35 protein-coding genes and 2 tRNA genes are annotated in these 45,014 nt (G+C 70.6%); 29 read left to right on the top strand and 8 right to left on the bottom strand.

Translation table 11 applies throughout. The features are described 5' to 3' along the window. The 9 genes from ACFSL4_RS35635 to ACFSL4_RS35595 all read left to right on the top strand — a co-directional run. On the top strand, window positions 1-1,119 hold a 1,119-nt coding region (locus tag ACFSL4_RS35635), incomplete at its 5' end, for an ADP-ribosyltransferase (protein ID WP_381092070.1). A 22-nt stretch (window positions 1,120-1,141) separates the two neighbouring features. Further along, entirely contained in the window at window positions 1,142-1,543 is a 402-nt protein-coding gene (locus ACFSL4_RS35630; protein WP_381092068.1) for a hypothetical protein, read from the top strand. A gap of 124 nt (window positions 1,544-1,667) precedes the next feature. After that, a complete protein-coding gene (locus ACFSL4_RS35625) occupies window positions 1,668-2,111 on the top strand; it encodes a hypothetical protein (protein ID WP_381092067.1) in 444 nt (147 codons plus the stop codon). Window positions 2,112-2,229: 118 nt separating this feature from the next. Continuing rightward, on the top strand, window positions 2,230-2,721 hold the full coding sequence (locus ACFSL4_RS35620; protein WP_381092076.1) for an HD domain-containing protein: 492 nt from the start codon (window positions 2,230-2,232) through the stop codon (window positions 2,719-2,721). A 75-nt stretch (window positions 2,722-2,796) separates the two neighbouring features. Continuing rightward, window positions 2,797-3,120, top strand: coding sequence for a hypothetical protein (locus tag ACFSL4_RS35615; RefSeq protein WP_381092065.1), 324 nt, complete (start codon window positions 2,797-2,799; stop codon window positions 3,118-3,120). A gap of 111 nt (window positions 3,121-3,231) precedes the next feature. Then, window positions 3,232-4,587 (top strand): type VII secretion integral membrane protein EccD, encoded by a 1,356-nt coding sequence (eccD, locus tag ACFSL4_RS35610; protein ID WP_381092063.1) that lies wholly within the window; start codon window positions 3,232-3,234, stop codon window positions 4,585-4,587. A 47-nt stretch (window positions 4,588-4,634) separates the two neighbouring features. Next, entirely contained in the window at window positions 4,635-5,894 is a 1,260-nt protein-coding gene (locus ACFSL4_RS35605) for a MinD/ParA family ATP-binding protein (protein ID WP_381092061.1), read from the top strand. A gap of 22 nt (window positions 5,895-5,916) precedes the next feature. After that, on the top strand, window positions 5,917-9,894 hold the full coding sequence (gene eccCa / locus ACFSL4_RS35600) for a type VII secretion protein EccCa (protein WP_381092059.1): 3,978 nt from the start codon (window positions 5,917-5,919) through the stop codon (window positions 9,892-9,894). An 82-nt stretch (window positions 9,895-9,976) separates the two neighbouring features. Then, window positions 9,977-11,410 (top strand): DUF6177 family protein, encoded by a 1,434-nt coding sequence (locus ACFSL4_RS35595; RefSeq protein WP_381092057.1) that lies wholly within the window; start codon window positions 9,977-9,979, stop codon window positions 11,408-11,410. 139 nt (window positions 11,411-11,549) lie between these two features. Here the strand turns inward: ACFSL4_RS35595 and ACFSL4_RS35590 are convergent, their stop codons facing one another. Further along, window positions 11,550-12,680 (bottom strand): acyltransferase family protein, encoded by a 1,131-nt coding sequence (locus ACFSL4_RS35590; RefSeq protein WP_381092056.1) that lies wholly within the window; start codon window positions 12,678-12,680, stop codon window positions 11,550-11,552. A 521-nt stretch (window positions 12,681-13,201) separates the two neighbouring features. On the opposite strand from ACFSL4_RS35590, the gene ACFSL4_RS35585 reads away from it, so the two are divergent. Further along, window positions 13,202-13,396, top strand: coding sequence for a hypothetical protein (locus ACFSL4_RS35585; protein WP_381092054.1), 195 nt, complete (start codon window positions 13,202-13,204; stop codon window positions 13,394-13,396). A 271-nt stretch (window positions 13,397-13,667) separates the two neighbouring features. Then, entirely contained in the window at window positions 13,668-13,952 is a 285-nt protein-coding gene (locus ACFSL4_RS35580; RefSeq protein WP_381092052.1) for a hypothetical protein, read from the top strand. 239 nt (window positions 13,953-14,191) lie between these two features. On the opposite strand, the gene ACFSL4_RS35575 is transcribed toward ACFSL4_RS35580, so the two are convergent. The 3 genes from ACFSL4_RS35575 to ACFSL4_RS35565 all read right to left on the bottom strand — a co-directional run bounded on the left by ACFSL4_RS35575 (window position 14,192) and on the right by ACFSL4_RS35565 (window position 16,673). After that, window positions 14,192-14,824, bottom strand: coding sequence for a DUF7660 family protein (locus tag ACFSL4_RS35575; RefSeq protein WP_381092050.1), 633 nt, complete (start codon window positions 14,822-14,824; stop codon window positions 14,192-14,194). A 249-nt stretch (window positions 14,825-15,073) separates the two neighbouring features. Beyond that, entirely contained in the window at window positions 15,074-15,817 is a 744-nt protein-coding gene (locus tag ACFSL4_RS35570; protein ID WP_381092049.1) for a hypothetical protein, read from the bottom strand. A 785-nt stretch (window positions 15,818-16,602) separates the two neighbouring features. Further along, window positions 16,603-16,673 (bottom strand) — tRNA-Gly (locus ACFSL4_RS35565). A gap of 152 nt (window positions 16,674-16,825) precedes the next feature. Here ACFSL4_RS35565 and ACFSL4_RS35560 point away from each other — a divergent pair. The 5 genes from ACFSL4_RS35560 (at window position 16,826) to clpX (ending at window position 22,123) form a co-directional block, all read left to right on the top strand. Further along, window positions 16,826-16,902 (top strand) — tRNA-Pro (locus tag ACFSL4_RS35560). Window positions 16,903-17,104: 202 nt separating this feature from the next. Beyond that, the gene (gene tig, locus ACFSL4_RS35555) at window positions 17,105-18,481 is read left to right on the top strand and encodes a trigger factor (RefSeq protein WP_381092047.1); all 1,377 of its coding nucleotides are present in this window, start codon (window positions 17,105-17,107) and stop codon (window positions 18,479-18,481) included. Window positions 18,482-19,095: 614 nt separating this feature from the next. Beyond that, on the top strand, window positions 19,096-19,707 hold the full coding sequence (locus ACFSL4_RS35550) for an ATP-dependent Clp protease proteolytic subunit (RefSeq protein ID WP_381092074.1): 612 nt from the start codon (window positions 19,096-19,098) through the stop codon (window positions 19,705-19,707). Window positions 19,708-19,963: 256 nt separating this feature from the next. Beyond that, window positions 19,964-20,644, top strand: a complete 681-nt coding sequence (locus tag ACFSL4_RS35545; RefSeq protein ID WP_381092045.1) for an ATP-dependent Clp protease proteolytic subunit — start codon at window positions 19,964-19,966, stop codon at window positions 20,642-20,644. A gap of 192 nt (window positions 20,645-20,836) precedes the next feature. Next, entirely contained in the window at window positions 20,837-22,123 is a 1,287-nt protein-coding gene (gene clpX / locus ACFSL4_RS35540) for an ATP-dependent Clp protease ATP-binding subunit ClpX (protein WP_265568090.1), read from the top strand. 205 nt (window positions 22,124-22,328) lie between these two features. On the opposite strand, the gene ACFSL4_RS35535 is transcribed toward clpX, so the two are convergent. After that, window positions 22,329-23,300, bottom strand: coding sequence for a hypothetical protein (locus ACFSL4_RS35535; protein WP_381092043.1), 972 nt, complete (start codon window positions 23,298-23,300; stop codon window positions 22,329-22,331). Between the two features lie 135 nt (window positions 23,301-23,435). Between ACFSL4_RS35535 and ACFSL4_RS35530 the strand changes: the two genes are divergently transcribed. From ACFSL4_RS35530 to ACFSL4_RS35480, 11 genes are all read left to right on the top strand, one after another. Next, window positions 23,436-26,060, top strand: coding sequence for a valine--tRNA ligase (locus ACFSL4_RS35530; protein WP_381092041.1), 2,625 nt, complete (start codon window positions 23,436-23,438; stop codon window positions 26,058-26,060). A gap of 539 nt (window positions 26,061-26,599) precedes the next feature. After that, window positions 26,600-28,147, top strand: coding sequence for a bifunctional tetrahydrofolate synthase/dihydrofolate synthase (folC, locus tag ACFSL4_RS35525; RefSeq protein ID WP_381092040.1), 1,548 nt, complete (start codon window positions 26,600-26,602; stop codon window positions 28,145-28,147). A 6-nt stretch (window positions 28,148-28,153) separates the two neighbouring features. Continuing rightward, a complete protein-coding gene (locus tag ACFSL4_RS35520; RefSeq protein ID WP_381092038.1) occupies window positions 28,154-28,534 on the top strand; it encodes a DUF4233 domain-containing protein in 381 nt (126 codons plus the stop codon). A 153-nt stretch (window positions 28,535-28,687) separates the two neighbouring features. Beyond that, entirely contained in the window at window positions 28,688-29,101 is a 414-nt protein-coding gene (gene ndk / locus ACFSL4_RS35515) for a nucleoside-diphosphate kinase (RefSeq protein ID WP_381092036.1), read from the top strand. 344 nt (window positions 29,102-29,445) lie between these two features. After that, window positions 29,446-30,465, top strand: a complete 1,020-nt coding sequence (locus ACFSL4_RS35510; protein ID WP_103845224.1) for a rod shape-determining protein — start codon at window positions 29,446-29,448, stop codon at window positions 30,463-30,465. A gap of 208 nt (window positions 30,466-30,673) precedes the next feature. Beyond that, the gene (gene mreC / locus ACFSL4_RS35505; RefSeq protein WP_381092034.1) at window positions 30,674-31,624 is read left to right on the top strand and encodes a rod shape-determining protein MreC; all 951 of its coding nucleotides are present in this window, start codon (window positions 30,674-30,676) and stop codon (window positions 31,622-31,624) included. A gap of 12 nt (window positions 31,625-31,636) precedes the next feature. Continuing rightward, entirely contained in the window at window positions 31,637-32,305 is a 669-nt protein-coding gene (mreD, locus tag ACFSL4_RS35500) for a rod shape-determining protein MreD (RefSeq protein ID WP_381092031.1), read from the top strand. A gap of 91 nt (window positions 32,306-32,396) precedes the next feature. Next, window positions 32,397-34,643: a penicillin-binding protein 2 gene (gene mrdA / locus ACFSL4_RS35495; protein WP_381092030.1), complete on the top strand. Its 2,247-nt coding sequence runs from the start codon at window positions 32,397-32,399 to the stop codon at window positions 34,641-34,643. Next, window positions 34,640-35,839, top strand: a complete 1,200-nt coding sequence (gene rodA, locus ACFSL4_RS35490; RefSeq protein WP_381092028.1) for a rod shape-determining protein RodA — start codon at window positions 34,640-34,642, stop codon at window positions 35,837-35,839. Before mrdA ends, rodA begins: the two co-directional genes overlap by 4 nt. Before the next feature lie 264 nt (window positions 35,840-36,103). After that, window positions 36,104-37,612, top strand: a complete 1,509-nt coding sequence (locus ACFSL4_RS35485; RefSeq protein WP_381092026.1) for a CYTH and CHAD domain-containing protein — start codon at window positions 36,104-36,106, stop codon at window positions 37,610-37,612. 123 nt (window positions 37,613-37,735) lie between these two features. Further along, window positions 37,736-39,685, top strand: coding sequence for a TIGR03960 family B12-binding radical SAM protein (locus ACFSL4_RS35480; protein WP_381092024.1), 1,950 nt, complete (start codon window positions 37,736-37,738; stop codon window positions 39,683-39,685). Window positions 39,686-39,847: 162 nt separating this feature from the next. On the opposite strand, the gene ACFSL4_RS35475 is transcribed toward ACFSL4_RS35480, so the two are convergent. The 3 genes from ACFSL4_RS35475 to ACFSL4_RS35465 form a co-directional block, all read right to left on the bottom strand. Beyond that, a complete protein-coding gene (locus ACFSL4_RS35475) occupies window positions 39,848-40,288 on the bottom strand; it encodes a hypothetical protein (protein WP_381092022.1) in 441 nt (146 codons plus the stop codon). 172 nt (window positions 40,289-40,460) lie between these two features. Beyond that, entirely contained in the window at window positions 40,461-41,072 is a 612-nt protein-coding gene (locus tag ACFSL4_RS35470; RefSeq protein ID WP_381092073.1) for an FMN-binding protein, read from the bottom strand. Between the two features lie 66 nt (window positions 41,073-41,138). Continuing rightward, the gene (locus tag ACFSL4_RS35465; protein WP_381092071.1) at window positions 41,139-42,470 is read right to left on the bottom strand and encodes a ferredoxin reductase family protein; all 1,332 of its coding nucleotides are present in this window, start codon (window positions 42,468-42,470) and stop codon (window positions 41,139-41,141) included. A gap of 211 nt (window positions 42,471-42,681) precedes the next feature. Here ACFSL4_RS35465 and ACFSL4_RS35460 point away from each other — a divergent pair, with 211 nt between their 5' ends. Together ACFSL4_RS35460 and ACFSL4_RS35455 are read left to right on the top strand one after the other, a co-directional pair. Then, window positions 42,682-43,845: a hypothetical protein gene (locus ACFSL4_RS35460; RefSeq protein ID WP_381092021.1), complete on the top strand. Its 1,164-nt coding sequence runs from the start codon at window positions 42,682-42,684 to the stop codon at window positions 43,843-43,845. 48 nt (window positions 43,846-43,893) lie between these two features. Continuing rightward, window positions 43,894-44,652 (top strand): TIGR03936 family radical SAM-associated protein, encoded by a 759-nt coding sequence (locus tag ACFSL4_RS35455; protein WP_381092019.1) that lies wholly within the window; start codon window positions 43,894-43,896, stop codon window positions 44,650-44,652. Window positions 44,653-45,014: the final 362 nt, after the last annotated feature.

Genomic DNA, 45,014 nt, shown 5'->3' with positions numbered 1-45,014 from the left:
TATGACCCGCCGAGCCGGCACCTCCCGGCCGGCCACACACCGGGCGGAACCTTCGACGGGACGCCGACGGCGTACGACCACGCACCGGCGCCCTCTGGCCACGCGCCGACGGCGTACGACCACGCACCGGCCACGACACCGCACGAGGCACCGACCGGCACACCGCACACCGGCGGCCATGACGTCCCGAGCGGCGGCAGCCACACCCCGCACGGAACGGGCCACGACACACCACCGGCCGGCCACACGGACGACGCCTCCCACGGTGCGGGTCACGACCACCACGGTGAGGGCCATGACGGCAGCGGCCACACGGACGGCGCCGCGCACACCGGCGACCACGCGGGTGCCGCGCACGACGGGGTGGACACCGCCACGCACGACGGCACCGACAGTCCGGGTGCCTCGGGATACCCGGACACGGACGTGCTGGGGCACGACGGGGCGGGGGAGCCGTTCGAGTACAAGCCGCACATGTCGCACGCGGAGTTCAACAAGCTCACCGATGAGCAGAAGCACGCGGTTGCGGCGGCCGAGCTCTCCGACGACACCCGCCCCTTCGCAGACGCCGATGAGGCGATTGCGTACGGTCGTGAGCACTGGAACGACTACGTTGACAACCTGGATCCGGTCGCGCAGCAGTCGCTCCGCGACTACACAGGGGAGACTTTCCCCTCATACCATGACATCAACGGGTATCTGAGAGAGATCAAGGGCTACGGGCCGCAGCCAGAGGTGCTGCATGACATCGATCAGATGGACAAGGTGATGTCCACTCGGCCCGTCCCCGACAACATCATGGTGGCTCGGGGCACCGACCTGGGATACCTGAAGCTGGGCTCCCCGGCTGAGATGCTTGGACAGACCTTCCCCGACAAGGGATACACCTCGACCTCGCTCGGCAATCATCCTGTGAAGACGTTCGAAGGCAAGGAAGCGATCTTGCGTCTGCGCCTCCCCAAGGGCACACCCGCGCTCTGGCTTGAGAAGGTGAGCCACTTCGATGTGACCGAGAGGGAACTGCTGCTTGCGCGGGGGACCCGGTTCAAAGTCACTCGCGTCTTCATGGATGCCAAGGGACAGTGGCAGGTTTACGGGGAAGTCCTGCCGAGGCTGTAAGACCTAAAGGAACGTGTGCTTCATGACCAATGAACGGCCCGTCAACCCGCGCCTGAACGAGGACCTGCGTTTTGAGGTCGAGCCGGGTGGTCCTCCCCGTTACAATTCCAGCACTGACAAGCCGGTCCAGTACCTCACCGTGGTGGACACCGAGGGCCGGGTCATGGGGTATGCGTGGGCCAACGACGAAGACGACGCCGCGGGCTGGGTCACTCGGAAGGCCGGTGGACCCCCAGCCTTCAATGAGGGCATCCTGTGGGCCACGTGGCTGCACGAGGCCAAGGAGCGTGGTGTTGCCCCCAGCGCAGCCCTGGCCGAGATGGTCCGAGACTCCACCGCAGGCGGTATCGCCCATGTCGTTCCCGGCCCTCTGGGGGAGGCCCCCAATGCCGCCGCGGTCGTGGCCCTTGCGGACCGGGGCTGAGACACCCCCAACCTTCTCGGCCGATGCTTGGCACGGCAAACGGAGTTGGTGCTTCCCCCTTCCGGCGAGCTAGATGACCACTCCGCCCCCGAACCCCACCCACCACACTCCAGGAGCCCCCTCCATGACCACGCCGCAGGGCAACCCCTATGCCCAGCAGCCGCACCCGAACCCCTATGCACAGCAGGGTGGTTACCCCCAGCCCGGTGGGTACGCGGTGGGAGTGGGCGGGTATCCGCAGGGGGTGTCGGTGGCTGCGGGTGGGGGCTCCTGGCCGGGGCAGGGGCCCTTTTCGGTGTGCCGTTTCTGTGGGAGCGCCCCCGCCGTCGACGTCACCTTCCGCGCGCACCGCGGGCTGCTCGTGCTCATGACCTTCCGGAAGCTGGAAGGGCCCATGTGCCACGCCTGCGGGACGCGTGTCTACAAGCAGTTGACCACCGAGACGCTCTGGCAGGGCTGGTGGAGTCCCCTCTCCCTGGTGCTGTTCACCCCGCTCACCCTCCTTTGGAACGTCATCGCCAGCGCCAAGGTGAAGAAGCTGCAGGCCCCCGCCCCGGCCGGGTACTGACCGGTTCCCGGCCCGGCTGCCCGTCCCTCGCGTGCCGGACCGCATCCGGGGTGTACTCCCCGCTCGTCCATGCCCTATGTTGCAGAGGCAAAGTTAGGGGGAGCCTGTCATGCCGCGCATGCCACAGGAACGGCGGACACCACCGTCATCCGCGTCGGCGCCGCCCATGAGCCTGGCCGAGGTCGAGGCCGTGGCGCGGGCCGCGCATGCCGAGCAGAAGGACAAGGCGGGACGGCCGTACGCGGAGCATCTGCGGGCCGTCGCCGAGGGCGTACGGACGCGTGGCGGAACGGACGAACTCGTCGCCGCCGCCTGGCTCCACGACTCCCTGGAGGACGGCGTCCTCGACGAGGAATGGCTGGAGGGCGCCGCACTGCCGCGGGTGACGAAGGACGTCGTACGGGCCGTCACCAAGCACCCCGGTGAGCACCCGGAGGCGTACGCCCGGCGGATCCTCGCCACCCCTGGCGCCCGGCTCGTCAAGGCGGCCGACCTCGCGCACAACGCCGCCCCGGCCCGGCTGGCCGCGCTCGACGCGCCCGCCGCCGAGCGGCTCACCCGCAAGTACGCGGCCATGCGGCGGTTCCTCGGCCTCGACGACGATGAGTGACCACGGCCACGGACCGACGGCGACGACGTACGACCACATCGACACAGGACGGCACGGAACGGCACGGGACGACTGATGGCACGGGACTACGACAGCCAGCTGCTCGAGTCGGTGGCGGTGCGCCGCAGGCGGATGCGCGACGCACTGCTGTTCGGTGCCCAGCGCGGCCGGCGCACGGTGGACGAGCGCCTCGGCAAGGTGTTCGCGGGCATCGCCATCGCCGCCGTGCTGTGCGCCGGATGCATCGGCTGGTCCTTCCTCCAGGCCACGCTGGCGAAGCAGAAGGCGGAGCAGAAGAAGCAGCAACAGCAGCAGGAGCAGATGTACAACCCGTCGGGGGAGAGCACGTCGCCCACGCCTTCGGCTGGTGCCACACGGCACGGTGCGGAGAAGAGGTGAACGGTGCGTGCGGGGAGGGCATGAGCACGCCATGGAGGCTTTGTGCGCGTGTACGGCAGCGCCGTGCAGACGACCCGTTTCGGACAACATCGCGATGATAGGTTCCCGTAAGTGGTGAGCACAGCAACGACGTCCCGGGCCCAGCTGAGCCGGGTCACCCTCGTCGGCGAGCGACGGCGAGCCGACATCGTCCTGCCGTCGGACACACCGATCGGGCAACTGCTGCCGGACATCCTGCAGTTGCTCGACGACCGGACTGCCGCGCGCCCCATGACGCGGCAGTTGATCACCTCCGACGGCTCGGTGCTGCCGCACGACGCCACGCTCGCGTCGGCCGAAGTGGCCGACGGCGCCGTGCTCCAGCTCGTCCGCGCGCACGCCGCGCCGCCCGCGCCGGTGGTGCACGACGTCACGGACCAGGTCGCCGACGACCTCGATCTGCGTGCCTGGCGCTGGCGGCCCGCGGCCCGGCGGATCAGCGCCGGCGTGGCCACCTTCGTCTTCGCGGTGACCGCGGCCGTACTCGCCCGGCGCGAGTTCGCGCTGGAGTCCCTCACGACCGGACTGGTGGCGGCCACCGTCCTCTTCCTCGTCGCCGGGGCGGTCGTCGCGAGGATCGGGGACGGCAACCGTGGTCTCGCCACCGCCCTGCTGCTCGCCTCCGGAGGGCTCGGGCTGCTCGCCGCCTGGACCGCCGCCGACGCCTACGACTGGCCGGGGGCGGCCCGGCTGGCCGGAGTGGTGGCCGCGCTGCTGGTGACACTGCTGCTGCTCGCCTTCTTCTCGCCGCTCGGACGCGGCGGCCTGATCGGCGCCGGGGCCATCGCCGTGGTCGCCGCGGTGTGGGAGGCCGTGGCCGCCGTACAGGACCAACCCGCCCGGCTGGGCGCCGTGATGGCCGTCTTCTCCGTGGTGCTGCTCGGGCTGCTGCCGCGGCTCGCGCTGATGGCCTCCGGGCTGACCGGACTCGACGACCGCAGGTCGTCGGGCGTCTCGGTCAGCCGCCACCAGGTCGGCAACGCGCTGGCGGCAACGCACCGCGGGCTCGCCCTTGCGACCGTCGTCACCGCCGCCTCGGCCGCCGCCGGCGGCTGGCTGCTGACCACCGCGCACCGGCCGACCGCGTGGACCGTGACCCTGGCGTCGCTGGTCGCCGTGGTGCTGCTGTCCCGGGCCCGGGCCTTCCCGCTGGTGGCCGAGGTGGTCGCGCTGTTCGCCGCCGCCGCGCTGCTCGTCGTCCGCCTCATCGTGCTGTGGATGGACCACGCCACCGGCGCCGGGCCGCTGGCCGTGCTGTGCGCGGCCGCGGTGCTGCCGCTGCTCGTTCTCGCCGTGCAGCCGCCGGAGCATGTGCAGGTGCGGCTGCGGCGTATCGCCGACCTGATCGAGTCCATCGGCGTCGTCGGGCTGTTCCCGCTCGCTGTCGGCGTCTTCGGCATCTACGGGCAGCTCCTCAACAAGTTCTGACACACGGTGGGCCGCTCCGGGCGGGGCGGGCAGGAGAGAAGGGCGACATGCCGAACGGCGACAACTGGCAGAGCGACGTGCTGCGCGACCTGAGGGGCGCCTCCGGGCAGCCGGAGCCCCAGCCGCGGCCGCAGGGCGACCCCGCCGCCGGTGCCGGGCAGCCGCATGGCGTGCCGGCGCAGGGCCAGGCGTCCGGCCAGGCGTCCGGCCAGGCGTACGGCCACCCGCAGCAGCCCGTGCCGCAGCCGCCCGCCCCTCAGGAGGCGTACCCCGGTCAGCCGGGTGTCACCGGGCAGCCCCCGCAGTCGTACGCGCCCCAGCAGCCCCAGCAGCCCCAGCAGCCCCAGCAGCCCGCCGCTCCCGCCGCCACCCGGCCGCGGCCCCGCACTCCCGACTCCCGCCCGGTCGTGGACAAGCAGTTCGCCGGGGCCGGTCTCAAGCCCCGGCACGGCGAACCCCTCAGCGGCCGCGCCCTGCGCGCCCTGCGCCGTACCGTCTCCTCCTCCGCCGCCCGCGAGGTCGCCGGGGCCACCGCCACCGCGGAGGTGCTGCAGCAGGCCGTGACCACCGGCCGGCAGATCGCCGTCACCTCCATCCGCGGCGGCGCAGGCAAGACGACCGTCGCCGCGCTGCTCGGCACCACATATGCCCACTACCGGCACGACCCGACCCTCATCGTCGAGGCCGACCCGGCGCTCGGCTCGCTGCCGCTGCGGCTCGGGGCTCAGGCGCTGCGCTGGACCACGGGCGACGTCGCCGGCATCGTCGAACCGCAGATGTCGCTGCTCGACGTCACCGGTTATCTGGTCCAGCTTCCGGACAACGCCTGGCTGCTGCCCGGAAGCCAGGGCCAGATCGGCGCGATGCTGGACACCAAGGGGTATGAGAAGGTCATGGTGTCCCTGCGCCGCTACTTCGGCGTCACCGTCGTCGACTGCGAGACCCTGCCCGCCGAGGTCGCCCGCGTCGCGCTGTCCGCCGCCCAGGCCCGGGTGCTGGCGGCGCCCGCCACCCTGGAGGGCATCTCCAGCACGTACGCCGTCCTGGAGTGGATGCGCGGGCTGCCCCGGCACGTCATCGAGGGCACCGTCGTCGCGGTCACCGAGATGGTGCCGCACACCGGGCTGGACACCGACCGGGCCGCCGGGGCGCTGAAAGCGACCGGGGCCAAGGTCCACGTCCTGCCCTACGACCGGCACCTGGCCGCGGGCGGCACCATCCGCACCGAACTCCTCGCGCACGCGACCCGGCAGGCCGCCACCCGCCTGGCCGCGGAGGTCTTCCAGCTCTCCCAGAAGCGCCGTTGAACCCGGGGGAGGAACACGGCACATGAGCACCCGTCTGATCCACCGCCCGGCCCGCACCACCCGTCCACCGGCGGCTCCCGAACCCCGCACCATCGAGGCGCCGCCCAACCTGCCCGAGGGCAAGGCGGGTTCCATCGCGACCTCGCTGCTGCCCGTGGCCGGTGTGATGTCGTCCGTGGTGATGATGACCGTCGTGCGCAACAGCCAGTTCGCCGGGCTCGGCGCGATCATCCTGGTGGTCACCATCGCCGGTTCCATGGCCCTCGTCTTCTCGCAGCGCGGCAAGGCCCAGCGCACTCGCCGTACCCAACGCGAGGCGTATCTCGCGTACTTGGAGGACCTGCGGGAAGAGCTGTCGAATCAGGAGCGGGCGCGGCGCGAGACGGCCCAGGTGCTCAACCCACCGCCGGACGCCCTGTACGACATAGTCCGCGACCCGGCCCGGCTGTGGGAGCGGCGCCGGCTCGACGGCGACTTCCTGCGCGTGCGGATCGGCACCGGCGAGATGCCCGTACGGGACCTGAAGGTCGCCCAGCAGGGGTCGTCCGTGCTCACCCCGCCCGACCGGTTCATGCTGAACGAGGCGTCCGCGCTGATGGCCCGTTTCAGCACGGGCACCGAACTGCCGCTCACCGTCCCGCTGGACCGGGTCGGCAACATCAGCGTCATCGGCGCCCGCGAGGACACCCTGCGCGTGGCCCGTGCCCTGATGATCCAGGCCGCCGCCACGCACGCCCCCGACGACGTCGCCATGGCGCTCGCCGTGCCCGGCGACCGGATGACGGACTGGGAGTGGGCCAAGTGGCTGCCGCACCTGCTCGACGGCGAGCAGTTCGACGGCCCTGTCGCCGCCCGCCGCATCGCCCCCTCGCTGCCGCAACTCGCCCGGCAGACCGGCCCCGAGCTGCGCCGCCGGGCCTCCTTCGCGGCCGAGGTGCGCCGCGGCCTGTCCGGCAGGGACGCCCTCGCCATGTCCTCCCGGCTGCTGGTGGTCACCGACGGCCACGGCGAGGACGCCGTCGACCTGCCGCGGCCCGACGACGCGGTCGGCCTGCGCGACATGGGCGTCACGGTGCTGCATCTGCTCGACCAGCGGGTGCAGGAGCCCGGCCACGTCGGCGTCCGCATCACCGTGGACGGCGCGCGGATCGTCATCGAGGACCTGCGCGAGGCGGAACCGGTCAGCGCACACGGCACGGTCGACGAGGTGAGCCTCCCGTTCGCCGAGGGCCTGGCCCGGATGCTCGCGCCGCTCAGGCTGTCCGCCGAGTCGATGGCCGACGCGCCGCTGACCGGCCCGGTCGACTTCGCGGAACTGCTCGGCATCGACGACGTGGCCCGGCTCGACCTGGACCGCCTGTGGGCGCCGCGCGGCGAACGTGCCTTCCTCCGCGTCCCCATCGGCATCAGCGACAGCCGCGAGCCCGTCCTGCTCGACCTGAAGGAGTCCTCCGAGCTGGGCATGGGACCGCACGGCCTGTGTGTCGGCGCCACCGGTTCCGGCAAGTCCGAACTGCTGCGCACCCTGGTGCTCGCCCTGGTCGCCACGCACCCCCCGGAGGACCTCGCCCTCGTCCTCGTCGACTACAAGGGCGGCGCCACTTTCGCGCCCTTCGCGGGCCTGCCGCACGTGGCCGGCGTGATCACCAACCTGGAGAACCAGGCGGGTCTCGTGGAACGCGTGCACGCCTCGCTGGCGGGCGAGGTCAAGCGCCGCCAGCAGGTCCTCAAGGACGCCGGGAACGTCGCCGACATCGGCCACTACGCCGCCCTGCGCGCCGAGAAGCGCCCCGACCTGGAGCCGCTGCCGCACCTGTTCGTCGTGATCGACGAGTTCGGTGAACTCCTCACCGCGAAGCCGGACTTCATCGACCTTTTCCTGTCCATCGGGCGCATCGGCCGCTCCATCGGCGTGCATCTGCTGCTGTCCAGCCAGCGCATCGAGGGCGGCAAGCTCAAGGGCCTGGACACCTATCTGTCCTACCGGCTGGGCCTGCGCACCTTCTCCGCCGACGAGTCCCGCACGGTCCTGGACACCACGGACGCCTTCCACCTGCCGCCGCTGCCCGGTTTCGGCTACCTCAAGGTCGACACCAGCCACTACGAGCGGTTCAAGGCGAGCTACGTCTCCGGCGCCTACCGCGGCCCCGTGCAGCGTGAGGAGGAGGACACCGGGCCGCTCGCACTGGAGTACGCGGCCTTCAACACCCTCGGGCAGGAGGAGAGTTCCGGCCCAAAGGAGCCGCAGATGCGGCGCCGGGAGACCGGCCCGACCGAGATGGGCGTCATGGTCCAGCAGATCGAGCACGCGGGCACCAGGCCCGTGCGCCAGATCTGGCTGCCGCCACTGCCCGAGGCCATCGCCCTCGACAAGGTCGCCGGGCCCGTCGAGATCGGCGCGCGCGGCATGCAGCTGGCGAAGCGCAGGGGCCCGCTCCAGGTGCCGATGGGCGTCCTCGACGACCCGACGAAGCAGTGGCAGGGCCAGTGGTACCTCGACCTCACGGTCGCGGGCGGCCACGCGGCGGTCATCGGCGGACCGCAGTCCGGCAAGACGACGCTGCTGCGCACCCTCGCCCTCTCCCTGGCACTCACCCACACCCCGCAGGAAGTCGGCGTCTACGGCCTCGACCTGGTCGGCGGCGGCCTCCAGGCGCTCGCCGGGCTGCCGCACGTCGGCGGCGTCGCGGGCCGCGCCGACCGCGAGCGCGCCGCACGCACCATCGACTCCGTGCGCGGCATGCTCGACCAGCGCGAGGAACTGTTCCGCATCCACAGCATCGACTCGCTGGAGCAGTTGCGCGACCTGCGCGCGGCGGGTCGCGTCCCGGAGCTGACCTCCACGGAGATCGTGCTGCTCATCGACGGGTTCGGCGCACTGCGGGACGACTTCGAGGAACTGGACGACGCGGTCGTCGACATCCTCAAACGGGGCGGCGGCTACGGCATCCACGTCGTCGCGGGCATGCTCCGCTGGAACGATGTGCGCATCGCCACCCAGTCCCAGTTCGGCACCCGCGTCGAGCTGCGCCTGAACGACGTCAGCGAGTCCAGCGTCGACCGCAAGCTCGCCGAGACCCTCGCGCCGGAGGAGAAGGGCCGTGTCCTCACCGACGGCAAGCTCTTCGCGCAGGTCGCGCTGCCGCGCACGGACGGTCTCGCAGACACCGCGGACCTCGGCGCGGTCCTGGAGCGCACGGCCCGTACGATCCGCGCCACCTGGACCGGCGAGGTCGCCCAGCCGGTCCGTGTGCTGCCGCACGTCCTGGAACCCCAGCTGCTCCCGGGCCCGGTGGCGGAGCCGCGCCGGGTGCCGATCGGACTGGACCAGACCCAGCTGGCTCCCGTCCTGCTCGACCTGTTCGCACACGACCAGCACCTGCTGATCATGGGCGACAGCGAGTGCGGCAAGACCAACCTGCTGAAGGTCATCGCCGACGGCCTCATCGAGCGCTACAGCGATGAGGAGCTGGTCTTCGGCATCATGGACCCGCGCCGGGGCCTGCGCGGTGCGATCCCCGAGGAGTACCGCGGCGGCTACGCCTACAACTCCAAGCTGGCCGGGGCCCTGTCGGCGGGCATCGCCGGGGAGTTGGAGAAGCGGCTGCCCGACGAGAGCGCGGACGGCGAGGACCTGGAGCCGGGCAGTTGGGGCTCGGGCCCCCGGATCGTGATCCTCGTCGACGACTACGACGTGCTGACCACGGCGGGCCAGCAGCCGCTGGCCCCCTTCCTGCCCTACATCCCCTCGGCCGTCGACATCGGCCTCCATTTCGTCGTCACCCGGCGCGTCGCGGGCGCATCCCGCGGCCTGTACGAGCCGCTGCTGCAGGGCCTGCGGGAGTCCGGCGCCTCGGCGCTGGTGATGGCGGGTGACCGTGGCGAGGGCCAGCTCTTCCCCGGTGTGTACGCCGCCCAGCAGCCGTCGGGGCGCGGGGTGCTGGTGCGCCGGGGCGAGCCGAACCGGCTGATCCAGACCGTGTACGCGGGGGACCGGTGAACCGGGAGCGGCCCCCGGGGCGTCCAGGACAGCAGCGACGTACCCGACCCGAACCGAGCAGGACGAAGGACCGGCCAAGCCCATGACCAAGGACGTCATCGCCCTCACGAAGAAGATGCCCGACCCGCTGAGCATCATCGCGGGACTGCTCTCCGGCGGCCCGGACAAGCTGGTGGGCGCGGAGGGCGACGGCGCCGTCGTGCAGCTGTGCGACGAGCAGGGGCGCCCGCTGGTGTCCGTGGAGGCCCCGCTGCTCGTCCAGGTCCGGGGCGAGGCCCAGCGGCTGCTGGGCGCGAGCGAGCCCGAGGTGCCGTACTGGTGGACGGAGGCCCGCGCCACCACCGGCGTCAAGGAGGCGGAAGGGCTCGCCGGCACCTTCGCGGCCCGTCTGGCGACCCTGGTAGGCGGCACCGCCTGGCCGCCGCAGGCCGCGTCCTCCCTCGCCGTGGTGAAGACCGACGGGGTGAGCGCGGTGCCCACGCCGGCCGCCGCGCAGCCCGCGGTGGACGTGCTCACCGACAAGGTCGCCGTCGTCATCCAGGACCGCCCGGTCGTGGCGATGACGGCGTGGCTCTCGGACGCGCTGCGCGCGGCCGGGGCCGCCGAACTGGGCCTGCAGATCGTCACGCCCGCCGGCACCCGGCTGTCCCCCGCGGTCCGCAACAGCCTGCCCGGCTGGCCCTCCCGCTGGGTCGTGCAGGACGAGAAGGACGGGTACTACGACGGGCTGTCCGGGGCCGTGCTGGAGTGGAGGAACGGCCTGTTCGTGACGGTGGAGTCGCCGGACGCCACACCGCAGGACCCGCACACGCCCGTGGCCGGCACCTTCACGAAGGACCTCGCCGGGGACGCGGTGCCCGGAGAGCGGCAGCTGGCCATCTCCTACCGGGCGATCCACCCGGCCGACGACAGGCTGGTGCTCGGCGGCGCCCTGGAATCCGTGTGGCGTGAGATCACCGGTGAGCCGCCGGCCGGCTGGGGCACGGAGGAACCGGCCAACCTTCCCTGGTCGCTGCGCCAGTTGACGGATGTGGCCTTCGAGCGGGCGCCCGAGCCGACCTGGCTGGTCGTGGTCGGCACCCCGGAACGCCCCGGGGTGGCGACGGTCCGCATCAGCCGCACGAAGGGCGGTGTCGAGGAGGACGTCACGCTGGCGTTCGGCTACGGGCCGGGGGAGGAGGTGCCCACGGACGCGGTGCGCGCGGCCGCCGAGGCGCTCGCCACCCGGCACCATCTGCAGTCGATGCTGGTCCAGATCCGCAAGGCCCGCCGTGATCTGTCCGTGCCGCCGCGCTTCGAGGGCCCCGGTGTCCCGTTCGCCTTCGTCCTGGGCGCGGAGGAGGTCCGCGCGATGCCCGGCGACCGCGCGCGCCGCACCCCGCTGGCCGAGGCCCCCGTTCCGCTGGGCCCGAGGACCCGCCCGGCGCTGTACTACCCGCTGCCGGGCGACCCCGCGGACCTTTCGGGATGGGCGGACTACGAGAGGCTGATGAGACACCTCAAGGGCGCTTCGTAGGGGGCCGGCCGGACGCCCGCGTCGGGGTCCGGCCGGGCGACGTGACAGCTTGCCGGGGTCTGGCCGGGCGACGTGACAGCTTGCCGGGGTCCGGCCGGGCGACGCGACGGTTGCAGGCCGCTGCAGCGGCCTGCAACCGTCACCCGACCGCTGTGGCGGAACGCCGGCGCGCCACCTCCGCCGGGTCCCTCCTGAACGCCCACCGCATCTCCGGCTCCATCACCGGCCGGAAGACCCTCCGCACCGGGCTGGTGCACAGCGCGGTCACCAGGACCCCGGCACCGGCGGTCACTGCTGCCTCACCCAGCGGCCCGTGCAGCCAGGCCGCGTCGTACCAGCCACGGTAGTCCGCGCCCTTGATGAAGAAGCCGTGCAGCAGATAGCCGTACAGCGTGCCCGTGCCCAGCGTGGTGAACCACGTCGGGCGGCGCGGCACCCAGGCGAAGAAGCAGGCCGCGAGCAGCAGCGAGCAGCCCAGCAGCGCGAGCACCATCACCGGACCGACCCACCATGGCGCCCCCAGCTCCTGTGCGCTGTCGCGGTGGTAGAACCAGGCCGGGTTCATCCTCGGCACGGCCCACCACGCCACGGCGAGCGCGCAGACGGACACCGGCACCGACAGGACGCGTACCGCGCGGCGCCGCACCCGCTGGAAGTGCTCCGGCTTCAGGGACAGGCCGATGACGAAGAACGGCAGGAACCGCAGCACGCGCTGCAGGTCGAGGTCGTCGCCGATGTCCGGCGACACGGAGGCCAGCATGGCGATGACGACGGCCAGCGGGACCGGCCGGCGCACCAGCTTCCACAAGGGGGTCGTCAACCGCCAGACGAAGAGGGCGGCCAGGAACCAGGTCAGGTACCACGGGTCGAGCAGGCTGATCGCGAGGTCCGGGTCGCCGTCGACTGCGCGCTTGAAGAGGACGTACGCGGTCTCGAACACGACGTACGGCACGACGACACCTGTCACCAGCCGCTTCAGCCGGTCGGGGCGCATGTCGAAACCGCGTGAGAAGTGCCCGGAGACGAGGACGAACGCCGGCATGTGGAAGGCGTAGACGGTCATGTAGAGCGCTTCGAGGACGCGGCTGTCGCCCTTCAGCGGCTCCCAGGAGTGGCCCATGGCCACCAGGACGATCGCCAGGTACTTGGCGTTGTCGAAGAAGGCGTCGCGCTGCGGGGCGCGCGGTGGGGGAGTTCGGGGAGCGGGAGGGGTTCCAAGGTTGTGGGACGGGCCTGTTGCTCTTGCGGAGGACGAGGCGGGGTGGAACATCTGAGGCACCCTAGCGTTTTCTGAGGGCGTGAGTAAAACCCTCGATGCGCATGTTGGTTATCGCGCGTGCCTACCCGGATTCGTGGAAGTCAGTGATGCCTGTGAGTGTTTTTGCGTACATCGGGAGTGCACCGCGGGCATACCGATTTTCCTATGTCATACGGTCGTTGTGTCCGCATTCATCCATACTAAAGCGGGCATAACGTTCGCAGGCGACTCTGGTGAAATGTCCGGCCGGCAGGGCTTTTGTGGGGGCAATCGAATTGACCGTGAACATGATGGGTGGATACGGAAACGATCGGCGTCGAATTCGAGTGCGGTGGCCTGTGGATCGACCATGCGGAAACGGGGTGTTCACGGTCGTCCATCCCCGGGGTGGCGCCTTCGTGGAGCCGGTGTGGGCGACGATGCCTCACCGGCCGCATAGGGCGGGCGTGTTGGTGGCACGATGGTTCTGGCGGGGGTGCGCGGGGACGGCGCCCCGGACCGGGAGAGCGGACCGACCGAGGGTGTGATCAGTTGTGGCCATTTCGCTGTCAGTGGTACTGCTGTTGGCGATCATCCTGGTGGTGATGATCCGAGGGGGTTCGGTGAAGGCCGGCCCGGTGATCGTGGCGATCCTCTTCGGCTTCTTCCTCGCCTCGACCGGCATGGCTCCGTCCATCAACCGGTTCCTCAACTCGATAGCGGAGACCATCAACTCGATCCGCTTCTGAACGGGCGCGGCCCCGCCCGGCGGAGGCGCATCGGGTTCCAGGGGAAGACGGAACGGGAGCGCAGGGGTGCCGTGCGCGACTCGGACCCGACGGAGGCGGGCGGTCACCGCATCGATGACCGCCTCGGCCCCGGCGACGCGGGAACTCCTCTGGAGCGGGAGATGCCCTCGCCGCGAGGTGGCCGCCGCACGCCGGGTGGGCGGCGCCCTCACCGCTCCCGTCGTGGACGCGGACGCAGGCGTGTGGCGCCCCCTGGACGGCCACGCTCCACATGCCGGGCGAAAACCTCGGCACCCCCGTACGACGCCGGGCCCGCCGCCCCGCCCGGACGCTGCTCGGCTGGACCTCCGGCCGCCTCGTGCCGGCCGGGCCGGACTCCGACACGGCCTACCGAACGATCACGACCGGGGGCACGGCCACCCACCGCATGATCCGCGTCCCGCTGCCCCGCCGCCGGCCCGCGTCCGCCGTCGCCCGCCCCACCGGAGGCACCCTCTCTTCTCTTCACGCCCACCAACCCCGCTCGGCGTACTCGGCGGACGTCCGGAACCTGTGAGCGGACCGGGGGAGCGAACACGGCGGGGCCGGACCGGAGGAAACGATCCCCGGGCCCGGCCCCGAGCCGTACAGAGCGGGCGACGGGAATCGAACCCGCGTGGCTAGTTCGGAAGATCGCGTATGCGTACCCGGCCTGACCTGCCGAGCTGATGACCTGCGGGTTCTAAGGCCGTTCGCCGGGACTCCCCGTTGTATCCCGTCTGACGCTCCCTCGCCGGGCACGTAGGGGGCACGGTGTCACTCGTAGAACCGCGCGGCGCTGAGGGCTCGTGCCATGAACGCCCAGTCGCCCTCAGGCGGGAGCTCCTGGCCGTGGTTCGCGTACCAACCTGGGGCATCGGCCACCCACGCTTCCAGGGCCTCCAGGAAGCTGTCCAGTGTCCGGTTCTCCCACTGGTCGCCGCTTGCTTCATAGTCCTGCCGAAGGCGCCTCAGAAAGCCGCTCAGGTCCTCGCGGTCGGCAAGACGCTCGTTTGGTGCCAGTGAGAGGGGCGCGCGCTCGTCTCCCCAGTCATCGAGTCTGAGCGTGACTTGGAAGTTGTGCTCCGCATGGTCGACGACGCTCCCACTGATCGCGAACCCTGGCGGGGGAGGGACAGTTCCGGACGGTGAACCAAAGATCTCTGCCAGCCCCACTGCGTCCGGCACCCCGTCGATCTCTACGAACACGCCGAAGGGCTGTCGGCCGATGACCTTGCCCGTAACGGCGGTGCCAACTGGCAGGGCGGCCACCGTTGCCGACCATGCGCGTCGTATGTCCTCAGGCGTCGGATCACCCACACCGTCCGGCCACGTGTACTCCGTCATGCGCCGCATCCCCCTGCGATCGTGTACTTGAACCTCTGGCCTCATCCTTATCAGGTCGATCACGGCGGCTTCTCGACCGCGGTGATGCGGCTCCATGCCTTGGCAAATCGTCCGCCGTGGTCCAGCGCTAATCGCCAGTGCCCGTGACTGTTGGTGTCAGGCGTTGGTGTCAGTAGTAGCGGCAACAACGTACGGACTTGACAAGATGGTTTCGCCTTTGCTCGACCGCCACCGCGAGGCCGTTGCTTTGCGCAGTGCCTCCTGCAAGCGACTTTTCGTGGTTGCCCGCGAACGGACACGGACGGGGCACGGCTACGGAGTGGTGTGAACGGCGGTGTCCAGCACTCTCGACTGGGCGTTGACGAGATCGCTCGGGATGCTCGCCGACGTTCCAGGGGTGTCGGATATCGCCTTGTAGATCGCCAGTGTGGAACCGTGACGTACGGCAATCACGCTGATGGGGAGCTTCAGGCTGTCCTCACCGGGTTCCATGGTCAGCTTGAGGCGGAAAGCTACTCCGTCGTCGCCCTGCGGTGGGCCGTCAGTGGCTTCGACATCTTCGTAAGTCGCCTTCATGGGGCCTGCTGTGTACCCCTTGCAGGACTTCAAGGCCGTGCGAAGCTCATTGATCACCCGGGCGGCATCAGCTGAGTGATACGACACCAGGGTGAGGATCGCAGAACGGCCCTTCCTGCCCGCGATGCGCTGCACGCTGCCCACCGGGGTGTAACCGCTGGCCCCGTCCACCGCGGCGCTGATCGGAGCGCACAGGGAGGGCTTGGTGTCGGTGCGGCGTGCGGCATGGATGACGCCGTTGCCGACACCTTCCGCGCCCGCTCCGATCTCTTCGACTTGGACTCCGGGAAGGTCGTGCCCGTCCACGACGGCATCTTCGAGCTGTTGCTGAGACAGCACACGCGCATTCTGCTCCGTGCCCCGGCTGACTGTCGTCTTCGGCGTCGAGGCGCCTCCGCCGTGCTCGCCGCCGCAAGCAGTCATGCCGATGATCATCAGAGCCAGAGCCGCCATGTGTCTTCGCCCGATGGACCTGCTCATGATCCCTCCCCCTTGTCCGCACAGTGACCAGGAACGATACGACAGGTCATCAGGCGTGTTCACCATCAAGCTGCAAGCTGGCGTCTTCTTGCCCAGCCCACCACTTCCCCAGCTCCCATCCCGTCTGCCGTCGACCCACGCACCGTGGAGCGGGCGTGGTTCCTGGCGTCCAGGTGGAGCGCGCCACTGTGCGAACGACCCGGATGCCAGGGGCCGCGTCTGCTCGGCTCTGCGTGGGTCGACGGCAGGCGTGATGGGAGCTCCTCCCACGCATGCCACTCTCCGGTCGGCACTCGCGAACGGCGCCCCGTCCATCCCAGAGCCTGAACGTTCCCGCCGGAGGCTCGTTCTGACCGTGGCCGCTCCGTAAGGAGCGGTACTCGACTCATGGCTTCCGGGCCCTATCCACACGTGGGCGCGCGTCGGCGCAGCGCGGGCGGAGCGCAGCCGGGGCTTGATGAGGTAGAGAAACCTGTAACAGCTCGCGTGGGCTCACGCTGTCCGGTCCCGGTAGATGCTTGACACTTCAATCCCAGCTGATGCTTGACAGTGTCCGTGTTCGGCTCTTCCTCTGTGCGCGTTGTTGCGGTGTGTGTGGGGAGGCCGGGGTTGGCGCTGTGAGCGGTCTCGTCGACAAGGGCCGGAAGAAGGCGCGGTAGGCAAAGAAGAATCAAGATCGAAAACCGAACGGGCACGCGGCGGGCACGGCGGACTGATCGCAGCCCCCGGAAACGATCAGGGCCAGGCGGAGGAATGATCCTCTGACCTGGCCCTGAGCCGTTGAGAGCGGGCGACGGGAATCGAACCCGCGTAGCTAGTTTGGAAGACTAGGGCTCTACCATTGAGCTACGCCCGCAACAGGATGCGCCGCAGGTCACCGACCGCGGCACAGGAGGCATCGTAGCGGGTCGCCCACCTCGTAGGCCAACGCGTTGGTCCGCGCGCACGCCCGCGCGGAAACCGGCCGACGCACGCTGTCCGGGCATGTACCCTACGTGTCGCACCAGACGGGGTGTGGCGCAGCTTGGTAGCGCGTCCGCTTTGGGAGCGGAAGGCCGTGGGTTCAAATCCCGCCACCCCGACCACCGGCCGGCGCCGCCCGGACGCCGACGCGATCGATCGCCTTTTGGGGCCCCGAGTGGCTGCGGTTACTATGCAAGCTGCGCGCCCGTGTGTCTGCATTGTCACGTCTCTCAGGCAGGGGCCGCGAATCCGCCGAAGGCCCGGCCGACCCGGGCGGAGCAGCTCGGCAGAACCCCAAGAAGTCAGCCACAAGGAGACCGAACCGTGAAGAGCGCCGTGGAGACCCTGAACCCGACCCGGGTTCGGCTCACTGTTGAGGTGCCCTTCGAGGAGCTCAAGGACAGCCTCGACGCGGCGTACAAGAAGATCAACCAGCAGGTCACGGTGAAGGGCTTCCGTAAGGGCAAGATCCCGGCCCGGGTCATCGACCAGCGGTTCGGGCGTGGCGCGGTGCTGGAGGAGGCCGTCAACGACGCGCTGCCGAAGTTCTACACCGACGCGGTCAACGAGGCCGAGCTGAACCCGCTGGGCCAGCCGGAGGTCGACATCAAGGAGCTGAAGGACAACGAGGTGCTGTCCTTCACCGCCGAGGTCGACGTCCGCCCGAGCATCGAGATCCCGGACTACTCCGGCATCGAGGTCGAGGTCGACGCCGTCGAGGTGTCGGACGAGGACGTCGAGAAGTCGGTCGAGCAGCTGCGCGAGCGCTTCGCGTCGACGACCCCGGTCGAGCGCGCCGCCGAGGACGGCGACGTCGTGACCGTGGACCTGGAGGCGAAGGTCGACGGCGAGATCCTGGAGGACGGAGTCGCCAGCGGTGTCTCCTACACCATTGGTTCCGGCGAGCTGCTGGACGGCATCGACGACGCCGTGAAGGGTCTGTCGGCCGGCGGGGAGGCCACCTTCACCTCCGAGCTCAAGGGCGGCTCGGCGGCCGGCCGGGAGGCTGAGGTGACGGTCAAGGTCACCCAGGTCGCGTCCCGCGAACTGCCGGAGCTGGACGACGAGTTCGCGCAGCTCGCCTCCGAGTTCGACACGCTGGAGGAGCTGCGGGCGGACAGCCGCAAGCGCCTTGAGAACATGAAGCAGTACGACCAGGCCACGCAGGCCCAGGAGCGCGTCCTGGACAAGCTGCTGGAGCTGGTCGAGGTCCCGATCCCCGAGAAGCTCCTCGAGGACGAGATCAACACCCGCAAGCACAACCTCGAGCACCACCAGCTCTCGCAGATGGGGCTGACCCTCGACAAGTACCTGGAGATCCAGGGCAAGACGGCCGAGGAGTTCGACACCGAGACCCGCGAGGCGTCGGTCAAGGGCATCAAGACGCAGTTCGTCCTCGACGAGCTGGTCAACAAGGAGAAGCTGAACGTCAACCAGGAGGAGCTCACCGAGCACCTCATGCGGCGCGCGGCCTCCTCCGGCATGTCCCCCGACCAGTTCGCCCAGGCGGTCGTCGAGGGCGGCCAGGTTCCGATGCTGGTCGGCGAGGTCGCCCGCGGCAAGGCCCTGGCGGTCGTCGTCGAGGCCGCCACGGTCAAGGACACCAACGGCGAGACCGTCGACCTGGACGACGAGGACGAGGCCGAGCCCGAGACGGCGGAGGCCCCCGCCGAGGAGTCCGAGGAGACCCCGGAGGCGTAACCTCCGCCCACCCGGCACACAACGACGGGCCCCAGGGACACACTGCCCCCTGGGGCCCGTCGCCGCATCGACCCCGGGGTATCCCGTGAGGGGCGCGGGGAACTGCGCGCCCAGCCGCAGCGGACCCGCGCCGTTCCGGGCGTCCCGAGGCACCATGGCGCTCTCCTCCGGGCCTCTGGGCCGGGGCGGGCCGGGCGGGGCCCCGGGGCGAGGCCAGGGGGCGCAGCCCCGCGATGGTCCTTACGGCCGGGACGGACCCCCGGGGGAGGGGGCCGCGACAGCCCGCCCCCGCCGCCCCGACGGCCTACCGCACCTCACCCCCTCGGAGGGGTCCGGCCCCGCGTCCCCGCCCCGCCCGCCGGGAGCCCGACGGCACCGCCGGGCCACGGCCCCCGCCGCCTCCGGCCCGCCCCGCGGAGCACATGCGCTGACAGCGAACAGTCGCGGAACCGGGATGGCACCCGCCTGCCTGCGCGTTAGGGTCCATGAATACGAGGGCAGGGGAGTCCCCGAAGGCGCCCCCAAGGGGCCGCGCGGGGTCCCACGCCCCGGCAGGACACGTGAGACGGCCCCGTGCCGTCGTAAGACGAGCAGGTGGATACGTGACGAATCTGATGCCCTCCGCCGCCGGCGAGCCTTCCATCGGTGGCGGCCTCGGCGACCAGGTCTACAGCCGGCTGCTCAACGAGCGGATCATCTTCCTCGGCCAGCCGGTGGACGACGACATCGCCAACCGGATCACCGCACAGCTGCTGCTCCTTGCCGCCGACCCCGACAAGGACATTTACCTGTACATCAACAGCCCTGGTGGTTCCATCACGGCGGGCATGGCGATCTACGACACCATGCAGTACATCAAGAACGACGTGGTGACGATCGCCATGGGCATGGCGGCGTCCATGGGGCAGTTCCTGCTCAGCGCGGGCACCCCGGGCAAGCGCTTCGCCCTGCCCAACGCCGAGATCCTGATCCACCAGCCCTCGGCCGGCCTCGCCGGCTCCGCCTCGGACATCAAGATCCACGCGGAGCGGCTGCTGCACACCAAGAAGCGCATGGCCGAGCTCACCGCCTTCCACACCGGCCAGTCGGTCGAGCAGATCACCCGCGACTCGGACCGCGACCGCTGGTTCGACGCCCAGGAGGCCAAGGAGTACGGCCTCATCGACGAGGTCATCACCACCGCTGTCGGCATGCCGGGCGGCGGAGGCACCGGGGCGGGTTCGTAAGGGATCGGGGTCCACACCGGGCCGTTCGACCCGCGGACGGTGCAGGCCCCGTAAAGGCCCCGTAAGGCCCCCACGGCCCGTAATGGGCTGTACGGGCTCGCCGAGGCTCCCGCGCCCCGCGCCCCGGCAGCGGGCCCGCACAGCCCCTCCCGGGTCCCGAGCGCCCACGGGCTCCCACGAGCCCCGGGGTGCCTGCAGCCGGCCCCGGCGCCCCTTTCCGCCCCCAGCCACCGCCTCAGCCCTTTCAGGAGACATCGTGAACGACTTCCCCGGCAGCGGCCTCTACGACCGTGCGCGCGCCGAGTACACCGCCCCCGTGGCCGAGTCCCGCTACGTCATCCCGCGCTTCGTGGAGCGCACCTCGCAGGGCATCCGCGAGTACGACCCGTACGCGAAGCTCTTCGAGGAGCGCGTGATCTTCCTGGGCGTCCAGATCGACGACGCCTCCGCCAACGACGTCATGGCGCAGCTGCTGTGCCTGGAGTCGATGGACCCCGACCGCGACATCTCGGTCTACATCAACAGCCCCGGTGGCTCCTTCACCGCCCTCACGGCCATCTACGACACGATGCAGTTCGTGAAGCCGGACATCCAGACGGTCTGCATGGGTCAGGCCGCCTCCGCAGCCGCCGTGCTGCTGGCCGCGGGCACCCCGGGCAAGCGCATGGCGCTGCCGAACGCCCGTGTGCTGATCCACCAGCCCTACAGCGAGACGGGCCGCGGCCAGGTCTCCGACCTGGAGATCGCCGCCAACGAAATCCTCCGGATGCGCTCGCAGCTGGAGGAGATGCTGGCCAAGCACTCGACCACGCCGATCGAGAAGATCCGCGAGGACATCGAGCGCGACAAGATCCTCACGGCCGAGGACGCCCTGGCGTACGGACTGATCGACCAGATCATCTCCACGCGCAAGATGAACAACACCTCGGTCCGCTGAGCCGAATCCACCCGATTCGCGATCGGACCTGTATCGTCTGCCGCCCCTTGGCCCGGTGTGACACGTTGCACGTCGAAGTGAACCGTGCCAAGGGGGGCCCGAACGGGGGGCCCGGCAAGGTACCGTCGGACATAAGGCAGCACCAGGAGCCGCTGGACGTAAGGCGTCTCCCAGGCGAAGGGGAAGCACACCGTGGCACGCATCGGTGACGGCGGCGATCTGCTCAAGTGCTCGTTCTGCGGCAAGAGCCAGAAGCAGGTCAAGAAGCTCATCGCAGGCCCCGGTGTGTACATCTGCGACGAATGCATCGATCTCTGCAACGAGATCATCGAGGAGGAACTCGCGGAGACGAGCGAGGTGCGCTGGGAGGAACTCCCCAAGCCCCGCGAGATCTACGAGTTCCTCGAGGGATACGTCGTCGGCCAGGAGGCCGCGAAGAAGGCCCTCTCCGTCGCGGTGTACAACCATTACAAACGGGTCCAGGCCGGTGAGAACGGCGGCGCCCAAGGCCGCGACGACGCCATCGAGTTGGCGAAGTCGAACATCCTGCTGCTGGGCCCCACCGGCTCCGGCAAGACGCTTCTGGCCCAGACCCTGGCCCGCATGCTGAACGTCCCCTTCGCCATCGCCGACGCGACCGCGCTCACGGAGGCGGGGTATGTGGGCGAGGACGTCGAGAACATCCTCCTGAAGCTGATCCAGGCGGCGGACTACGACGTCAAGAAGGCCGAGACCGGCATCATCTACATCGACGAGATCGACAAGGTGGCCCGGAAGAGCGAGAACCCGTCGATCACGCGGGACGTCTCGGGCGAGGGCGTCCAGCAGGCCCTGCTGAAGATCCTGGAGGGCACGACGGCCTCCGTCCCGCCCCAGGGCGGGCGCAAGCACCCGCACCAGGAGTTCATCCAGATCGACACGACGAACGTGCTGTTCATCGTGGGCGGTGCCTTCGCCGGTCTGGAGAAGATCATCGAGGCCCGGGCCGGCGCCAAGGGCATCGGCTTCGGCGCGACGATCCGTTCCAAGCGCGAGCTGGAGTCCAAGGACCAGTTCGAGGACGTGATGCCCGAGGACCTGGTGAAGTTCGGGATGATCCCGGAGTTCATCGGCCGCCTCCCGGTCATCACCTCGGTCCACAACCTCGACCGCAAGGCGCTCCTGCAGATCCTCGTCGAACCGCGCAACGCGCTGGTCAAGCAGTACCAGCGCCTCTTCGAACTCGACGGCGTGGAGCTGGACTTCGAACGTGAGGCCCTGGAGGCGATCGCGGACCAGGCGATCCTGCGCCAGACGGGAGCCCGCGGCCTGCGCGCCATCATGGAGGAGGTCCTCCAGGCGGTGATGTACGAGGTGCCGTCCCGCAAGGACGTGGCCCGCGTCGTCATCACCGCGGACGTGGTCCTCTCGAACGTGAACCCGACGCTGATCCCGCGGGACGCGCGGGGTCGCGGCCCGGGCGAGCAGAAGACGGCGTAGCCGCCCACACGGCAGGAGCGCCCGGCGCGGACGACGTGCCGGGCGCTTCCGTCTTCCCTCCGGAAGCCCGCGCACGGGCCGAAGAAGGGCGCGCACGGGCCGAAGAAGGGCGCGTACGAAAGGGGCCCGGCCTCCGGGCCGAGCCCCTGCTCGTCTGCTCAACTGCTCCGCGGAACTTCCCCCGACCGGGGGACCGCCGCCGGTGTCACGCCTTGACGCGCACGTCGTTGCGCAGCTTGGCCGCCAGGTCGGCCGTCTCGTCGACCGACCCTCCCGTGCCGGCGGCCAGGGCGGCGAAGTTGAACGCCGTCACATCGGCGACGGTGCTGTGGTCGCCCCAGATGCAGATGGGCATCTTGACGGTCTTCGCCGCGCCGACGGCCGCGCTCGACGCCTTGTCGTTCTCGAACTGGGCCACCTGGCACTTCATGATGCCGTTGGAGAAGCCCGAGGGGTGGACCGTCTCCGGGCTGCCGAGGAGCTGGCCCTTGGTGGTCTTGTCCTTCTCCGACTCGGACTTGATCTTGGCGAACATGGCGTCCACCACGGCCTCGGGGTCGTCGATGGTGCCGTAGACACCGCCGAAGGTCAGGTTCTTGGCCGAAAGGCCCGTGCCGTTGGTGTAGCCGGCGCTGACGTCCTTGGGGTTCTTCACGCCCCACTTCTCGAAGTCCGCCAGGTCCTTGTCACTCATGGAGTCCGGGGACTCGCTGCTGTCAGACTTCTTGTACGTGCCGTTGATGACCTGCTCCGGCGCCGTCAGCTTGTGCGGTCCGTCGTCCGCCACCGGACCGCTCCCGCCGCCGCTCCCGCCGACCAGGAAGTACGCCCCGACGGCGATGGCCGCGACCACCGCCACCGCGCCGATGATCAGCCCCGTCTTCTTCCCCCCGCCCCCGGACGCCGGAGGGGGCGGGGGCGGGGTGCCGTAGGGCTGCTGCCCGTACGGCTGCTGGCCGTAGGGCGGGGTGGGCTGGCCGCCGTACGGGTTCGGCTGCGGCGGGACGCCCTGGGGGGCCTGCTGGGGGTAGCCGTAGCCGGGGGCCGGCTGACCCTGCGGGGGGTAGCCGTAGCCGGGCTGGGGGGCCTGCGGCGGCTGGCCGTAGGGGCCCGGCTGTCCGTACGGTCCGGGCTGCTGGGGCTGCCCGCCGTACGGGCCCGGCTGGTTGTAGCTCATTTCTGGGTTCCCCTCCAGATGCTTATGTCGTCATGACATCCTCGCGCAAGCGGACGGGGGCCGGGACGTTGGGGGCTCACCGTTACCAAAGAATCGCGTTTCGGGACGGCGTCGTGACACCTCTAAACTGACCCCGTGACCGAGAACGCTCAGCAGCAGCCAACAGCGCCCCACACCGAACTGCCGACCCAGTACGCGCCGGCCGATGTAGAGGGGCCGCTGTACGAGCGCTGGGTAGAGCGTGGTTACTTCGAGGCCGACGAGAAGAGCGGCAAACCGGCCTACACCATCGTCATCCCGCCGCCGAACGTCACCGGCAGCCTGCACCTCGGACACGCCTTCGAGCACACCCTCATCGACGCCCTCACCCGCCGCAAGCGCATGCAGGGGTACGAGACGCTGTGGCAGCCCGGCATGGACCACGCCGGCATCGCCACGCAGAACGTCGTCGAGCGGGAACTCGCCAAGGAGGGCAAGTCCCGGCACGACCTCGGGCGGGAGGCATTCGTCGAGCGCGTGTGGCGGTGGAAGGCCGAGTCCGGCGGGCAGATCTCCGGGCAGATGCGCCGCCTCGGAGACGGTGTCGCCTGGTCCCGTGAGCGCTTCACCATGGACCAGGGCCTCTCCCGGGCCGTCCAGACCATCTTCAAGCGGCTCTACGACGACGAGCTGATCTACCGGGCCGAGCGCATCATCAACTGGTGCCCGCGCTGCCTCACCGCCATCTCGGACATCGAGGTCGAATACCAGGACGACGACGGTGAGCTCGTCTCGATGAAGTACGGCGACGGGGACGACACCATCGTCGTCGCCACCACCCGTGCCGAGACGATGCTCGGCGACACCGCCGTCGCCGTGCACCCGGACGACGAGCGTTACCGGCACCTGGTCGGCAAGACCGTGAAGCTGCCGCTCACCGACCGCTCGATCCCGGTCGTCGCCGACACGCACGTCGACCCGGCGTTCGGCACCGGTGCCGTCAAGGTCACCCCGGCCCACGACCCGAACGACTTCGAGATCGGCCAGCGTCACGGCCTGCCCGCCATCACCGTGATGGACGAGCACGCCGTCATCACCGCGCACGGCCCCTTCCAGGGACTGGACCGCTTCGAGGCCCGGTCCGCCATCGTCGCCGCCCTGCGCGCCGAGAGCCGGATCGTCGCCGAGAAGCGGCCCTATGTCCACTCGGTCGGCCACTGCTCGCGCTGCAAGACCACGATCGAGCCGCGTCTGTCGATGCAGTGGTGGGTCAAGGTCGGCCCGCTCGCGAAGGCCGCCGGTGACGCGGTCCGCGAGGGCAAGGTGGCGATCCATCCGCAGGAGATGGAGAAGCGGTACTTCGACTGGGTCGACAACCTCCACGACTGGTGCATCTCCCGCCAGTTGTGGTGGGGCCACCGGATCCCCGTCTGGTACGGGCCCCAGGGCGAGGTCGTCTGCGTGGGCCCGGACGAGGAGCCTCCCGGCGGCGAGGGCTGGCGCCAGGACACCGACGTCCTCGACACCTGGTTCTCCTCCGGCCTGTGGCCCTTCTCCACGCTGGGCTGGCCCGAGCAGACCGAGAGCCTGGCGAAGTTCTATCCGAACTCCGTCCTGGTCACCGGCTACGACATCCTCTTCTTCTGGGTCGCCCGGATGATGATGTTCGGCCTGTACGCGATGGACGGCACCCCGCCGTTCCACACCATCGCCCTGCACGGCATGGTCCGCGACCAGTTCGGCAAGAAGATGTCGAAGTCCTTCGGCAACGCGGTCAACCCGCTGGACTGGATGGACAAGTACGGCTCCGACGCCCTGCGCTTCACCCTGGCGCGCGGCGCCAATCCGGGCGTCGACGTGCCGATCGGCGAGGACTGGGTCCAGGGCTCCCGCAACTTCGCCAACAAGATCTGGAACGCCACGCGGTTCGCGCTGATGAACGGCGCGACGGTCGAGGGCCCGCTGCCCGCGCCCGAGCGGATGTCGGCCACCGACCGCTGGATCCTGTCCCGCCTGAACTCGGTCGTCGCGGAAGTCGACGCCTTCTACGACGACTTCCAGTTCGCCAAGCTCTCCGACGCCCTCTTCCACTTCGCCTGGGACGAGGTCTTCGACTGGTACGTCGAGCTGTCCAAGACGACGTTCCAGGCCGGCGGTGAGGCGGCCGAGGTCTCCCAGCGCGTCCTGGGTGAGGTCCTGGACGTGACGCTGAGGCTGCTCCACCCGGTGGTCCCGTTCGTCACGGAGACGCTGTGGACCACCCTCACGGGTGGTGAGTCGGTCGTCATCGCGGACTGGCCGAAGGACGGTGGTTTCCGTGACACGGCCGCCGAGAAGGAGATCGAGACCCTCCAGTCGGTCATCACCGAGGTCCGCCGCTTCCGCGCCGACCAGGGCCTGCAGCCCGGTCAGCGGGTCCCGGCCCGGCTGACGCTCGACGGCACGGCGCTCTCCCCGCACGAGGCGGCCATCCGGCAGCTGCTGCGCCTGCAGCCGGAGGGCGAGGGCTTCACGGCGACGGCGACGCTGCCGGTCGCGGGCGCCACGGTCGCCCTTGACCTGTCCGGGACGATCGACGTGGCGGCGGAGCGCAAGCGACTGGCCAAGGACCTCGCCGCCGCGGAGAAGGAGAAGGCCCAGGCCACCGCCAAGCTCGGCAACGAGGCGTTCCTGGCCAAGGCCCCGGACCACGTGGTGGACAAGATCCGTACCCGGCTCGCCAAGGCGGACGAGGACATCGCCCGCATCCAGGCCCAGCTGGAGCGTCTGCCGCAGTCCTAGGTCCGCGCCCGGCCGGGGTTCACGTCCCGGCTGGCTTGGTGCGCTGCCTGGGTTCGTGTGCCGCCCGGGTTCGTGTGCCGCCCGGGTTCGTGCTCCGGCTGGCTTGGTGCGCCGCCTGGGTTCGTGTGCCGCCTGGGTTGGTGCGCTGCCTGGGTTGGTGTGCTGCCCGGGGTGGTGCCCTGCCCGGCTCCGTGTGCCGCCTGGGTTGGTGTGCTGCCCAGGGTGGTGCCCTGCCCGGCTCCGTGTGCCGCCTGGGTTCGTGCGCTGCCCGGGGTGGTGTGCCGCCCGGGTCCGTGTGCCGCCCGGCTCTGTGCCCCCGCCCGGGTTCGCGCCCCCGCCCGGGTTCGTGCCCCCGCCCGGGTTCGTGCCCCCGCCCGGGTTCGTGCCCCCGCCCGGGTTCGTGCCCCCGCCCGGGTTCGCGCCCCGCCCGGGCTTCCTGCGCCGGCCGGGCCCCGGGCGGCGGCGTGCTTCCGGGGCCGCGGCGTCGCGGCCCCGTGCCCGCGGCCACGACTGTCGCCGGTGCTCCGTAGACTGGCCTTGTGAGTGACCTGCCCCCGAACGACCCCAACGAGAGCGATCCCTTCGAGGAGATCGTCGCGACCGAGACCGGCCTTCCCCAGGCTCTCAACTCCGTTCGAGCAGGGGAGACCCCAACCCCCGATCTCGCGGTGATCGAGGCCGGCAGCCGTACCCTGCGCGCGCAGGGCGGGCCGCCGCAGGCCGAGGTGCCCGCCCGGCCCGCCGACCCCGAGGCCGACAGGGCGCTGAGGGAGGTCGAGGCCGAGCTGGCCACCCGCTGGGGCGAGACCAAGCTGGAGCCGTCCGTCAGCCGCATCTCGGCGCTGATGGACGTCCTGGGGGAGCCGCAGCGGTCGTATCCGTCCATCCACATCACGGGGACCAACGGCAAGACCTCCACCGCCCGTATGGTCGAGGCCCTCCTCGGCGCCTTCGAACTGCGCACCGGGCGGTACACCAGCCCGCACGTCCAGTCGATCACCGAGCGGATCAGCCTGGACGGCGCCCCCGTCTCCGCCGAGCGCTTCATCGAGACGTACCGGGACATCAAGCCGTACATCGACATGGTCGACGCGAGCCAGGAGTACCGGCTGTCCTTCTTCGAGGTGCTCACGGGCATGGCGTACGCGGCCTTCGCGGACGCGCCCGTCGACGTCGCGGTCGTCGAGGTCGGCATGGGCGGCAGCTGGGACGCAACGAACGTCATCGACGCGGGCGTCGCCGTCGTCACCCCGATCGACCTGGACCACACCGACCGGCTGGGCTCCACGCCCGGCGAGATCGCCCGGGAGAAGGCCGGCATCGTCAAGCAGGACGCCACCGTGATCATGGCCCAGCAGCCCGTGGACGCGGCCCAGGTGCTGCTGAAGAAGGCCGTCGAGGTGGACGCGACGGTGGCCCGGGAGGGCCTGGAGTTCGGGGTCGTCTCCCGGGAGGTGGCGGTCGGCGGCCAGCTCCTCACGCTCCGGGGCCTCGGCGGTGAGTACGGCGAGGTGTACCTGCCGCTGCACGGCGCCTACCAGGCCCACAACGCGGCCGTGGCGCTCGCGGCGGTCGAGGCGTTCTTCGGTGTGGGCTCCCAGCGGCCCGGGCCGCTGGACGGCGACACCGTCCGCAGGGCCTTCGCGTCGGTGTCGTCCCCGGGCCGCCTGGAGGTCGTGCGGCGCTCCCCGACCGTCGTCCTGGACGCCGCCCACAATCCGGCGGGGGCCCGCGCCACCGCGGACGCGCTGAGCGAGGCGTTCGACTTCAGCCGCCTGATCGGGGTCGTCGGCGTCAGCGGCGACAAGAACGTACGGGGCCTGCTGGAGGCGTTCGAGCCGGTCTTCGCCGAGGTCGTGATCACCCAGAACTCCAGCCACCGTGCCATGGACGCCGACGTGCTGGCCGCGATCGCCGTGGAGGTGTTCGGCGAGGAGCGCGTCCAGGTCGAGCCGCGGCTGCCCGACGCCCTGGAGGCGGCGATCACGCTGGCCGAGGAGCAGGGGGAGTACGCGGGCGCGGGCGTCCTCGTCACCGGATCCGTCATCACCGTCGGCGAGGCCCGACTCCTCCTGGGGAAGGGCTGACGTTCCGTGCGTACGCTGTGTGCTTCGACCCTGATCGGCGAGTTCTTCGTCATCGGCTTCGCCGGCCTGGTCGCCATGAAGGACCCGGGGCTGTCCACGGGCACGGTCTGGACGGTCAGCGGCATCGCCATGGCCCTCAGCCTGGTGCTGTGCGGCCTCATCACCCGTCCCGGTGGTGTCCAGCTGGGCTGGGCGCTGCAGATCGCGCTGATCGCGTCCGGGTTCTTCGTGCCGACGATGTTCTTCCTCGGCGCGGTCTTCGCGGCGCTGTGGTGGGCGTCGGTGCACTACGGGCGGAAGATCGACGAGGCCAAGGCCCGCTTCGCGGCGGCGCAGGGCGAGGGGAGCAGCCCGGCCCAGGCGCACGAAGGCCCCACTGGCGGGTAGAGACGGGGCCGCCGCGGCTGGGCGGCGTCTCCAGCGGCGGAGCCCCGGAGTGCGGCCGCCCGCCCCAGGGCGCCTGACGCTGCGTGACGTCCACCCCGACCGGCCCTGTAACCTCTACGCACCGCACCACGTGACCCGTAAGGAGCCACCCCCGTGAGCCAGCGCACCCTTGTCCTCCTCAAGCCCGACGCCGTCCGTCGCGGGCTGATCGGCGAGATCATCAGCCGCATCGAGCGCAAGGCCGGCTGGAGCATCAGCGCGCTGGAGCTGCGCACCCTGGACCAGGACACGCTGGAGCAGCACTACGGCGAGCACAAGGGCAAGCCCTTCTACGAGCCGCTGGTGGAGTTCATGGCCTCCGGCCCGGTGGTCGCGCTCGTCGTGGAGGGTGAGCGGGTCATCGAGGGCCTGCGGGCGCTGGCCGGCCCGACCGACCCGATCGCCGCCGCCCCCGGCTCCATCCGCGGGGACTACGGGGTGATCGTGCGGGAGAACCTCATCCACGCCTCCGACTCCGAGGAATCCGCCGAACGCGAGTTGAAGATCTTCTTTCCCGGCCGCTTCTGAGCATGGCCGGAGGGTGAATTCCCGGCCTCGATGCGCACGCGGCTGGTGATAGGCCGTCATGTCACCCGGATGCCTGATCGGGAGGCTGCCGTACCATCCGCTGTGAAAACCCGGCCATTGTCCGGCATATGCGTGCCGTTCGGGGGAACGGCTACCCCCGAACGACCGTCTCCAGAAGCGAGGCGGCACGTCATCTGCTGACAATGGCGAAGACCCTCGCACCGTGTTCGTGCAGGCGTGACTACGATGTAAGCCTTCACGTCACAGCAGCCACTTCGCCACCCCAACAAAAGCCATCAAACGCTCCACTTGGGAAGGCCAGACGAATCCTGATGGGGAACTCAATGTCGTTCATCGGCCGTGACATGGCTGTCGACCTCGGGACCGCCAACACGCTGGTGTACGTCAGGGGTCGCGGGATCGTACTCAACGAGCCGTCCGTCGTCGCGATCAACACCAACACCGGTGGCATCCTCGCGGTCGGCGCGGAAGCGAAGAAGATGATCGGCCGGACACCGGGCAACATCGTCGCCGTGCGCCCCTTGAAGGACGGCGTGATCGCCGACTTCGAGATCACCGAGCGGATGCTCCGCTACTTCATCCTGAAGATCCACAAGCGGCGGTATCTGGCTCGCCCGAGGGTCGTGGTCTGCGTGCCCTCCGGCATCACCGGCGTCGAGCGCCGCGCCGTCATCGAGGCGTCGTCCCAGGCGGGCGCCCGCCAGGTGCACATCATCGAGGAGCCCATGGCCGCGGCCATCGGCTCCGGTCTGCCGGTCCACGAGGCCACGGGCAACATGGTGGTGGACATCGGCGGCGGCACCACGGAGGTCGCGGTCATCTCGCTCGGCGGCATCGTCACCGCCCAGTCCATCCGCGTCGCGGGCGACGAACTGGACAACGCGATCATCCAGTACGTCAAGAAGGAGTACTCGCTCCTCCTCGGTGAGCGGACGGCCGAGCAGATCAAGATCACGATCGGTTCGGCGTACGACCTCGACACCGACGAGCACACCGAAATCCGCGGCCGGGACCTGGTCTCCGGACTGCCCAAGACCGTGGTCATCTCGGCGGCCGAGGTGCGCAAGGCCATCGAGGAACCGGTCAACGCGATCGTGGACGCGGTCAAGACGACCCTGGACAAGTGCCCGCCGGAGCTGTCCGGTGATGTCATGGACCGCGGGATCGTCCTCACCGGCGGCGGTGCCCTGCTGCGCGGGCTGGACGAGCGGCTGCGGCGGGAGACCGGCATGCCGATCCACATCGCCGAGGATCCGCTGGACAGCGTGGCGCTCGGCTCCGGCAAGTGTGTCGAGGAGTTCGAGGCGCTCCAGCAGGTGCTGGACGCCCAGCCCCGCAGATGACGCGACGCGTCGATTCCGCCGTACGAGACGATCGCCTCTCGTGCGGCGGATCGTTGATATAGAGGCATAAGCTCCCCCGAAAACCCCGGGGTTGTGCCCACCGGGTCGTGCCCGCCAGGTATTGCCCGGTGAGTTCGTGCCCACTCGGCACCGCATCCCCGGACCGCCCGCCCCATACATTCCGACGAGGAAGGCACGGCCGCCGCACGTGAGGGACACACGAGAAAGCCGGCTGCTCCTGGTGCTGCTGATCGCCATCGCGTTCGCTCTGATCACGGTGGACATCCGCGGTGGCCAGGACTCACCGGTCGAAGGTGCCCGCCAGGCCGCTGCCACGGTCTTCGGCCCGATCGAGAACGGGGTGTCGTCCGCCGTCAGCCCCGTCGGCAACGCGATCGCGGCCGTACGCGACTCCGGCAGCCGGCATGACCGCGTCGCCCAACTGGAGCGCGACAACGCCGCATTGAAGGCGAAACTGGGCAGCGACGACCGCAACCGCAGCCGCCTCAAGCAACTCGACAAGATGATCCGGGTGGCGGGCGAGGGCCAGTACGGGATCAAGGGCGCCGAGGTCATCGCCATAGGAGCGGCCCAGGGTTTCTCCTGGACCGTCACCATCGACGTGGGCGCCAACGACGGAATCCGGCGCGACATGACCGTCCTCAACGGCGACGGGCTGGTCGGCCGTGTCACCACCGTCGGCCCCGACACCTCGACGGTGCTGCTGGCCAACGACCCCGACTTCACCGTGGGCACGCGGATGGAGAGCAGCGACGAACTCGGCTTCGCCTCCGGGCAGGGCGACCGTCCGCTGCGCGTCCAGCTCCTCAACGGCAAGGCCGACGTGAAGAAGGGCGACCGCCTGGTCACCTTCGGCTCGCAGGCGGACCGGCCGTTCGTGCCCGGTGTCCCCGTCGGTGTGGTCCTGCGCGTCGACCCGTCCGGCGGCGGTCTGACCCGCACGGTCTATGTGCGGCCGTTCGTGTCCTTCAGCAAGCTCGACATCGTCGGCGTCGTCGTCACGGCGCCGAAGAAGGATCCGCGCGACACCGTCCTGCCCCCGAAACCCGTTCCGAAGCCGACACCGACCGTGACCGTCACCGTCACGCCCTCGGACTCCGCGGTGAACCCCGCCGACGGCCAGCAGCAGATGCCCTAGGAGCTGAAACAGATGCGCTTCAACCGGATGCTGCTCGCCACCACCCTGGTGATCGTCGCCCTGGTGATCCAGGTGAGCGTCCTCGCCCGCCTCCATCTGCCCGGTGCCGTCCCCGACCTGGTGCTGCTGACCGTCGTCGCCTTCGCCCTGGTCTACGGGCACGTCGGGGGCTGCCTCATCGGCTTCGGCGCCGGACTGCTGTCCGACCTCGCCCCGCCCGCCGACCACGCCGCCGGCCGCTACGCCCTCGTGCTGTGCGTCATCGGCTATGTCGTCGGGCTCTTCAGACCGGACCACGGCCGCCTGAAGTCCGCGACCGGCCCGATGGCGGTGGTGGTCGCCGCCGCGGTCGGCTCGACGCTGCTGTACGCGAGCGTGGGCGCGCTCGTCGGCGACACGGCGGCCCGTCATGTCGGCCTGGCCGGACTGCTGTTCACGGCCGCCGTGTACGACCTGCTGCTCGCGCCGTTCGTGGTGCCCGGGATCATGGCGCTGGCCCGCCGCGCCGAGAACGACCCGCTCGCCGAGACCAACTCCACCAAGGCGGCGGACGTCTCCTCCGGCTGGCTCTCCTCCGGGACCGGACTGCGCATCGGCAGCCAGCGCGGCGTACTGCGCGTCAGGGCGGCCAGGGCGCGGGTGGCCCGCGCCGGGCGCATCAAGGGGGTCAAGCGGCTGTGACCGTCCGGCAGGCGGCCTCCCCGTCACACAGGCTGGTCGTGTACTCGTACCCGTCTCCCACCACCACCCTTCTGAAGAATGGGCCTCGCCCATGACCAACATTCCGGAGACCGGACGGACGCCACGCGTCCAGATCCGGCTCGCCGTCCTTCAGATCCTCGTCCTGTCGCTCCTCGGCACGCTCGGCGGCCGGCTGTGGTACCTCCAGATCCGCAACGGCGCGGAGTACGCCAAGGAGGCGTCGGGCAACCACGTCCAGCAGGTCGTCCAGCCCGCTGTGCGCGGCGAGATCCTGGACGCGCGCGGGATCCCGCTCGCGGACAACGAGACCCGGCTCGTGGTCTCCGCGTCCCGTACCGACCTGCTCAAGATGGAGGACGACGGCAAGGCGGTCCTCACCAAGCTGGCGGGCGTCCTGGGCATGAAGCCCAAGGACGTCATGGACAAGGTCCGCCTCTGCGACGCCAAGACGCCGCAGCCCTGCTGGAACGGCTCCCCGTACCAGCCCATCCCCATCACCGACGAGGCCACCCCCAAGCAGGCCCTGCAGATCCGCGAGCGCTCCGAGGACTTCCCCGGCATCACCGCCGAGCCCGAGGCCGTCCGCCGTTACCCGGGGCCCGGCGAGTCCAACACCGCCCAGGTCCTCGGCTACCTCTCGCCCGTCACCGACGGCGAGATCCAGCAGGCCAAGGACACCGACTCCCCGTATCTGCGCTCCGACCAGGTGGGCCGTTCCGGACTGGAGCGCCAGTACGACAAGGCGCTGCGCGGCAAGGCCGGCGTCACCCGCTACGAGGTCGACAACCTCGGCCGCGTCATCGGCAAGGCCAAGAGCGACGCCGCCGAGCCCGGCTCCAACCTCGTCACCAGCATCGACGCCCGTGTGCAGCGGGTCGCCGAGTACGAGCTGGACGCGGCGATGAAGACCGCCCGCGCCCAGTTCGACAGCATCACCGGTGAGAACTACAAGGCGGACTCCGGCGCCGTCGTGGTCATGGAGGCCAAGACGGGCCGTATCGTCGCGATGGCGTCCGCCCCGACGTACGACCCGAACGTCTGGGTCGGCGGCATCTCCGCCAAGGACTACAAGAAGCTCACCGGCAAGGGCTCCAACTACCCACTGCTCAACCGGGCCATCCAGGGGCAGTCGGCGCCCGGCTCCACCTTCAAGGTGGTCTCCACGGCCGCCGCGGTCGAGGCCGGCTACGACTTCGACGGCAGGTACCCGTGCACCAGTTCGTACTCGGTGGGCGGCCAGGTCTTCAAGAACTTCGAGGGCGAGAACTTCGGCCCGATCTCGCTCGGTCGCGCCCTGGAGGTCTCCTGCGACACCGTGTTCTACGGCCTCGCCCACAAGGAGTGGCTGAGGGACGGCGGGATGAAGCCGAAGAAGAAGCCCGGCGACTACTTCTTCAAGGCCGCCCACCAGTTCGGCCTCGGCAAGACCACCGGCATCGATCTGCCCAACGAGGTCTCCGGGCGCGTCCCCGACCGCCAGTGGAAGCAGGACTTCTGGAAGGCCAACAAGGACTACTGGTGCAAGACCGGCAAGAAGGACGGAGACTACGTCCAGAAGATCGCCTACGAGAACTGCCTCGAGGGCAACAGGATGCGTGCCGGTGACGAGATCAACTACTCCATCGGCCAGGGCGACACGCTCCTGACCCCGATCCAGGAGGCCGTCATCTACTCAGCGATCTCCAACGGCGGCACCATGTGGAACCCCACCATCGGCAAGGCGATCGTCAGCCCGGACGGCAAGAAGATCACCGAGATCAGGCCCAAGTCGCACGGAAGGCTGCCGATCAGCAAGAAGACGCGGGACGGCATGGACCAGGCCCTCGCGGGCGTCGTCACCCGAGGCACCGCCGCCTGGAAGTTCGGCGGCTGGCCGCAGGACAAGATCCCGCTGCACGCCAAGACCGGTACCGCCGAGGTCTACGGCAAGCAGACCACGTCGTGGCTCGCCACCTACAGCAAGGACTACGCGGTCGTCATGACCATCTCCCAGGCCGGTACCGGTTCGGGTGCCTCCGGTGAGGCCGTGCGCCACATCTACAACGCGCTGTACGGCGTCCAGGACGACGGCTCGATCGACACCAAGAAGGCGCTGCTGCCCACCCCGCAGAAGGGCCTCCCCAAGATCAAGACCGATGGTTCGATCGTCGCCCCGAAGATCGAGAAGTACGACCCGAACGCGGAACAGGCGGGCGGGCAGGACCAGCAGGGCACGCCCACCGACAACCCGCCGGCCACGGCGCCCTCTCCCACGGACGGCACCCGCACCCGCCGCAAGCCGGCCCGCCGACGCAAGAGGCGGAGGATCCTGACGTGACCGGAGCGAACAACTTCTCCGTCTCCGGGTACGGCCCCGAGCGGGCCCGCTGGACGCGGGTCTTCGCCCGCGACGGCCTGGCCCGGCGCCTCGACTGGCCGATACTGCTGTCGGCGACGGCCCTGTCCCTGATCGGCACCGCGCTCGTCTACTCGGCGACCCGCAACCGCACCGAGATCAACCAGGGCGACCCGTACTACTTCCTCCTCCGGCACCTGATGAACACCGGCATCGGGTTCGCCCTGATGATCGGCACGATCTGGCTCGGCCACCGCACCCTGCGCACGGCCGTGCCGATCCTGTACGGCATCTCGGTCTTCCTGGTCCTGCTGGTGCTCACCCCGCTCGGCGCGACGGTCAACGGCGCGCACGCGTGGATCGTGTTCGGCGGTGGTTTCTCCCTCCAGCCCTCCGAGTTCGTCAAGATCACGATCATCCTGGGCATGGCGATGCTGCTCGCCGCCCGCGTCGACGCGGGCGACAAGCCGTACCCCGACCACCGCACGGTGGCGCAGGCCCTGGGGCTGGCCGCCGTGCCCATACTGATCGTCCTGCTCATGCCCGACCTCGGCTCGGTCATGGTCATGGTGATCATCGTGCTGGGCGTGCTGCTCGCCTCGGGTTCCTCCAACCGGTGGGTGTTCGGCCTGATCGGCGCGGGGGCCCTGGGCGCGGTCGCCGTATGGCAGCTGCACATCCTGGACGAGTACCAGATCAACCGGTTCGCCGCCTTCGCCAACCCCGACCTGGACCCCGCGGGCGTCGGTTACAACACCAACCAGGCGCGCATCGCGATCGGCTCCGGCGGACTGACCGGTGCGGGCCTCTTCCACGGCTCGCAGACCACCGGCCAGTTCGTGCCCGAGCAGCAGACCGACTTCGTGTTCACGGTCGCGGGTGAGGAACTGGGCTTCATCGGCGCCGGGCTGATAATCGTTCTGCTCGGGGTCTTCTTGTGGCGGGCCTGCCGCATCGCCCGGGAGACGACCGAGCTGTACGGCACCATCGTCGCCGCCGGGATCATCGCCTGGTTCGCCTTCCAGTCCTTCGAGAACATCGGGATGACCCTCGGCATCATGCCGGTCGCGGGCCTGCCTCTGCCCTTCGTCAGCTACGGCGGCTCCTCGATGTTCGCGGTCTGGGTGGCCGTGGGGCTGCTGCAGTCGATCAGGGTACAGCGGCCGATCTCGGCGTGAGCCACGCCGCGCGCGAGCCCCGGCCGCCTGCGGCCCCGCACCCCACCGGCCGGGGAGCCCCCCACCGGCGCCCCGGCCCTGAGCGGCTCCGCCGGCGCCGTGGCCTTGAGCGGCTCCGCCGGCGCCGTGGAGGCACTCCCTCACCCGGAGTCCACCGGCCGTCCGGACAGGGCCGCCCCGAGCCGCCGCCCTGACACCGGCCGAGGGACGCACAGGTCCATCAGGCCCCTGCCCTGCCGGCGCCCGTGCGACTAGATTCGGGCCATGGTGGACACGAAGCGCGAAATCGAGCGGAAGTACGATGCGGCGGCCGGGGCCACGCTTCCCGGCCTGACCGCCGTCCGCGGGGTCGTGGCCGTCGTCGACAAGGGCGTCGCCGAGCTCGACGCCACGTACTACGACACGGCCGACCAGCGACTGGCCCGCGCCCACCTGACCCTGCGCCGCCGTACCGGCGGCGGCGATCCCGGCTGGCACCTCAAACTGCCCGTCGCCGACGGGGTACGCGACGAGATCCGTGCCCCGCTGTCCGACACCGTCCCCCGGTCCCTGTCCGCGCTCGTCCGCTCCCGCGTGCGCGGCGCCGAACTCCTGCCCGTCATACGCCTGCGCTCCGCCCGTGACGTCCGCCACCTCGTCGACGCCGACGGCGACCTGCTCGCCGAGGTCAGCCTCGACCAGGTCCGCGCCGAGCGGCTCAGCGGCGGCACGGGCACCGCCGAGTGGACCGAGATCGAGGTCGAGCTCGCCGACGGCGGCGACCCCGCCTTCCTCGACCGGGTCGACAAGAAGCTCCGCAAGGCGGGGCTGAGCCGTTCCTCGGCCCCCTCCAAGCTGGCCAGGGCCCTCCAGGAGACGGCAGGGCCCACCAGGACCGCCCCCGTCGGCGCCCGCACCCAGCCTGTCACCGCGGGTGACCACGTCCTCGTCTACGTCCGCGCCCAGCGGGACGCGATCGTCGAACTGGACCCCGCGGTGCGCCGCGACGTCTTCGACTCCGTCCACGCCATGCGCGTGGCCACCCGTCGGCTGCGCAGCACCCTGCGCTCCTACGGCAAGGTCCTGGACCGCACGGCCACCGGTCCGATCGCCGGCGAACTGAAGTGGCTGGCCGGGGAACTGGGCGTCGACCGCGACCAGGAAGTCCTCACCGAGCACCTCACCACCGCGCTGTCCGAACTGCCCCCCTCGCTGGTCTCCGGCCCCGTACCCGACCGCCTGCGCACCTGGTCGAAGGCGCGCCGCGGCGGCTCCCGGCGCGGGCTGATCGCCGTCCTGGACAGCGGTCGCCACCTGGACCTGCTGGACGCGCTGGACACCCTCGTGGCCACCCCGCCCCTGCGGAAGGCGGCCGCCGGCGACCCCGCGAAGGTGATCGCCGAGGCCGTGCGCGACGACTACCGGAAGGTCGCCGCGCTGATCGGCCGGGCCCTGGACCTGCCGCCCGGCCACGACCGGGACGTCGCGATACACGAGGCCCGCAAGAAGGCCAAGCGCGCCCGGTACGCGGCCGAGGCCGCCGTCCCCGCGCTGGGCGGACCGGCCGAGACGATGGTCAGGTCCATGAAGTCCCTGCAGACCCTGCTCGGTGACCACCAGGACAGCGTGATGGCCCGCGGCGCCCTGTGCGAACTGGCGGCCCAGGCGCATGCGGCGGGGGAGAGCGCGTTCACCTACGGCGTCCTGTACGGACGGGAGGAACAGCGCGCCGCGGCCACCGAGGCGGCGCTGGCGGAGGCATGGCGGGCGGTGGAGGCTGCCACGGAACTCTGAGCGGGCGCCCGGCGATGGCCGCCGGCCGTTCCGGGCGTCCGGAGGGGACCCGCGATCGCGTTAGGCTTGATGGTCCTCCCTGTCAGTCCTTTTCCCTCCCGTCCAGCTCACGAAAGTCGCGAGATGCCTGCCGAAGCCGCCGAGTCGGTGTTCCCGCAGCTCGAAGCCCTGCTGCCGCATGTGCAGAAGCCGATCCAGTACGTCGGCGGAGAGCTCAACTCCACGGTCAAGCCGTGGGACGCCTGTGACGTCCGCTGGGCGCTCATGTACCCCGATGCCTACGAGGTCGGACTGCCGAACCAGGGCGTCATGATCCTCTACGAGGTGCTCAACGAGCAGGACGGCGTCCTGGCCGAGCGCACCTACAGCGTGTGGCCGGACCTGGAGGCGCTGATGCGACGGCACGGCGTCCCGCAGTTCACCGTGGACAGCCACCGCCCGGTGCGGGCCTTCGACGTCCTGGGCCTGAGCTTCTCCACCGAGCTCGGCTACACGAACATGCTGACGGCGCTGGACCTCGCCGGGATCCCCCTGGAGGCCGGGGACCGAGGACCCGACGACCCGATCGTCATGGCCGGCGGGCACGCGGCCTTCAACCCCGAGCCGATCGCCGACTTCATCGACTGCGCGGTCATCGGCGACGGCGAGCAGGCGGTGCTGGAGATCACCGGGATCATCCGCGCCTGGAAGTCGGAGGGACGCCCGGGCGGCCGCGACGAGCTGCTGTTCCGCCTGGCGAGGACCGGCGGGGTGTACGTCCCGGCGTTCTACGACGTGGAGTACCTTCCGGACGGCCGCATCGGCCGCGTCGTACCGAACAGGTCGGGCGTGCCGTGGCGCGTGTCCAAGCACACCGTGATGGACCTGGACGAGTGGCCCTACCCCAAGCAGCCGCTGGTCCCCCTGGCCGAGACGGTCCACGAACGCATGTCCGTCGAGATCTTCCGCGGCTGCACACGGGGCTGCCGCTTCTGCCAGGCCGGCATGATCACGCGCCCGGTGCGCGAGCGCTCGATCACCGGCGTCGGCGAGATGGTGGACAAGGGCCTGAAGGCGACCGGCTTCGAGGAAGTGGGCCTGCTGTCCCTCTCGTCCGCGGACCACTCGGAGATCACGGACATCGCCAAGGGCCTTGCGGACCGCTACACGGACGACAAGATCGGCCTCTCGCTCCCGTCCACCCGCGTGGACGCCTTCAACATCGACCTGGCCAACGAGCTGACGCGCAACGGCCGGCGCTCGGGCCTCACCTTCGCCCCCGAGGGCGGCTCCGAACGCATCCGCAGGGTCATCAACAAGATGGTCTCGGAAGAGGACCTGATCAGAACCGTGGCGACGGCCTACGGCAACGGCTGGCGCCAGGTGAAGCTGTACTTCATGTGCGGCCTGCCGACGGAGACGGACGAGGACGTTCTGCAGATCGCCGACATGGCGACGCACGTCATCCAGAAGGGCCGCGAGGTCTCGGGCTCCAACGACATCCGCTGCACGGTATCGATCGGCGGCTTCGTCCCCAAGCCCCACACCCCCTTCCAGTGGGCGCCCCAGCTCTCCGCCGAGGAGACCGACGCCCGCCTGGAGAAGCTCCGCGACAAGATCCGCGGCGACAAGAAGTACGGCCGCTCGATCGGCTTCCGCTACCACGACGGCAAGCCGGGCATCGTCGAGGGCCTGCTGTCGCGCGGCGACCGCCGCGTCGGCGCGGTCATCCGCGCGGTCCACGACGACGGCGGCCGCTTCGACGGCTGGCGTGAGCACTTCTCCTACGACCGCTGGATGACCTGCGCCCAGAAGGCGCTGGCCCCGCACGGAGTGGACGTCGACTGGTACACGACCCGCGAGCGCGCCTACGAGGAGGTCCTCCCCTGGGACCACCTCGACTCCGGCCTCGACAAGGACTGGCTCTGGGAGGACTGGCAGGACGCCCTCGACGAGACGGAGGTCGAGGACTGCCGGTGGACGCCGTGCTTCGACTGTGGGGTGTGCCCTGCCATGGACAGCCATATCCAGGTGGGACCGACCGGCAGGAAGCTGCTGCCGCTGACGGTCAAGACGTCCGAGTCGACCGGTTGAGGCCGTGCTCGGGTGAGTGAGGCGCTGCGGCGCGTGGTGGAGGCACTGGGGGACGGCGGCGAGGAGGAGGCGGCTGCTGTCCCGAAGGGCCTCGGTGCGCGCCGGCAGCGGCACCGGACGGGGCGGCAGACGCCGGAACGCGCCTGCCGATCGCTACGAAGGTCAGGCGGCCGTCAGACGCTCCGCGACCAGCCGGCCGCAGACCGGCACCAGCGACGGATCCGCGAAGCCCCGTTTGGGCAGGGAGAAAACCGGCTCGCCCGAGGGATCCCACAGGATGAACTGGCGCTCCGTCTCCACGAACCCGCCGAACGCCTCCCACGCGTAGGAACACGCCTTCTTGTTCACGCGTACGGTCACCCCGTCCTCGGCGACCGTCGCCTCGTGCACCTGGTTCGCCTCCTCGGAGCGGCCCCCCACCTTTTGCGCCGTGCGGCGCACACCCCAGTGGGTGGAGAGGAGGACCACGGTTCGGATGTACTTCATCAGCAGTCCCGCGGACAGGAACAGGATCAGGACGGCGACGGGCGCCTTTCCCGGGGCGGCCGTCTCGATCGCTCCGAACAGCGCCATGACCAGCACGCTCGAAGCCGCGTTGCGCACGGCCCGGTTCCGTGACCGCCGTAGGGAGGGCGACCTGGTACAGGCTTCCGCCAGGTCTCCCGGCTCTGGAATGTACGTGAGTGTGAACGCCTGCAACGGTCTCTCCCGGCCGGTCTGGATGTGTGCGCAGCATAGGGACAGACAAGCGTGGCGTGGTCGGCGCGGCGCGGGATCAGACGCCGGCCCGGTCGAGGGCGCTCTGCAGGGACTGCTTGTAGCCCTGGCTGGTGTAGGTGGCGCCGGAGACGGAGTCGATGTTCGCGCTCTGCGCCGCCAGGGTCTCCTGGTTCAGCTTGGGGATCGCCATGGAGGAGATCTCCTGGCTGCGCGGTGCCGACGACGGGGACTGGACGGCGGTCGCCCCGGTGATCCTGCTGCCGGTGAGGGTGATCCGTACCTGGACCGGACCGTACTTCGTCTGGGCCGTGACCCCGGTGACGCTGCGGGCCGTGGGCGCGGCCGAGGTGGTCTTCGCGGCGGACGGGGTACGGCTGGTCTTCGCCGGTGCGGCCGTCGTGGAGTGCGACGCCGACGGTTTCGGGGAGGATGCCGTGTGCTTCGCGGCCGTCTTCGACGGTGAGGCGGACGGGGACGCGGACGGGGACGCGGACGCGGACGTGGAGGCCGACGGTGAGGCGGCGACCGTGGCCTGGGCCGTGGGCGCGGCGGCGCTCTGCGTGAGCGCCGGATCCGTGTGGGGCTTGAGCGCCAGCAGCAGCACCACGGTGGAGACGGTGACGGCGCCGGCCAGCACCATCTGCCGCAGTGGATGGCTCCTTCTCATGGTTCTCACAGCGTTCTCCCGGTCGTGGGTGTCACAGCGACATCGGTCACACGGGGTTTTGGGGCATCAGAACTCGAAGGACTCATGGTGGATGCGGCGGTCCGGGACACCCGCCTCGCACAGCGCCCCGTAGAACTCGTCGGCCAGGCCGGGCGGCCCGCAGACATACACGTCGTGCTGGGCGATGTCCGGCAGGATCCGGCGCAGCAGCTTCGCGGTGATCGCGGGCCGCCGGCCGTCCTCCTTGTTGACGGCGTACAGCAGTCGGGCGCCGCGGGCGTCCGCGATCTCCTCCAACTCGGCCCGCAGCGCGAGGTCTTCGGCCGTGCGCGCCCGGTAGAGCAGCGTCAGGTCGCCGGGCCTTCCCGGCAGGGTCTCGAACAGGGCCCGCAGCGGGGTGATGCCCGCGCCACCGGCCAGCAGCAGCACCTTGCCGCGGCTGCGGCGGGCGGCCGTCATCGCCCCGTAGGGGCCCTCCGCCCACACCCGCGTCCCGGGCCGCAGCCCCGCGAGCGCCCGGCTGTGTCCGCCGGCCGCCTTCACGGTGATGCGCAGCAGGTCGGGGCGGGGCGGCGCCGACAGCGAGTACGGGTTCGCGGTCCAGCGCAGCCCCTTCGTCAGGAACCGCCAGCGGAAGAAGTGCCCGGCCTCCGCGCCCATCCGGTGCAGCCGTCTGCCCCGGATCAGTACGGAGACCACGCCCGGTGCCTCCTGTGTCACCGACTCGACCCGCATCCGGTGCCGCAGGTTGAGCCGCACCGGGACCAGCACCCGGTACCAGAGGGCCAGGGCGCCGACCGTGAGGTACAGGGCGTACCAGGCCGTGCGGGCGGTGGCGTTGTCCACGAAGTCGCCGCCGGTGGCCAGTTGGTGCCCGAAGGCGAGGTAGACCGCGGCATAGGTGAGCAGGTGGAGGTAGTACCAGGTCTCGTAGCGCATGCGGCGCCGTACGAAACCGACGGAGACGAAGCCGACGAGCAGGAGGAGCAGGGTGCCGGCCGTCGCCTTGACCATCTCCGGGTAGCCGGTCACGACGGAGACCGTCTGCGGCACGATGCCCGTGTGCCCCTGGAGCGCGTACCCGTACAGGGTCAGCACGACGTGGGCGAGGGTCAGGAAGAGCGCGTAGCGGCCGCTCATCGCGTGCCAGCGGGCCACCCTGTCCGAGCCCACCCGGCGTTCGAGGGCCGGGACGCGCGCCATCTGCGCCACGGTCAGGGCGATGACGTAGCCGGCGAGGAGTCCGGTCATCCGGCCCGCGTGGGTGAGCCGGTCGGCGGTGGTCGCGGCGACGGCCGGGGTGTCATGCCACCACAGCCACAGGACGCCGGCCGCGCCGGCCCAGGCGAGCACGAGCAGGGGTATCGCGGGAGAACGACGCGGGCGGATGCGGCGCATGGCCTGCCGTCGTCCGGCCCGGCTGTGCTGGATTGTGGTCAAGGTGGCCTTCCTTCCCCTTGCCTGATGCGCAGGCACCCTATACGGACCGGCCGCCTCCGTATCAGTGGCCGAAATTGGACGCCGTGCCCTGGGAGGGGAGGGCGGTGCAGGGAGCGACGGCACGGCGCGCCACTGCATCCGTCCGGGCCGCCGGCGCGTCTAAGCCGGTATGGAGCTTGAGAAGCCGTCACAGCGGCACGCCGAAGGATGTCTCACCGTTGCCGTCCGTCTGCCGGTGCGGATCGTCGTGCTCGTCCTGGTCGTGCCCGTGCGCATGGTGTGGGACGCGCTGGTCGTCGGCGGGCGGTTCCTGCGGGACACCGTGCTGCGGCCGGCGGGCCGCGCCCTGCTGTGGGCGGCGTGGGCGGTGCTCGTATGGCCGTGGGTGACGCTGTGGCGCCACGCCCTCGTGCCGCTCGGCAAGGGGCTCGGCCGGCTGGGCCGCGTTCTCGTCGTCGTTCCGGCCCAGTGGCTGTACCGCTGTGTGCTGACGCCCGTGGGGCGCGGCATCGTCTGGCTGTACGCGCGCGTGCTGACGTGGTTGGGGCACGGCGTCGCCTGGCTGTACGCGCGCGTGCTGACGCCGTTGGGGCATGCGCTGACCCGGCTGGCCGGGGGAGTGGGCCGGCTCCTCGCCGTGGTGGGGCGCGGGGTGCGGGCGGGCGTGGTGCGGTCTGTGCGGTATCTGGTCGTCATTCCGGTGGTGTGGCTGTACGCGCGCGTGCTGACGCCCCTGGGGCACGGCGTCGCCTGGCTGTACGCGCGCGTGCTGACGCCCTTGGGACACGGCGTCGCCTGGCTCGCCGGCGGCCTGCTGCGGCTCGCCCGTGCGCTCCTCACCGGCGTCGGGGCCGGGCTCGGCCGGCTGGTGCACGTCCTGCTCGTGCTGCCCGCGCTCGCCCTGTGGCGGTGGATCCTCGTCCCGGTGGGACATGTCCTCGCGGCCGTCGGCCGCGAGATCGGCGCCGCGCTCGGCCACGCCTGGCGCATCGCCGGGCGCATCTCGCTCGCCGTGGGACGCTTCCTCGGCGCCCTCTTCCGGTGGATCTTCGTGGCACCGGTGCGGTGGGTGTACCGCACGGTCCTGACGCCCGTCGGGCACGTCGTCCGCGACCTGGTGCTGCGGCCCGCCGCCGAGGCCGCGCGCAGCGCCGGCCGGGCCGCGCGGCAGGCGCTGGCCTTCGCGCGCGAGTCCGTGCGGCAGGCCCGGTCCGACGTCCGCCGCATGCTCTTCGGCACCGCCCGCGAGCCGCGGCCCGTCTCCCGGCGGGAACCGAAGGCCGCCGCGACACGTACTCTTGGTAGCAGTACGACCGCTCTCACGAAGGACTGAACGACACTGGGCAAGCGACAGCCCGAAGGCCCGCCGCCCGCACCCGCGGTGCAGCGCATCCGACTGCGCTACACCAAGCGCGGCCGCCTCCGGTTCACCAGCCACCGTGACTTCCAGCGCGCCTTCGAGCGTGCGCTGCGCCGGGCCGAGGTGCCGATGGCGTACTCGGCCGGGTTCACGCCGCATCCGAAGGTGTCGTACGCCAATGCCGCACCCACCGGCACGGGCAGTGAGGCGGAGTATCTGGAGATCGCGCTCACCCAGGCGCGCGATCCGGACACACTGCGCGAGCTCCTCGACGAGTCGCTGCCCTCGGGGCTCGACATCGTCGAGGCGGTCGAGGCCCGCACCTCCGGGCTCGCCGACCGGCTCGACGCGTCGGTGTGGGACCTGCGCCTGAACGGCGTGGCCCTCGCGGACGCAGAGCGCGCGGTGGCGGCCTTCAACGCGGCCGGGACCGTCGACGTGCAGCGACTGACCAAGAACGGCGTGCGCACGTTCGACGCCCGCGCCGCGGTCGTGAGTCTGGAAGCTCACAGTGATGGGCCGACCGACCAGCCCTGTGCGATACTGCGGCTGGTTGTTCGGCACGTGACGCCTGCCGTACGACCCGACGACGTCCTGTCCGGTCTCCGCGCCGTGGCCGACCTGGCGCCGCCGGTCCCCGCAGCGGTGACCAGGCTGGCGCAGGGGCTGCTCGATGAAGAGACCGGCACGGTGACCGACCCGCTCGCGCCCGACCGCGAGGCGGCGGCGACGGAGCCACCCATGGCCGCCGCATCCGCCGCCGCGACGGCGCCGGAGTAAGGACGGTCCCGCGTAGGGACGGACGTCGTAGCGCCGCCCTCGTACTCGGGAGCCACCTGGGTCGGGCAGCGCACCCACCAGAAGACTTTCGCCAGGCCGTACGTACATTGCGTACGGAACCGGCGAGACAGGACACAGAGAGCTCCCGTGCGGCGCCCGCGCCCCGGACGGCGGCACCGCGCGACGCGCGAGCCGCGGACGTCACCGGCGATGCCGGACCGGGCGCGGCGCCCGGGAGCCTGACGGGAGAAACGCCCGCATGCTCGAACCGACCGAACCCATCGAGGGTTCCGAACACAACACCCCCAGCGACACCCTGCCCCCGCGCCGCAGGCGCCGCGTCGCCTCGCGGCCGGCCGGCC

The organism is Streptomyces caeni (assembly GCF_042678285.1).
Lineage (GTDB): Bacteria > Actinomycetota > Actinomycetes > Streptomycetales > Streptomycetaceae > Streptomyces > Streptomyces caeni.
The sequence above is the reverse complement of the archived record's forward strand: the minus strand, read 5'-3'. Positions and strand labels throughout refer to the sequence as shown.

Coding starts and splice junctions, on each gene's coding strand:
- ACFSL4_RS35620 (WP_381092076.1), top strand. CDS start 2,230: ATGCCACAGGAACGGCGGACACCACCGTCATCCGCGTCGGCGCCGCCC.
- mrdA (WP_381092030.1), top strand. CDS start 32,397: ATGACCAACATTCCGGAGACCGGACGGACGCCACGCGTCCAGATCCGG.
- ACFSL4_RS35470 (WP_381092073.1), bottom strand. CDS start 41,072: ATGAGAAGGAGCCATCCACTGCGGCAGATGGTGCTGGCCGGCGCCGTC.
- ACFSL4_RS35460 (WP_381092021.1), top strand. CDS start 42,682: ATGGAGCTTGAGAAGCCGTCACAGCGGCACGCCGAAGGATGTCTCACC.
- ACFSL4_RS35580 (WP_381092052.1), top strand. CDS start 13,668: ATGCCGGGCGAAAACCTCGGCACCCCCGTACGACGCCGGGCCCGCCGC.
- ACFSL4_RS35615 (WP_381092065.1), top strand. CDS start 2,797: ATGGCACGGGACTACGACAGCCAGCTGCTCGAGTCGGTGGCGGTGCGC.
- eccCa (WP_381092059.1), top strand. CDS start 5,917: ATGAGCACCCGTCTGATCCACCGCCCGGCCCGCACCACCCGTCCACCG.
- ACFSL4_RS35465 (WP_381092071.1), bottom strand. CDS start 42,470: ATGCGCCGCATCCGCCCGCGTCGTTCTCCCGCGATACCCCTGCTCGTG.
- mreD (WP_381092031.1), top strand. CDS start 31,637: ATGCGCTTCAACCGGATGCTGCTCGCCACCACCCTGGTGATCGTCGCC.
- ACFSL4_RS35535 (WP_381092043.1), bottom strand. CDS start 23,300: ATGAGCTACAACCAGCCGGGCCCGTACGGCGGGCAGCCCCAGCAGCCC.
- ACFSL4_RS35480 (WP_381092024.1), top strand. CDS start 37,736: ATGCCTGCCGAAGCCGCCGAGTCGGTGTTCCCGCAGCTCGAAGCCCTG.
- ACFSL4_RS35630 (WP_381092068.1), top strand. CDS start 1,142: ATGACCAATGAACGGCCCGTCAACCCGCGCCTGAACGAGGACCTGCGT.
- ACFSL4_RS35570 (WP_381092049.1), bottom strand. CDS start 15,817: ATGAGCAGGTCCATCGGGCGAAGACACATGGCGGCTCTGGCTCTGATG.
- ACFSL4_RS35510 (WP_103845224.1), top strand. CDS start 29,446: ATGTCGTTCATCGGCCGTGACATGGCTGTCGACCTCGGGACCGCCAAC.
- ACFSL4_RS35485 (WP_381092026.1), top strand. CDS start 36,104: ATGGTGGACACGAAGCGCGAAATCGAGCGGAAGTACGATGCGGCGGCC.
- ACFSL4_RS35550 (WP_381092074.1), top strand. CDS start 19,096: ATGCCCTCCGCCGCCGGCGAGCCTTCCATCGGTGGCGGCCTCGGCGAC.
- ACFSL4_RS35590 (WP_381092056.1), bottom strand. CDS start 12,680: ATGTTCCACCCCGCCTCGTCCTCCGCAAGAGCAACAGGCCCGTCCCAC.
- ACFSL4_RS35605 (WP_381092061.1), top strand. CDS start 4,635: ATGCCGAACGGCGACAACTGGCAGAGCGACGTGCTGCGCGACCTGAGG.
- ACFSL4_RS35595 (WP_381092057.1), top strand. CDS start 9,977: ATGACCAAGGACGTCATCGCCCTCACGAAGAAGATGCCCGACCCGCTG.
- ACFSL4_RS35625 (WP_381092067.1), top strand. CDS start 1,668: ATGACCACGCCGCAGGGCAACCCCTATGCCCAGCAGCCGCACCCGAAC.